The 56,742-nt window shown below is 55.1% G+C and carries 55 protein-coding genes, 2 tRNA genes and 6 pseudogenes (1 of these 63 only partly in view); 37 read left to right on the plus strand and 26 right to left on the minus strand.

The annotated features are described in order from the left end of the window. Window positions 1-272 precede the first annotated feature (272 nt). Entirely contained in the window at window positions 273-1,334 is a 1,062-nt protein-coding gene (gene dinB, locus ALO43_RS20250; RefSeq protein WP_024670220.1) for a DNA polymerase IV, read from the plus strand. Window positions 1,335-1,369: 35 nt separating this feature from the next. Here the strand turns inward: dinB and ALO43_RS20255 are convergent, their stop codons facing one another. The 3 genes from ALO43_RS20255 to ALO43_RS20265 form a co-directional block, all read right to left on the minus strand. Beyond that, a complete protein-coding gene (locus tag ALO43_RS20255) occupies window positions 1,370-2,326 on the minus strand; it encodes a hypothetical protein (RefSeq protein ID WP_005891966.1) in 957 nt (318 codons plus the stop codon). Between the two features lie 70 nt (window positions 2,327-2,396). Beyond that, window positions 2,397-4,112, minus strand: coding sequence for a proline--tRNA ligase (locus ALO43_RS20260; RefSeq protein ID WP_005891967.1), 1,716 nt, complete (start codon window positions 4,110-4,112; stop codon window positions 2,397-2,399). A gap of 171 nt (window positions 4,113-4,283) precedes the next feature. Beyond that, window positions 4,284-5,606: an OprD family porin gene (locus ALO43_RS20265; protein WP_005891968.1), complete on the minus strand. Its 1,323-nt coding sequence runs from the start codon at window positions 5,604-5,606 to the stop codon at window positions 4,284-4,286. 794 nt (window positions 5,607-6,400) lie between these two features. Here ALO43_RS20265 and ALO43_RS20270 point away from each other — a divergent pair. Together ALO43_RS20270 and ALO43_RS20275 are read left to right on the plus strand one after the other, a co-directional pair. Then, the gene (locus ALO43_RS20270) at window positions 6,401-6,835 is read left to right on the plus strand and encodes an HIT family protein (RefSeq protein WP_005891969.1); all 435 of its coding nucleotides are present in this window, start codon (window positions 6,401-6,403) and stop codon (window positions 6,833-6,835) included. Next, a complete protein-coding gene (locus tag ALO43_RS20275) occupies window positions 6,832-7,038 on the plus strand; it encodes a SlyX family protein (protein WP_005891970.1) in 207 nt (68 codons plus the stop codon). The genes ALO43_RS20270 and ALO43_RS20275 overlap by 4 nt, the downstream gene beginning before the upstream one ends. Before the next feature lie 87 nt (window positions 7,039-7,125). Here the strand turns inward: ALO43_RS20275 and ALO43_RS31885 are convergent, their stop codons facing one another. Beyond that, a complete protein-coding gene (locus ALO43_RS31885; protein ID WP_005891971.1) occupies window positions 7,126-7,734 on the minus strand; it encodes a cold-shock protein in 609 nt (202 codons plus the stop codon). A 469-nt stretch (window positions 7,735-8,203) separates the two neighbouring features. Here ALO43_RS31885 and ALO43_RS20285 point away from each other — a divergent pair, with 469 nt between their 5' ends. The 18 genes from ALO43_RS20285 (at window position 8,204) to ALO43_RS20365 (ending at window position 21,886) form a co-directional block, all read left to right on the plus strand. After that, complete coding sequence (locus ALO43_RS20285; RefSeq protein WP_003314356.1) at window positions 8,204-8,677, plus strand: Dps family protein; 474 nt, start codon at window positions 8,204-8,206, stop codon at window positions 8,675-8,677. Between the two features lie 18 nt (window positions 8,678-8,695). Then, entirely contained in the window at window positions 8,696-9,025 is a 330-nt protein-coding gene (locus tag ALO43_RS30335; RefSeq protein ID WP_144114450.1) for a hypothetical protein, read from the plus strand. A gap of 2 nt (window positions 9,026-9,027) precedes the next feature. After that, window positions 9,028-9,369, plus strand: a complete 342-nt coding sequence (locus ALO43_RS20290; protein ID WP_412778926.1) for a ribbon-helix-helix domain-containing protein — start codon at window positions 9,028-9,030, stop codon at window positions 9,367-9,369. Window positions 9,370-9,653: 284 nt separating this feature from the next. After that, on the plus strand, window positions 9,654-11,429 hold the full coding sequence (aspS, locus tag ALO43_RS20295) for an aspartate--tRNA ligase (protein WP_005891981.1): 1,776 nt from the start codon (window positions 9,654-9,656) through the stop codon (window positions 11,427-11,429). Window positions 11,430-11,545: 116 nt separating this feature from the next. After that, window positions 11,546-12,292 (plus strand): YebC/PmpR family DNA-binding transcriptional regulator, encoded by a 747-nt coding sequence (locus tag ALO43_RS20300; RefSeq protein WP_024670224.1) that lies wholly within the window; start codon window positions 11,546-11,548, stop codon window positions 12,290-12,292. 131 nt (window positions 12,293-12,423) lie between these two features. After that, entirely contained in the window at window positions 12,424-12,948 is a 525-nt protein-coding gene (gene ruvC / locus ALO43_RS20305; RefSeq protein ID WP_004657902.1) for a crossover junction endodeoxyribonuclease RuvC, read from the plus strand. An 83-nt stretch (window positions 12,949-13,031) separates the two neighbouring features. Beyond that, window positions 13,032-13,640 (plus strand): Holliday junction branch migration protein RuvA, encoded by a 609-nt coding sequence (ruvA, locus tag ALO43_RS20310; protein WP_005891987.1) that lies wholly within the window; start codon window positions 13,032-13,034, stop codon window positions 13,638-13,640. Further along, the gene (gene ruvB, locus ALO43_RS20315) at window positions 13,641-14,702 is read left to right on the plus strand and encodes a Holliday junction branch migration DNA helicase RuvB (protein ID WP_053480472.1); all 1,062 of its coding nucleotides are present in this window, start codon (window positions 13,641-13,643) and stop codon (window positions 14,700-14,702) included. Window positions 14,703-14,835: 133 nt separating this feature from the next. After that, window positions 14,836-15,303, plus strand: coding sequence for a tol-pal system-associated acyl-CoA thioesterase (ybgC, locus tag ALO43_RS20320; RefSeq protein ID WP_053480473.1), 468 nt, complete (start codon window positions 14,836-14,838; stop codon window positions 15,301-15,303). Beyond that, on the plus strand, window positions 15,293-15,988 hold the full coding sequence (tolQ, locus tag ALO43_RS20325; RefSeq protein WP_002554655.1) for a protein TolQ: 696 nt from the start codon (window positions 15,293-15,295) through the stop codon (window positions 15,986-15,988). The genes ybgC and tolQ overlap by 11 nt, the downstream gene beginning before the upstream one ends. Before the next feature lie 14 nt (window positions 15,989-16,002). Further along, window positions 16,003-16,467 (plus strand): protein TolR, encoded by a 465-nt coding sequence (gene tolR / locus ALO43_RS20330; RefSeq protein WP_002554654.1) that lies wholly within the window; start codon window positions 16,003-16,005, stop codon window positions 16,465-16,467. Next, a complete protein-coding gene (tolA, locus tag ALO43_RS20335; protein WP_024670226.1) occupies window positions 16,467-17,561 on the plus strand; it encodes a cell envelope integrity protein TolA in 1,095 nt (364 codons plus the stop codon). The genes tolR and tolA overlap by 1 nt, the downstream gene beginning before the upstream one ends. A gap of 47 nt (window positions 17,562-17,608) precedes the next feature. Next, on the plus strand, window positions 17,609-18,859 hold the full coding sequence (gene tolB / locus ALO43_RS20340; RefSeq protein ID WP_371903820.1) for a Tol-Pal system beta propeller repeat protein TolB: 1,251 nt from the start codon (window positions 17,609-17,611) through the stop codon (window positions 18,857-18,859). A 52-nt stretch (window positions 18,860-18,911) separates the two neighbouring features. Continuing rightward, the gene (gene pal / locus ALO43_RS20345; protein ID WP_005891998.1) at window positions 18,912-19,415 is read left to right on the plus strand and encodes a peptidoglycan-associated lipoprotein Pal; all 504 of its coding nucleotides are present in this window, start codon (window positions 18,912-18,914) and stop codon (window positions 19,413-19,415) included. 6 nt (window positions 19,416-19,421) lie between these two features. Then, complete coding sequence (gene ybgF, locus ALO43_RS20350; RefSeq protein WP_054991122.1) at window positions 19,422-20,237, plus strand: tol-pal system protein YbgF; 816 nt, start codon at window positions 19,422-19,424, stop codon at window positions 20,235-20,237. A 171-nt stretch (window positions 20,238-20,408) separates the two neighbouring features. Continuing rightward, the gene (queE, locus tag ALO43_RS20355; RefSeq protein WP_005892003.1) at window positions 20,409-21,056 is read left to right on the plus strand and encodes a 7-carboxy-7-deazaguanine synthase QueE; all 648 of its coding nucleotides are present in this window, start codon (window positions 20,409-20,411) and stop codon (window positions 21,054-21,056) included. A 1-nt stretch (window position 21,057) separates the two neighbouring features. Further along, window positions 21,058-21,747: a 7-cyano-7-deazaguanine synthase QueC gene (gene queC, locus ALO43_RS20360; RefSeq protein ID WP_005892007.1), complete on the plus strand. Its 690-nt coding sequence runs from the start codon at window positions 21,058-21,060 to the stop codon at window positions 21,745-21,747. A 63-nt stretch (window positions 21,748-21,810) separates the two neighbouring features. Further along, window positions 21,811-21,886: transfer RNA gene (locus ALO43_RS20365), tRNA-Lys, on the plus strand. 400 nt (window positions 21,887-22,286) lie between these two features. On the opposite strand, the gene ALO43_RS30790 is transcribed toward ALO43_RS20365, so the two are convergent. Continuing rightward, complete coding sequence (locus ALO43_RS30790) at window positions 22,287-22,574, minus strand: hypothetical protein (RefSeq protein WP_162235612.1); 288 nt, start codon at window positions 22,572-22,574, stop codon at window positions 22,287-22,289. Window positions 22,575-22,601: 27 nt separating this feature from the next. Then, window positions 22,602-22,821: pseudogene (locus ALO43_RS29315) on the minus strand (transposase); the annotation flags it as partial. 66 nt (window positions 22,822-22,887) lie between these two features. On the opposite strand from ALO43_RS29315, the pseudogene ALO43_RS31590 reads away from it, so the two are divergent. Then, window positions 22,888-23,118, plus strand: a pseudogene (locus ALO43_RS31590) (hypothetical protein); the annotation flags it as partial. A 267-nt stretch (window positions 23,119-23,385) separates the two neighbouring features. After that, entirely contained in the window at window positions 23,386-24,594 is a 1,209-nt protein-coding gene (gene hopQ1-1 / locus ALO43_RS20380; protein ID WP_024671431.1) for a type III secretion system effector HopQ1-1, read from the plus strand. Between the two features lie 207 nt (window positions 24,595-24,801). Here the strand turns inward: hopQ1-1 and ALO43_RS20385 are convergent, their stop codons facing one another. The 5 genes and pseudogenes from ALO43_RS20385 to xopG all read right to left on the minus strand — a co-directional run bounded on the left by ALO43_RS20385 (window position 24,802) and on the right by xopG (window position 29,720). Continuing rightward, window positions 24,802-25,002 carry a hypothetical protein gene (locus tag ALO43_RS20385; RefSeq protein ID WP_024671432.1) on the minus strand — a complete coding sequence of 67 codons (201 nt, stop codon included), beginning with the start codon at window positions 25,000-25,002 and terminating at the stop codon, window positions 24,802-24,804. 235 nt (window positions 25,003-25,237) lie between these two features. Then, window positions 25,238-26,425 (minus strand): phenylacetate--CoA ligase family protein, encoded by a 1,188-nt coding sequence (locus ALO43_RS20390; RefSeq protein WP_005892018.1) that lies wholly within the window; start codon window positions 26,423-26,425, stop codon window positions 25,238-25,240. An 80-nt stretch (window positions 26,426-26,505) separates the two neighbouring features. Beyond that, the gene (locus tag ALO43_RS20395) at window positions 26,506-27,882 is read right to left on the minus strand and encodes an MATE family efflux transporter (protein WP_053486592.1); all 1,377 of its coding nucleotides are present in this window, start codon (window positions 27,880-27,882) and stop codon (window positions 26,506-26,508) included. A 303-nt stretch (window positions 27,883-28,185) separates the two neighbouring features. Continuing rightward, window positions 28,186-28,365, minus strand: a pseudogene (locus tag ALO43_RS31595) (SOS response-associated peptidase); the annotation flags it as partial. A 710-nt stretch (window positions 28,366-29,075) separates the two neighbouring features. Beyond that, window positions 29,076-29,720, minus strand: a pseudogene (gene xopG, locus ALO43_RS31600) (XopG/HopH/AvrPtoH family type III secretion system effector). A 753-nt stretch (window positions 29,721-30,473) separates the two neighbouring features. Here xopG and ALO43_RS20405 point away from each other — a divergent pair. Then, window positions 30,474-30,956, plus strand: a complete 483-nt coding sequence (locus ALO43_RS20405) for a hypothetical protein (protein WP_054997982.1) — start codon at window positions 30,474-30,476, stop codon at window positions 30,954-30,956. 570 nt (window positions 30,957-31,526) lie between these two features. After that, a complete protein-coding gene (locus ALO43_RS31080; protein WP_155495947.1) occupies window positions 31,527-31,679 on the plus strand; it encodes a hypothetical protein in 153 nt (50 codons plus the stop codon). Between the two features lie 111 nt (window positions 31,680-31,790). Here ALO43_RS31080 and ALO43_RS20410 read toward each other — a convergent pair whose 3' ends face one another. The 12 genes and pseudogenes from ALO43_RS20410 to ALO43_RS20465 all read right to left on the minus strand — a co-directional run bounded on the left by ALO43_RS20410 (window position 31,791) and on the right by ALO43_RS20465 (window position 43,417). Then, window positions 31,791-32,039: a hypothetical protein gene (locus ALO43_RS20410; protein ID WP_005892027.1), complete on the minus strand. Its 249-nt coding sequence runs from the start codon at window positions 32,037-32,039 to the stop codon at window positions 31,791-31,793. A 90-nt stretch (window positions 32,040-32,129) separates the two neighbouring features. Next, a pseudogene (locus tag ALO43_RS20415) lies at window positions 32,130-32,393 on the minus strand (DEAD/DEAH box helicase family protein); the annotation flags it as partial. An 85-nt stretch (window positions 32,394-32,478) separates the two neighbouring features. Next, a complete protein-coding gene (gene proP, locus ALO43_RS20420; protein WP_024668762.1) occupies window positions 32,479-33,981 on the minus strand; it encodes a glycine betaine/L-proline transporter ProP in 1,503 nt (500 codons plus the stop codon). Window positions 33,982-34,097: 116 nt separating this feature from the next. Then, window positions 34,098-34,323, minus strand: a pseudogene (locus tag ALO43_RS29355) (hypothetical protein); the annotation flags it as partial. 322 nt (window positions 34,324-34,645) lie between these two features. Beyond that, window positions 34,646-35,971, minus strand: coding sequence for an aminotransferase class V-fold PLP-dependent enzyme (locus ALO43_RS20430; protein WP_005892036.1), 1,326 nt, complete (start codon window positions 35,969-35,971; stop codon window positions 34,646-34,648). A gap of 39 nt (window positions 35,972-36,010) precedes the next feature. Then, on the minus strand, window positions 36,011-36,907 hold the full coding sequence (locus ALO43_RS20435; protein ID WP_005892038.1) for an EamA family transporter: 897 nt from the start codon (window positions 36,905-36,907) through the stop codon (window positions 36,011-36,013). A gap of 25 nt (window positions 36,908-36,932) precedes the next feature. Beyond that, window positions 36,933-38,162, minus strand: a complete 1,230-nt coding sequence (locus tag ALO43_RS20440) for an ATP-grasp domain-containing protein (RefSeq protein WP_005892040.1) — start codon at window positions 38,160-38,162, stop codon at window positions 36,933-36,935. A 31-nt stretch (window positions 38,163-38,193) separates the two neighbouring features. Then, the gene (locus ALO43_RS20445; protein WP_024689915.1) at window positions 38,194-39,525 is read right to left on the minus strand and encodes an ATP-grasp domain-containing protein; all 1,332 of its coding nucleotides are present in this window, start codon (window positions 39,523-39,525) and stop codon (window positions 38,194-38,196) included. Window positions 39,526-39,593: 68 nt separating this feature from the next. Further along, the gene (locus tag ALO43_RS20450) at window positions 39,594-40,934 is read right to left on the minus strand and encodes an ATP-grasp domain-containing protein (protein ID WP_054997984.1); all 1,341 of its coding nucleotides are present in this window, start codon (window positions 40,932-40,934) and stop codon (window positions 39,594-39,596) included. A 15-nt stretch (window positions 40,935-40,949) separates the two neighbouring features. Then, on the minus strand, window positions 40,950-41,702 hold the full coding sequence (locus ALO43_RS20455) for a hypothetical protein (protein ID WP_005892051.1): 753 nt from the start codon (window positions 41,700-41,702) through the stop codon (window positions 40,950-40,952). Between the two features lie 63 nt (window positions 41,703-41,765). Then, window positions 41,766-42,062, minus strand: a complete 297-nt coding sequence (locus ALO43_RS20460) for a 2Fe-2S iron-sulfur cluster-binding protein (protein WP_005892054.1) — start codon at window positions 42,060-42,062, stop codon at window positions 41,766-41,768. Between the two features lie 98 nt (window positions 42,063-42,160). After that, window positions 42,161-43,417 (minus strand): MFS transporter, encoded by a 1,257-nt coding sequence (locus ALO43_RS20465; protein WP_053932370.1) that lies wholly within the window; start codon window positions 43,415-43,417, stop codon window positions 42,161-42,163. 149 nt (window positions 43,418-43,566) lie between these two features. On the opposite strand from ALO43_RS20465, the gene ALO43_RS20470 reads away from it, so the two are divergent. Beyond that, complete coding sequence (locus tag ALO43_RS20470; protein ID WP_024669474.1) at window positions 43,567-44,022, plus strand: winged helix-turn-helix transcriptional regulator; 456 nt, start codon at window positions 43,567-43,569, stop codon at window positions 44,020-44,022. Window positions 44,023-44,360: 338 nt separating this feature from the next. Beyond that, the gene (gene nadA, locus ALO43_RS20475; RefSeq protein WP_005892062.1) at window positions 44,361-45,419 is read left to right on the plus strand and encodes a quinolinate synthase NadA; all 1,059 of its coding nucleotides are present in this window, start codon (window positions 44,361-44,363) and stop codon (window positions 45,417-45,419) included. An 80-nt stretch (window positions 45,420-45,499) separates the two neighbouring features. On the opposite strand, the gene ALO43_RS20480 is transcribed toward nadA, so the two are convergent. Next, window positions 45,500-46,933, minus strand: coding sequence for a M48 family metalloprotease (locus ALO43_RS20480; protein WP_053479556.1), 1,434 nt, complete (start codon window positions 46,931-46,933; stop codon window positions 45,500-45,502). 140 nt (window positions 46,934-47,073) lie between these two features. On the opposite strand from ALO43_RS20480, the gene ALO43_RS20485 reads away from it, so the two are divergent. After that, window positions 47,074-47,325 carry a sulfurtransferase TusA family protein gene (locus ALO43_RS20485; RefSeq protein WP_053932369.1) on the plus strand — a complete coding sequence of 84 codons (252 nt, stop codon included), beginning with the start codon at window positions 47,074-47,076 and terminating at the stop codon, window positions 47,323-47,325. Window positions 47,326-47,358: 33 nt separating this feature from the next. Continuing rightward, a complete protein-coding gene (locus ALO43_RS20490) occupies window positions 47,359-48,429 on the plus strand; it encodes an AI-2E family transporter (RefSeq protein ID WP_024669477.1) in 1,071 nt (356 codons plus the stop codon). Window positions 48,430-48,482: 53 nt separating this feature from the next. Here ALO43_RS20490 and ALO43_RS20495 read toward each other — a convergent pair whose 3' ends face one another. Next, window positions 48,483-48,956, minus strand: a complete 474-nt coding sequence (locus ALO43_RS20495) for a peroxiredoxin (RefSeq protein WP_024669478.1) — start codon at window positions 48,954-48,956, stop codon at window positions 48,483-48,485. Between the two features lie 10 nt (window positions 48,957-48,966). Continuing rightward, window positions 48,967-49,530 (minus strand): glycine cleavage system transcriptional repressor, encoded by a 564-nt coding sequence (locus ALO43_RS20500; protein WP_005892076.1) that lies wholly within the window; start codon window positions 49,528-49,530, stop codon window positions 48,967-48,969. Window positions 49,531-49,855: 325 nt separating this feature from the next. Here ALO43_RS20500 and dapA point away from each other — a divergent pair, with 325 nt between their 5' ends. The 8 genes from dapA to ALO43_RS20540 all read left to right on the plus strand — a co-directional run. Next, window positions 49,856-50,734, plus strand: coding sequence for a 4-hydroxy-tetrahydrodipicolinate synthase (gene dapA / locus ALO43_RS20505; RefSeq protein WP_005892078.1), 879 nt, complete (start codon window positions 49,856-49,858; stop codon window positions 50,732-50,734). Between the two features lie 18 nt (window positions 50,735-50,752). Continuing rightward, a complete protein-coding gene (gene bamC, locus ALO43_RS20510) occupies window positions 50,753-51,871 on the plus strand; it encodes an outer membrane protein assembly factor BamC (protein WP_005892080.1) in 1,119 nt (372 codons plus the stop codon). Next, window positions 51,872-52,630, plus strand: a complete 759-nt coding sequence (locus tag ALO43_RS20515) for an MBL fold metallo-hydrolase (protein WP_005892082.1) — start codon at window positions 51,872-51,874, stop codon at window positions 52,628-52,630. It abuts the gene before it with no gap. A gap of 28 nt (window positions 52,631-52,658) precedes the next feature. Continuing rightward, window positions 52,659-53,369, plus strand: coding sequence for a phosphoribosylaminoimidazolesuccinocarboxamide synthase (gene purC, locus ALO43_RS20520; protein ID WP_024669480.1), 711 nt, complete (start codon window positions 52,659-52,661; stop codon window positions 53,367-53,369). Between the two features lie 92 nt (window positions 53,370-53,461). Continuing rightward, window positions 53,462-53,551 (plus strand) — tRNA-Ser (locus ALO43_RS20525). Between the two features lie 1,069 nt (window positions 53,552-54,620). Continuing rightward, window positions 54,621-55,421 carry an indole-3-glycerol phosphate synthase TrpC gene (gene trpC / locus ALO43_RS20530; protein ID WP_005892095.1) on the plus strand — a complete coding sequence of 267 codons (801 nt, stop codon included), beginning with the start codon at window positions 54,621-54,623 and terminating at the stop codon, window positions 55,419-55,421. 288 nt (window positions 55,422-55,709) lie between these two features. Continuing rightward, complete coding sequence (gene gvpU, locus ALO43_RS20535; RefSeq protein ID WP_024669482.1) at window positions 55,710-56,192, plus strand: gas vesicle accessory protein GvpU; 483 nt, start codon at window positions 55,710-55,712, stop codon at window positions 56,190-56,192. A gap of 309 nt (window positions 56,193-56,501) precedes the next feature. Further along, on the plus strand, window positions 56,502-56,742 hold the beginning of the coding sequence (locus tag ALO43_RS20540; RefSeq protein WP_024669483.1) for an NAD-dependent malic enzyme. The gene runs 1,451 nt beyond the window's last position; 241 of the gene's 1,692 nt are visible here — the first part of the coding sequence; it begins with the start codon at window positions 56,502-56,504; its stop codon lies beyond the right edge, outside the window.

Raw genomic sequence — 56,742 nt, forward strand, 5'->3', positions numbered from 1 at the left:
CTCCATCCCGCGTCTGTGTGCCGGCATTCTACAGAGAGATGGCGGGGTGTCAATGGCTAGTTTTAAAAAAATGCTTTTTCTTCAATCGGTTAGCGAGACAGCGTGACTCATCGACCTGGCTTTGACGCCCGTATGACGGGGGGACCGGGTCATTTGAGTGGCGTAGCAGGGCGGTAAAGGCAATTTTTCGGATGGCCTTTGCATGATTGAGTGTCACTTATTGATACGGGTGAGATACTGCGCAGCCATTGATTCCAAAGTCGCATCAGGTCATGACGCAACGCAAGATCATCCACATCGACTGTGACTGCTTCTATGCAGCCATTGAAATGCGTGACGAGCCCGATCTCGCAGGCAAGCCGCTGGCAGTGGGCGGCTCGGCTGAGCGGCGCGGGGTGATCGCAACCTGCAATTACGAGGCGCGTGCTTATGGCGTGCGCTCCGCGATGTCATCTCGTCATGCGCTTACGCTGTGTCCGGACCTGACCATCGTCAAACCGCGCATGGAGGCTTATAAAGAAGCATCACGAGAAATTCATACCATATTTCGGGACTACACCGACCTGATAGAGCCCTTGTCTCTCGATGAGGCCTTTCTGGACGTGTCCGACGCCGGCCACTTTTCCGGTAGCGCCACGCGCATCGCCCAGGATATTCGGCGTCGGGTCTCGAAGCAGTTGCATATCACTGTGTCGGCGGGCGTCGCGCCCAACAAGTTTCTGGCCAAGATTGCCAGCGACTGGAAAAAGCCCAACGGCCTGTTCGTGATCACGCCGGACCAGGTTGAGGACTTCGTCGCGTCGTTACCTGTGACCAAGCTTCATGGCGTAGGAAAAGTCACGGCAGACAAGCTGGGTCGGTTAGGTATTCTTGATTGCGCAGACTTGCGAAGCCGCAGCAAGCTTGCGTTGGTTCGCGACTTCGGCAGTTTTGGTGAGCGTCTCTGGAGTCTGGCGCATGGAATAGATGACCGGCCTGTGCAGAACGACAGCCGGCGTCAATCGGTCAGCGTCGAAAATACGTATGACACGGACCTGCCCGACCTGGCCGCTTGTCTCGAAAAGCTGCCAGCCCTGCTGGAGACACTGGGTACCAGAATGGAGAGGCTGGAGGGGCAGTACCGTCCTGGCAAACCATTCGTCAAAGTGAAGTTTCACGATTTCACCCAGACGACGCTTGAGCAGTCCGGCGCCGGGAGGGATCTGGGCAGTTACGAGCAGTTGCTGTCGCAGGCGTTTGCGCGGGGTGGCAGGCCGGTTCGGCTGCTGGGGGTTGGCGTGCGCTTGCACGACTTGCGTGCCGCGCACGAGCAGCTGGAATTGTTTTCGCGATAACGGATGGCTGCGGTGTGGGCCCGCAGCCGCACGCGCTATTGGCTCTGCGCAGGTACTGCGACCAGGCGGCCGGCGTCTCTGGCGAGTGATTTGAGAAACTCGGTCTGCAGTTGCGGGTCGTTGCGTGTCAGTTCGATCAGGCTTTGCTCCAGCTCGCTGGCTTCTTCCTCCAGGCCCATATCAGAAAGACGTTTGACACGATGCACCCATTGGCTGACTTCGTCATCCTCAAGGTCGTCATAGATCAGGGCGTGCGCTTCCAGTAATTTACCGCGCAGCGAGTGACTGATCGGCAAGCTTTCACTGGCGTGAGCGCTGTCCTGGTCGTCTTCGACATTTATGTAGAGACGCGTGATACGGCTCAGGTCCTGTTCTGCAAACGGGCTGTCCAGCAGGTTGATGCGCAGGATGCCATTACGGTCGGTACTCAGCTCATGGGTTTCTGTCCCGGCCTTGACGATGACCGGGCGTTCATTCCACGGCAATGTGGAGTTCTCGATCCGCTTGTCCTTCTGTACTTCGTCGATGCTCGCAAGGTTCTGTTGAGCGCGGCCGTGAGAAGGGGCGTTCATGAACGGGTTAAGTCCTGCCACACCATAGTGAATCCAGTCCTTGGTCATGCTTTCGGGCAAATTGCCCAGCGCAAACACGTTGACCACATTCGCACCGACGCCAGCCACCACTGCAACCGCGCCCAGTGGGATCTCGTAAATCTCCCGCCACGGCTGATAAGGCGTGTAACGGTCATAGTGCCGGGTCACCTCGTAATCGGTGACCTCGAAAGACTTGTGCTCGTGAATCCGCACGCGACGTTGCGGCAACTCCAGTGTCTTGGGTTCGCCAATATCGACTTGCAGCGTATGTTCGAGCAGTTTTCGCTCGACGCGCTCCTCGTGTTCACTGCGTTGTGACAGTTGGTTGGCACAGCCGCCGACAAGAAAAGAGGCGCACAGAACGGCGCTGCCGAGGCTTGAGGTGCTTCGTTTGAACATGGGATCTCTGATGCGGATTGGGCGTGTGATGAGCGACGCACCTGCATATAAGGCAGGTGCGTCTTATGGCTCAGCGCTTCACTCGGCCCTGGATGAACGACAGCACATCCGCGACCGCAATGGCTTGCGGTTGCGACTCGGTACGGCTCTTGTATTCCAGATTGCCTTCGGCAAGCCCGCGGTCACTGACCACGACACGGTGCGGAATACCGATCAGCTCCATGTCTGCGAACTTGATGCCAGGGCTGGTTTTCTTGTCGCGGTCATCGAGCAGCACTTCAAAGCCGGCAGCGGTCAGCTCTGCATAAAGCTTGTCGGTCGCCTCGCGGACGGCGTCGGTTTCATAGCGCAGCGGGATCAGTGCGATCTGGAATGGCGCCAGGGTATCGTTCCAGATAATGCCGTTCTCGTCGCTGTTCTGCTCGATGGCGGCAGCAACAACGCGTGAAACGCCGATGCCGTAGCAACCCATGGCCAGATTAACCGGTTTGCCGTTCTCACCCAGCACCTGGCACTTCATGGCCTCGCTGTATTTGGTGCCCAGCTGGAAGATATGGCCCACTTCGATGCCGCGCTTGATTTCCAGCGTGCCTTTGCCGTCCGGGCTAGGGTCGCCTGCAACCACGTTGCGCAGGTCGGCGACAGTGGGAACGGGCAGATCGCGTTCCCAGTTGACGCCGAAATAGTGCTTGTCATCTATGTTTGCGCCGACGCTGAAATCGCTCATCATCTCGACGGAGCGGTCGATGATGCATGGCAATGGCAGGTTCAGCGGGCCGAGCGAGCCGGCGCCAGCGCCGATGGCATCCCGAAGTTCTGCTTCGGATGCCATCACCAGCGGGTTGGCAACCTGTTCCAGCTGGCTCGCCTTGATTTCGTTGAGCTCGTGATCGCCGCGAATGATCAGTGCGATCAACTTGCCTTCTTCGGCTGCATGCACAACCAGCGTCTTGACCGTCTTTTCGATGGGCAGACCAAAGCCTTCGACCAGATGCGCGATGGTCTTGGTATTTGGCGTATCGATCAGGCGCAGCTCTTCAGTGGCGGCAGGGCGAGTCTTCTCGGAAGGGACCGCCTCGGCCTTTTCTATATTGGCTGCGTAGTCGGAGCCATTGCTGAACACAATATCGTCTTCGCCGGATTCGGCCAGTACGTGAAACTCGTGCGAGCCTGCACCACCAATCGAACCGTTGTCGGCTTCGACCGGACGGAATTTCAGGCCCAGGCGGCTGAAGATATTGCTGTACGCAAGGTGCATCCGATCGTAAGTGACTTGCAGCGATGCGTTGTCGGCGTGGAACGAGTACGCGTCCTTCATGACGAACTCGCGTCCACGCATCAGGCCGAAGCGCGGGCGGATCTCGTCACGGAATTTGGTCTGGATCTGGTACATGTTGATCGGCAGCTGTTTATAGCTGTTGAGCTCGTTGCGTGCGAGGTCGGTAATGACTTCTTCGTGGGTCGGGCCCAGGCAGAATTCACGGTTGTGGCGATCGACCAGGCGCATCAGTTCCGGGCCGTACTGTTCCCAGCGGCCGGATTCCTGCCAAAGCTCCGCAGGCTGAATGCCGGGCATCAGAATTTCGAGAGCGCCAGCGGCGTCCATTTCTTCGCGAACAATGGCCTCGACCTTGCGCAATACGCGCAGGCCCATCGGTAGCCAGGTGTAGAGGCCGGATGCCAGCTTGCGGATCATGCCGGCACGCAGCATCAGCTGATGACTGACCACGACCGCATCGGAAGGGGTTTCTTTCTGTGTGGCGAGCAAAAATTGACTGGTGCGCATGGTTGGCCGTTGTCGGTTGCTGAGACTGGAAATGACCTGGCATTGTACGGCGGTGTTCCGGTGACGTACAGGGCGGGGCGGGCTTGCAGGTGGCGGGAGGGCGCTTTCCCGGCTCAATGAAAAAGCCCGGCATGAGCCGGGCTTCTTTGGTTAACGAGTGCTGAACTGCGATTACAGGATCGAGATCGGGTAATCGACGATCAGGCGGAACTCGTTGACGTCGCCTTCGCCTTGGTCGGCGTTGGCGCGGTGCCATGCCTGACGAGCACGGAAGGACAAGTCCTTGGCCGGGCCGGTCTGGACGACATATTTGGCTTCAAGGTTGGTCTCGTGGTGTTCGCCATCAGCACCGTACAGGCCAGCATAAGCGCTGCCAGCAGGTGTTTTGGTGCCGTCGATGTCGGTACCTTTGATGTAGCGGGTCATGAAGCTCAGGCCGGGCACGCCGTACGGAGTCATGTTCAGGTCGTAGCGAGCCTGCCAGGATTTTTCACCCGGACCGTTGAAGTCGGAGTACTGAATCGAGTTGTTCAGGAAGATCGAATCGCCACCGCGGTTGTTGTCGCCGATACCGATGTAGTCGAACGGCGTGTCACCGTTGATCTTCTGGAACGCCAGGGTCACGGTGTGCGCAGCAAGGAACGAGTAGGCTGCGGAGCCGGAGAACGCGGTGTTGCTGATAGAGCCAGCTTTTGCGCTGCCTTCGTCAACGGTGCGATAGATGTTAGCGTCGAACGCCAGTGACTGATCGCCACCCAGTGGCAGCGCGTAGTTCACGTTACCGTAGTATTGATCCCAGATATCTTCGAGTTTGGCTGCGTAGAACGCCACGCCAAGGCTATCGGTGATAGCGTATTTGCCGCCGGCAAAGTCTGCGCTTTTGGCTTCAACGCCAGCATAGTTTGCGAAGATGCCGCCGCCGTGACTGGTGTCATCCTGGCTGGTGCCTGAGTAGAAATGACCCGCTTCAACATCCAGGCCCTTAAGCTCGCTGCTCTGGAGGCTGATACCACTTGCCGTCTGAGGCAGCAGGCGCGAGCCGCCGACTCCAAACACAGGGCTGGTGGGCTGCATGTCGCCCACTTTCAGCTCAGTCTTCGAAACGCGGAATTTAACAGCGCCACCGGCCTTGCTCTGTGTGTCTTCGTTGTTGCCGGCAGAGTCGGTAATCAGGTTACCCGAACCCGAATATTTGTCCGGGCCCCAGAGTTTCACACCAGCGTAAGCGAAAGCTTCTACGCCGACACCGATGGTGCCTTGGGTGTAACCGGTGCTGAAGTTGGCCCAGATACCTTGGGTCCAGTCACGATCGTCAGCAGCGCCGGCTTTCTTGTCGCGGTTGTAATAGTAATTGCGCAGCTTCAGGTCAAGCGTGCTGCCTTCAACGAAACCCTTGGCCTCAGCCTGATCGCTGACGAAAGGTGCCGCTGTTGCCAGTTGGGCGCTGGCAGCCGTGACGGCCAGTGCGATTGCGCTCCACTTCATCACTCTCATCGTGATTGCTCCTTTGGTTTTTAGAAGATTTTGTGCCGTCCCACCTGCTTTTTTATCTGGGCGGCTCTTTCTATTTTTGGTCGGCGGAATCTACATCACGCTGACTTTTGTAGCGATAGATACAGCTCTATCCTTTCAGAATCTTTACGGCGATGGGCGTACCGGGCCGTTTTCCCTTGACCGTGTGACCTCTGTTTTCCGCCAGAGGCACCGTGATCATATGGGTGATAAAGCAACAAGCGTGCACAAATCATTCGAAAATGAAAAAATTTTGTGAAAAATCAGAATTGGCATTGGGTTGCAATTTTAACTCTATGTTTTAAAAGGAAATATACATTTCATGAGAATTCATGATCTTCACCTCTTCTTGAGATGGCCAGCGCTTTATCCTCCTCAAGCGTTACCCTTGGCCGCATCGTATGGGTAAAAAACGAAGGCCCGGTGTTGGTACGGCAACAACAGTGTGTGTTTTTGGTGCACTCATTGTTACGTGTGCCTGAACCTGGGGCGCTCTCTGGAAGGGCTCTATGGTGGGGGCTGGACTGTTTCATTTTCATGTACCTCAGGCCGAGAGTCGCTGCATCATTATCTCGTCAAGCTCTCCAGGGGGTCTTATCACGCACTGCTGCGGCTTCAAATCGGTGCGGTAATGCTACTTAAGGTTGCACGTTGGTGCGTCGTGCTATCTGCAGGTGAAGCATTGCCCTATCGCGCGTATCCTTCCCACTATCAAACGCCAGCTTTATCCATCCGGGCTGGCCTGACATCCACCTGGCAATCAGGAGCTTCCTATCGTGTTCGTTCTGGACCCTCGTCTTCAGCAAGATACCTTGCCCATTGGTGACTTTCCCCTGTGTCGGTTGCTGCTGTCCAACGATGCACATTATCCCTGGTTCATTCTGGTGCCGCGTCGGGCCGATATCAGCGAGGTTTTTCAGCTGGAGCCTGCTGATCAATTGCAGTTGTGGCAGGAGACAAACGCGCTGGCAAAGATGCTGAAAGATGTTTTCGATGCGGATAAAATCAACGTTGCGGCTTTGGGCAATGTGGTCAGTCAGCTTCATATGCACGTCATAGTGCGCAAGCGTGACGATGTCGCCTGGCCCGCGCCCGTCTGGGGCAAGCATGCTGCCGTTGCCTACAGCGACGAGCAGTTTGCAGCGATCTGTCGGCGACTCAAGCCGGCGTTGACGACGAATGATTTCAGATTTGAGGGGGAGCAATCATGAGTCTCGAAGATCGAGTCATGGAGCTGGAAAGCCGGATGGCCTTTCAGGATGACACCATTCAGGCACTCAATGATGTCTTGATAAAGCAGCAGCGTGAGCTTGAGCACCTGCAACAGCAGATGGCAGCCATGCTCAAGCGTCAGGAAGAAATGGGCAGTCAGTTCGATACCTTCGAGGAAGATGCGCCGCCACCTCACTACTGATCGGGCTGTGCCCATAAAAAAACCGCGACTCCCTTCGGGATGTCGCGGTTTTTTATTGCCTGAAACTAAAGGTATGGCCTGAAGTAATCAGCGGCGGGGCAGGGCTGCAATCACGTCTTCGGCCTGCAGGCCTTTGTCGCGATTCATGACTGAGAACTCGACACGTTGACCTTCGACCAGGACGCGATGACCCTCACCGCGGATGGCGCGAAAATGGACGAAGATATCATCGCCGGAGTCCCGGGAAATAAAGCCGAAGCCCTTGGAGGTGTTGAACCACTTCACAGTGCCTGTATCGCGATTGCTCATGTCGTGGTTTTGAGGTGCGGGCGAAGGCGAGTACGACCTGTAGAAGCTGACACCCAGATGCAGAACCACAGCCAGCACGGCGATTGCCAGGCTCACCATGATTGCAGGTTGCCCGGCAATGGTCAGGAGCGGAACAAGCAGGGTGAGTGTCTGCACGACGACTGCGATGACAAGCAGTGCGCTGACCAGATTTTGCAGGTTATGACGTGGGCCTCGATTCCAGTAAGGGATTACCGGTGCAAGTATCAGGTTAAGCAGACCGAAGAAAGCCAGGTAAAGCGCGTCGGGCTGTTGCAGGTAGGGAGACATGGCCTCGCTACGCAGGCTGGGGATGAAAGAAAGCAACAGGGCAGCTGCTCCCGTTACCAGGTGGACAATTTTCAACATTTTAAAAAGCTCACATGCAAGAAGGATTACAAGAAATAGCTGGTAACGCCCGGTACGCTTCTGAACAAGATGAGGCGTGATGCACGAACGGTGGGCCAGCCTATGCGCCGATGCTGAAGGGCTACTCATTGGCGACACGCCGTGTATTTAACAGCAAAGCCCGATCCTACTCAAATCAGCAATTGATTATGGCCACCGTGCCTGACATGGGTCACTTGCAAGTCTCGGCACAATGTCTCTGAAGGTGCCCAAGCAGAGCGTTCTGGCTGGCTTCCCCCCGAGCCACCGAAACAGACACGAATTTTTCGCCATGCTCGTTGCCTCATCAACAAGGGTGCTCCCCAGAACACTATCTACTCCGCGCAACGTTCCCGCCGCATCGCCGCAACGGAAGGCTGCATCGGTCGGGTTCTCTTGATAGAGTAGCGGGCAGTACGGCTTTTCAATCCTCACTAAAAGGGCATGAAACATGGCAATTGATATTGGTATCAGTGAAGAGGATCGCAAATCGATCGTGGACGGCCTGTCGCACCTGCTGTCCGATACCTACGTGCTTTACCTCAAGACTCACAACTTTCATTGGAATGTCAGCGGGCCTATGTTTCGCACGCTGCACCTGATGTTTGAAGAGCAATACAACGAACTTGCACTGGCGGTCGATTCTATCGCCGAGCGTATTCGTGCGTTGGGCTTTCCTGCACCGGGTACGTATTCCACGTATGCCCGTCTGTCTTCCATCAAAGAAGAAGAGGGCGTTCCAAGTGCTGAAGATATGATCAAAAGTCTGGTTCAGGGTCAAGAGGCCGTTGTCCGAACTGCTCGTAGTATCTTTCCTCTTCTGGACAAGGTCAGCGATGAACCGACAGCCGATCTGTTGACACAACGCATGCAGGTGCATGAAAAGACGGCCTGGATGCTGCGCTCGATGCTCGAGTCGAAGTAACGGTACTGGCGGGCGACTTTGAAGGTCGCCCGCCCGCTTTACGTCTGCGGCAGCGAGGCTCGCCCATCTGTTACCGCATGCGCACCGGCGACCGGCAGTACGAAGCGTCAGCCGGGCATGATGGTCATCCGCGGTGTATCACCCACTGTTTTATTTCCTGTTGTTAACTCGCTCTATCGCCCTTCAAGTGTTAACGATATTCCGCTGATTTCTGTGGCAATGTCCTACAGTGACAGGCTGCGGAGCCTGCTGGTTATAGCAGCTCGAATAATGTTTTATACATCGGGTATTTATGTGTTTTTGAATATTTCTTCCGGTGTTTTGAATTTATTGATTCGAGGGTGGTAATGATGACCAGCGGGATTGATCAAGAGGTTAAAGTTTTACATCGGGAGGTGGACATACGTCACGATCCCTTTGTTCAGGATTTCAATATGACGCTGGCACAGCCTCATTCGAAGTCGGTCAGGCTTAATGGGCTGGCAACGTGTTTGCGTCTGGAAAACGTGTACTGGAATATTCTGTCGGGCATCGCCAGTTCCAATGAATGCTCCGTCAATGCGGTGCTGTCGTACATCGACAGGGAAGTGCACTTGCGCTATGGCGGCGTCAAGAATTTCAGCGGTTTGATTCGCGTTGTCTGCGTTGCCCATATTTTAAAGGCTGACTGTCTGGAAAATTCCCACGCCTAGCTCGACCCTCTCCTCATTCTGCGGGCTCGCCACGGCGCGCCTGCCTTCTCTGCTGCGGATGCACTGCCCGGCTGCACGGAACGACCGCGAACTTATCCGGGCCTCACAGGTTCGTTCGGCTGCACGGTGTCAATTAACTCTATATAATCCCCCGTCTTGCCAGCGGGCGTACTTTGCGTGGGCCTGGGCTGGTTTGAGCCTTGTGCCGGTGCCTTGCACCACTGAGCGCAAGCCAGGAGCGAAAGCGCCACCGAATTCGAATTACGAGAAGTGAAAACACCATCATGATGCGCAGCCATTATTGCGGCCAACTGAACGAAAGTCTGGAAGGCCAGGAAATTACCCTTTGCGGATGGGTCCACCGTCGTCGTGACCACGGGGGCGTTATCTTTCTCGATATCCGCGACCGTGAGGGCATGGCTCAGGTAGTGTTCGACCCTGATCGTGCAGACTCCTTCGCCGCCGCTGACCGTGTGCGCAGCGAGTACGTCGTCAAGGTCGTGGGCAAGGTTCGTGCTCGTCCGGCCGGTGCCGTGAACGCGAACATGGCGTCCGGTGCCATCGAGGTTCTGGGTTACGAACTCGAAGTGCTGAACGAGTCCGAAACTCCGCCATTCCCGCTGAATGAATACTCTGACGTTGGCGAAGAGACGCGCCTGCGTTATCGCTTCATCGACCTGCGCCGTCCGGAAATGGCCGAGAAGCTGCGTTTGCGTTCGCGCATTACCACCAGCATTCGCCGTTACCTGGACGAGAACGGTTTCCTCGACGTCGAGACGCCGATCCTGACCCGCGCCACCCCGGAAGGCGCTCGCGACTATCTGGTCCCGAGCCGCACACACCCGGGCAGCTTCTTTGCGCTGCCGCAGTCGCCTCAGCTGTTCAAGCAGCTGTTGATGGTGGCCGGCTTCGACCGCTACTACCAGATCGCCAAGTGCTTCCGTGACGAAGACCTGCGTGCCGACCGTCAGCCTGAATTCACTCAGATCGACATCGAGACCAGCTTCCTCAACGAAGAAGACATCATCGGTCTGACCGAGAAGATGGTTCGTCAGTTGTTCAAAGAAGTTCTGGACCTGGAGTTCGGTGACTTCCCGCACATGACTTTCGAAGAAGCCATGCGCCGCTATGGCTCCGACAAGCCTGACCTGCGCAACCCGCTGGAACTGGTAGACGTTGCCGACCAGCTCACTGGCGTGGAATTCAAGGTGTTCAGCGGTCCGGCCAACGACCCGAAGGGGCGTGTTGCCGCGCTGCGTGTACCGGGTGCTGCCAGCATGGCGCGCAGCCAGATCGACGACTACACCAAGTTCGTCAGCATCTACGGCGCCAAAGGTCTGGCTTACATCAAGGTCAACGAGCGCGCGAAAGGGCCGGAAGGCTTGCAGTCGCCTATCGTGAAGTTCATTCCTGAAGAAAACCTGAATGTCATCCTTGACCGCGTCGGCGCCGTCGATGGCGACATCGTGTTCTTCGGTGCGGACAAGTTCAAGGTTGTCAGCGAGGCGCTGGGCGCTCTGCGGATCAAGATTGGTAACGACCTCAAGCTGCACACCTGCGAGTGGGCGCCGATGTGGGTCGTCGACTTCCCGATGTTCGAAGAGAACGACGACGGCAGCTTTACCGCGTTGCACCATCCCTTCACGGCACCCAAGTGCACGCCTGAAGAGCTGGAAGCCAACCCGGCGACAGCCTTGTCCCGTGCCTATGACATGGTACTCAACGGCACCGAGCTGGGTGGTGGTTCGATCCGTATCCATCGCAAGGAAATGCAGCAGGCAGTTTTCCGACTGCTGGGCATCGCCGAAGACGAGCAGCAAGAGAAGTTCGGCTTCCTGCTGGATGCGCTGAAGTACGGTGCGCCACCGCACGGCGGCCTGGCGTTTGGTCTTGACCGTCTGGTCATGCTGATGACCGGTGCGCAGTCTATCCGTGAAGTGATTGCGTTCCCGAAAACCCAGAGTGCTGCCGATGTCATGACTCAGGCACCTGGCGTTGTCGATGCCAAGGCACTGCGCGAGTTGCATATTCGTCTGCGCGAGCAGCCAAAGGCCGAGTGATGCCGGGCAGGGCGCATCGACGATGTGCCCTGTATCACCCTTATCGAGTGAAGCTTTTTGCCAGATGGCTCATGGGCGAAAGGTGAAGGTGTTTCAAAAAGAATCTGGAGCGAGAAATGGCAGGTCATTCCAAGTGGGCCAACATCAAGCACCGCAAAGAGCGTCAGGACGCCAAAAAAGGCAAGATTTTCACCAAGTGGATCCGTGAGCTGACCGTTGCTGCGCGTCAGGGTGGCGGTGATCCTGGCTCCAACCCGCGCTTGCGTCTGGCGCTGGACAAGGCCCTTGGCGCGAACATGACTCGCGACACCATTGATCGTGCAGTGGCGCGGGGCGTGGGTGCATCCGACGGGGATGATGTAGAAGAGCTGGGTTATGAGGGCTATGGTCCGGGCGGCGTGGCGATCATGGTCGAAACCATGACTGACAACCGCAATCGGACCGCTGCCGCGGTGCGTCATGCGTTCACTAAATGCGGTGGCAATCTCGGCACCGACGGCTCTGTTGCCTACCTGTTTGATCGCAAGGGACAAATCTCCTTTGCTACCGGTGTTGATGAAGACGCGCTGATTGAAGCGGCTATGGAGGCTGACGCCGACGATGTCGTGACCAATGAAGACGGCTCGATCGATGTCTTTACCTCGTTCTCCGGGTTTTATGCGGTGCGCAACGCGCTGGAAGCATCAGGCTTCAAGGCCGATGATGCGGAAATCGTCATGCTGCCTACTACCAGCGCAGTGCTTGATCTGGAAACCGCCGAAAAGGTGCTCAAGCTGATCGATATGCTTGAGGACCTGGATGACGTGCAGAATGTCTATTCGAACGCGGAAATTCCTGACGAAGTCATGGAGCAACTGGGCTGATCGTCGACTGGTAGCACCGTGTCAGAAGCCGGGGGAACGAAGCTGTGAGCATCACGCAGCTATCGGCCTCCGGCTTCTGCCTTTATGCTGCGCACATTGCTTTTGCGTCACCTTCTGAAGCTGCAGGCGTTATGACTCTTATTCTAGGTATCGATCCCGGTTCGCGAATTACCGGCTATGGCGTGGTGCGTGATACCGGGCGCGGCTGTGTTTATGTGGCCTCTGGGTGTATTCGCACCGGCAGCGGCGAACTGCACGAGCGTTTGCAGATCGTCTATCGCGGTGTGCGTGAGGTCATCAAGACTTACGGGCCTGTAACTATGGGCATCGAAAAGGTCTTCATGGCGCGCAACGCTGATTCGGCGCTCAAGTTGGGGCAGGCCAGAGGTGCGGCCATCGTGGCGGGTGCCGAAGAGGCGCTGGAAATCGCCGAATACACGGCCACTCAGGTCAAGCAGGCCGTTGCAGGCACCGGTGGCGCTAATAAGGAGCAGGTGATGATGATGGTCATGCATTTGCTCAAGCTGACTCAGAAACCGCAGATCGATGCGTCCGACGCCCTGGCGATTGCGTTGTGTCACGCGCACACGCGCTCCAGTCTGATTCCGCATGGGTTGAGTACTGCGCGTAGTCGCGGCGGTCGGCTGCGTCTCTGATAGCATCGCCCGCACGCTTTTTTATGACGGATTGTGTTTAATTTCTTCGCGCAAGCGACACGCAACACGAAAGGATCTGAAACGTGATTGGACGTTTACGCGGCTCTATCGCCGAGAAGCAGCCTCCGCATCTGGTGCTGGATGTCAATGGTGTCGGTTACGAGCTGGAAGTGCCGATGACTACCCTTTATCGGCTGCCGCATGTCGGCGAAACCGTCACGCTGTATACCCATCTGGTGGTGCGCGAAGACGCGCATTTGCTGTACGGGTTTTACGAAAAGCGCGAGCGCGAGCTGTTCCGTGAGCTCATTCGCCTCAATGGAGTAGGGCCAAAGCTGGCCTTGGCCTTGATGTCGGGTCTGGAGGTCGATGAGCTGGTGCGTTGTGTTCAGGCTCAGGATACCTCGGCCTTGACGCGCATTCCTGGCGTGGGCAAAAAGACCGCCGAGCGTCTGCTGGTCGAGCTCAAGGACCGTTTCAAGGCCTGGGAGGCATTGCCAGGCACCTTCGCACTGGTTTCCAATGGCCCTAATCAGGCCGAGCCTGTTGCGTCGGCCGAATCCGATGCAGTCAGCGCGCTGATTTCATTGGGTTACAAGCCTCAGGAGGCAAGCAAGGCCGTCTCCGCCATCAAGGAAAAAGACTTGAGCAGTGCAGATCTGATTCGCCGCGCGTTGAAGGGGATGGGTTAAGTGATAGACGCCGACCGCCTGATTACCGCCGCTGGTGGCCGTGATCGCGATGAACAGATGGATCGTGCGATTCGTCCGCTGAGTCTCGCCGATTACATCGGCCAGCCTACCGTTCGCGAGCAGATGGAGTTGTTCATCCAGGCTGCCCGAGGCCGCAGCGAAGCGCTGGATCACACGCTGATCTTCGGCCCGCCCGGTCTGGGCAAGACCACACTGGCCAATATCATTGCCCAGGAAATGGGCGTGTCGATCAAGAGTACTTCCGGCCCGGTGCTGGAGCGGCCAGGGGATCTGGCTGCGATCTTGACCAACCTTGAGCCCAATGACGTGCTGTTCATCGATGAAATCCATCGGCTGTCACCGATTGTCGAGGAGGTGCTGTACCCGGCAATGGAAGACTTTCAGCTCGATATCATGATCGGTGAGGGACCTGCGGCGCGTTCGATCAAGCTTGATCTGCCACCCTTCACGCTGGTGGGCGCGACCACGCGTGCGGGCATGCTGACCAACCCTCTGCGTGACCGTTTCGGTATTGTGCAGCGCCTCGAGTTTTACAATATTGCTGATCTTTCGACGATCGTGTCGCGTTCGGCCAGCATTCTGGGGCTGGTCATCGAGCCGCAGGGGGCGTTCGAGATAGCCAGGCGCGCGCGAGGAACACCGCGGATCGCCAACCGCCTGCTGCGTCGGGTGCGGGACTTCGCCGAAGTGCGTGGCAACGGGCAGATTACCCGTCAGACAGCTGACAAGGCGCTAAACCTGCTGGATGTCGACGAACACGGTTTCGATCATCAGGACCGGCGTCTGCTGCTGACCATGATCGAGAAGTTTGACGGTGGTCCGGTAGGTGTCGACAGCCTGGCGGCGGCCATCAGTGAAGAACGTCACACAATTGAAGACGTGTTGGAGCCCTATTTGATCCAGCAAGGCTATATCATGCGCACACCTCGCGGGCGCGTGGTCACTCGTCATGCGTACCTGCATTTCGGGCTGAATATCCCCTCGCGAATGGGTGAGATGCCGGCAGCGGGTGATTTTGTCGATGACCCGGCGGATTTATAGTAATGCTTTGCAATTTATTCAGGGTTCCTGTGGTCACATTGCCAGTCTTGCGGCCGATACTGGTAATAAGCTGCAAAACGTTGAAAAACAGTTGCCTGAGCCGATTGGCAACCTGAGGAGTAAGCACTAGAGTATGCGCGCGCAAAACGGGGTTCAGTCGTTCGCACATCGCTGTCGCGTTTATTACGAGGACACCGATGCTGGCGGCATCGTCTACTACGTCAATTATCTGAAATTCATGGAGCGGGCTCGTACCGAGCGGCTACGGGATCTGGGCTTTGCCCAGTCCGAACTGGCGCAGGAAAACCTTTTATTTGTCGTGCACTCCAGTGAGGCGCGTTATTACAAGCCGGCGCGGCTGGATGACGAGCTGCTTGTCAGTGCAGAAGTAACCGAATTGAACCGTGTCAGCCTGCGTTTTACACAGCAGATCAGGCGGGCGTCAGATGCAACACTGCTCTGCGAGGGGCAGTTCCTGGTGGCGTGTGTACGCGCCGATAGTTTTAAACCCCGGGCCATTCCCGAAGCTCTGCGAGCGGCCTTTGCCGACCAGGGCGGCGCGGGCATACATTCAGAGCAGGAGATAAAGCGTGGAAGCTAACGTCGTCGACCATTCCTCCATGTGGAGTTTGGTCAGCAATGCCAGCATTGTTGTTCAGTTGGTAATGCTGATTCTGGTGGCCGCTTCGGTCACCTCGTGGATCGTGATTTTTCAGCGCAGCAATATGCTGCGTGCAGGTCGGCGCGCACTGGACAGCTTTGAAGAGCGCTTCTGGTCGGGCATCGACCTGTCCAAGCTGTACCGTCAGGCAGGCAGCAACCCCGATCCGGACTCGGGCGTCGAGCAAATCTTTCGTGCCGGTTTCAAGGAATTCTCCCGTCTGCGTCAGCAGTCCGGCGTCGATCCTGATGCAGTCATGGAAGGTGTGGCACGCGCCATGCGCGTAGCGATCTCCCGAGAGGAAGAAAAGCTCGAAGCAGGACTGCCTTACCTGGCGACCGTCGGTTCTACCAGTCCGTACGTCGGTCTGTTCGGTACCGTGTGGGGGATCATGAACTCCTTCCGCGGTCTGGCGACTGCCCAGCAGGCAACACTGGCCACTGTGGCACCGGGTATTGCCGAAGCACTGATTGCAACGGCCATCGGCCTGTTCGCAGCCATCCCGGCTGTTATTGCCTACAACCGTTTCGCCGCGCGCAGTGAGACCTTGATCAGCCGTTATTACACGTTTGCTGACGAGTTCCAAGCCATCCTGCACCGTAAAGTGCACACCAGCGAAGAGTGAGCAGGTAATTCCCCATGGCTTTAATCGCTCGAGATCGTCGCAGAAAACGCAAGCCGGTCGCCGAAATGAACGTAGTGCCCTACATCGACGTGATGTTGGTGCTGCTCGTGATTTTCATGGTGACGGCTCCCATGATCAACCAGGGCGTGAAGGTCGATTTGCCCAAGGTCTCCAGCGAGGCTTTGCCGCAAGACAACAACAATCAGGTCCTGACCATTTCGATCAAGGCTGACAAGACCTATTACTGGAACCTTGGCAGCGAAGTCGATACCGACAAGCAGATGGACAAGGCAATGACCCTGCCGCAACTGACCGCCGCCGTGACCAAGATCGTCGCAGCCGGTCGTGACGCAGGCAAGCAGACGCAGGTTTTCATTCGTGGTGACAAGACCGTCGATTACGGCTCGGTCATGGGCACGATGGGCGGGCTGCAGAAGGCTGGGGTCGGGAATGTTGGCTTGATTACCGAGGCACCCTGATGCAGCCGATTCGAGAGCCGTCCGCCTCGGAAAGCTACTTCTGGCCCAGTGTCTGGGCCGTGGCATTGCATATTCTGATTTTCGGCATGCTGTTCGTCAGCTTTGCCATGACTCCGGATCTGCCCGAAGCCAAGCCTATCGTTCAGGCAACGCTCTATCAGCTCAAGTCCAAGAGCCAGGCCACTACCCAGACCAACCAGAAGATTGCCGGTGAGGCGAAGAAAACCGCTGCGCGACAAACTGAAGTCGAACAGCTGGAGCAGAAAAAGATCGAGCAGCTCAAACAGGAAGCTGTAAAAGCTGCGGAACAAAAGAAAGAAGAATCGGCTCAAAAAGCCGAAGAGCAGAAAGCAGCCGACGAAGCCAAGAAGGCCGAGCAGAAAGCAGAGGAGGCCAAAAAGGCTGACGATGCCAAAAAAGCCGACGAAGCCAAGAAGGTCGCTGACGCCAAAAAGGCTGAAGACAAGCAATTGGCTGACATAGCCAAGAAAAAGGCTGAAGACGAGGCGAAGAAAAAAGCCGAAGAAGACGCCAAGAAAGCTGCAGCCGAAGAAGCCAAGAAACAGGCTGCCGATGAGGCCAAGAAAAAGGCCGCAGAGGACGCCAAGAAGAAATCTGCCGAGGATGCCAAGAAAAAGGCTGCCGAAGACGCCAAGAAAAAAGCCGCTGCCGACTCTGCCAAGAAGGCTCAGGAAGCTGCTCGCAAATCTGCCGAAGACAAGAAGGCGCAGGCACTGGCCGATTTGCTTTCCGACAAACCGGAACGGCAACAGGCTCTGGCTGACGAGCGTGGCGATGAAACAGCAGGCAGTTTCGATGACCTGATCCGTGTTCGAGCGTCGGAAGGCTGGAGTCGTCCTCCTTCTGCACGTAACAACATGTCAGTAACGTTGCAGATAGGGATGTTGCCGGACGGTACGATTGCTTCGGTATCGATTGCAAAGTCCAGTGGTGACGGACCGTTCGACAGCTCTGCAGTTGCAGCGGTGAAGAACATTGGACGTTTGACAGAAATGCAGGGTCTGAAGCCGGCTGACTTCGCTCCCTATCGTTCATTCAAGATGACATTCACACCTGGAGATCTAGCCTTGTGATCAACCTTTTTCGAGGACTGCTGGTCGTTCTCTGTTTCGCGTCCGGAATAGTGGCGGCAGAAGAAAAGAACATTCTGGTTACCAGTGGCAGTGACCGCGCGGCACCAATTGCGGTCGTGCCATTCGGTTGGCAGGGCGGGAGCGTGTTACCGGAAGACATGGCGGAGATCGTGAGCAACGACCTGCGCAACTCCGGCTATTACGCGCCAATTCCGAAGCAGAACATGATCAGCTTGCCGACCCAAGGCAGCGAAGTCATTTTCCGTGACTGGAAAGCGCTGGGTGCCCAATACGTTATGGTGGGCAATATCACGCCAGCCGGCGGACGTCTGCAGATTCAGTACGCACTGTTCAACGTGGCTACCGAGCAGCAGGTACTGACCGGTAACGTTTCCGGTACCAACGATCAACTGCGAGACATGGCGCATTACATCGCCGACCAGTCGTTCGAGAAACTCACCGGTATCAAGGGTGCGTTCTCTACCCGCATGTTGTACGTGACGGCCGAACGCTTCTCGGAAAACAACACGCGTTACACTCTGCAGCGTTCGGATTACGACGGTGCTCGAGCGGTAACCCTGTTGCAATCCCGCGAGCCTATTCTGTCGCCGCGTTTTGCGCCTGATGGCAAGCGTATCGCTTACGTGTCGTTCGAACAGAAGCGTCCGCGCATCTTCGTTCAGCATATCGATACGGGTCGTCGCGAGCAGATCACCAACTTCGAAGGCCTGAACGGTGCTCCTGCGTGGTCCCCGGATGGCAACAAGCTGGCATTCGTTCTGTCCAAGGACGGTAACCCGGAAATCTATGTAATCAACCTGGCTTCGCGTCAATTGAGTCGTGTCACCAACGACGGTGCAATTGATACCGAACCTTTCTTCGGAAAGGACGGGTCTACGCTATACTTCACGTCGGACCGTGGCGGCAAGCCACAGATATACAAAACGAACATCAATGGCGGTGGTGCCGAACGGGTAACGTTCGTGGGTAACTACAATGCCAATCCGAAATTGTCAGCCGATGAAAAGACGCTGGTGATGATTCACAGGCAGGACGGCTTCACTAATTTCAAGGTAGCAGTGCAGGATTTGGCCCGCGGTAGCGTAAAAATCCTCACAGATAGCAACCTTGATGAGTCGCCTACTGTTGCGCCCAACGGCACCATGGTAATCTACGCCACCCGCCAGCAGGGCCGGGGAGTCTTGATGCTCGTGTCCATTAACGGACGCGTAAGGCTCCCGCTTCCTACCGCTCAAGGCGAAGTCAGAGAACCTTCCTGGTCCCCTTACCTGAACTGACGCGGCGCTACACGTTTTGCTTAACACACTGGGGTTCATTAGGAGTTTCAAGATGGAAATGCTGAAGTTTGGTAAATTTGCTGCGCTGGCTCTGGCCATGGCTGTAGCTGTAGGTTGCTCGTCCAAGGGCGGCGACAACGCCGGCGCTGGCGGTGCTGCTGTTGATCCTAACGCTGGTTACGGCGCTAACTCTGGTGCCGTTGACGGCTCCCTGAGCGAAGAAGCTGCTCTGCGTGCAATCACCACCTTCTACTTCGAATACGACAGTTCGGACCTGAAGCCAGAAGCCATGCGCGCTCTGGATGTTCACGCCAAAGACCTGAAAGCTAACGGCGCTCGCGTTGTTCTGGAAGGCAACACCGACGAACGTGGTACTCGTGAGTACAACATGGCACTGGGCGAGCGTCGTGCGAAAGCCGTTCAACGCTACCTGGTTCTGCAAGGTGTTTCCCCAGCTCAGCTGGAACTGGTTTCCTACGGCGAAGAGCGTCCAGTTGCTACCGGCAACGACGAGCAGTCGTGGGCTCAGAACCGTCGCGTCGAACTGCGTAAGTAATTTGACATGCGAACGTGCCGACGTGCTCTAACCGTTTTGGCCCTCACTCTTCCGCTTTCAGCGATGGGTGCGGCACCTGTGGTCGATAATAATTCTGGCTCTGGCAGCAGCAGTTATCCGCCAGCGGGTTATGGCACGTCCGGCGCCTACGCCGGGGGAGGGGTTACGGCCCCTGCCTCGGCGCAAGGTCAGCTGTTCATGCAGCTGCAGCAAATGCAGGATGAAATCGCGCGCTTACGCGGTGTTGTAGAGGTCCAGCAAAACGATATCCAGCGCATGAAGCAGGAAGCTCTGGAGCGTTATCAGGAACTCGATCAACGTATAGCCAGTGGCACTGCCGCTCCGGCTACCAATAATTCTCAACCTTCTGGTGGCGCTATCGACGCCAGTGGGACGCCTTCGGCTTCAGCAGCCCAGGCTCCGGCAGCAGGCACCGAGCCTCCTGACCCGGCGAAGGAAAAGCTCTATTACGAAGCTGCCTTCGATTTGATCAAGGCGAAGGATTTCGATAAGGCCAGTCAGGCTTTTACCGCTTTCCTACGCAAATACCCGAACAGTTCGTACGCGGGCAATGCCCAGTACTGGCTGGGCGAGGTAAACCTGGCCAAGGGTGACCTTCAAGGTGCCGGTCAGGCGTTTGCAAAAGTCAGCCAGCAGTACCCGAAGCATGCCAAGGTGCCTGATTCTCTGTACAAACTGGCAGATGTTGAACGTCGCCTAGGTCATACCGACAAGGTAAAAGGCATTCTGCAGCAGGTTGTAGCCCAGTATCCGGGTACATCGGCTGCCCAGTTGGCGCAACGTGATCTTCAGCGTTTGTGACCTCCTGACCCGCTGATCAAGAAAGCCGCGCCAGTCGCGGCTTTTTTCGTTAGAATCTCGCCCCCGAAATTCCGGTACACCTTACGCTTTTCCGGATTCTGCAATGGCAGGGTCCTTTGAAGTGCCTGACGGAGGCGGACGGCCTGTTTAGCTGTTACGCCCGTGGCTGATATGCAAGACACATTACGCATCACCGAAATATTTCACTCGTTGCAGGGTGAAACCCGTACGGCTGGCCTGCCTACCGTATTTGTCCGCCTGACCGGTTGCCCTCTGCGCTGCCAGTATTGCGACAGTGCCTACGCGTTCAGTGGCGGCACTATTCAGACGCTGGACGACATCGTCGGACAAGTTGCGTCCTATCGCCCTCGTTACGTCTGCGTGACCGGCGGCGAGCCGCTTGCCCAACCCAACGCGATCCCGTTACTCAAGCGCCTCTGTGATGCGGGCTATGAAGTGTCGCTGGAGACCAGTGGCGCTCTGGACATCTCTGCAGTTGACCCTCGGGTGAGTCGCGTTGTCGATCTCAAGACCCCAGGGTCAAAAGAGGTCTCGCGTAACCGCTACGAGAACATGGAGCTGCTGACGCCGAACGATCAGGTCAAATTCGTCATCTGCTCACGCGAGGATTACGACTGGGCTGTTTCCAAGCTCATCCAGTACGGCCTTGAGCGTCGTGCAGGTGAAGTTCTGTTCTCTGCCAGTCATCACGAGCTTAAAGGCCGTGACCTGGCCGACTGGATCGTTGCTGATAACCTGCCGGTACGCCTGCAGATGCAGTTACACAAAATTCTTTGGGATGACGAGCCGGGGCGCTGAGATGAATGAATTGACCAATACCGGTAAAAGAGCCGTGATCCTGCTGTCGGGTGGCCTGGATTCGGCAACCGTTGTGGCGATGGCGCTGGCTGAGGGCTACGCCTGTTACACCATGAGCTTCGACTACGGCCAGCGCCATCGCGCCGAGCTGGACGCAGCTGCACGTGTCGCCCGCGATCTGGGCGCCGTCGAGCACAAGGTCATTGGCCTGAACCTCAACGGCATTGGCGGCTCGGCATTGACCGACAGCTCCATTGCCGTACCTGAGTCACCCTCAGAAGGCATTCCGGTCACCTACGTGCCTGCGCGCAATACCGTATTTCTCTCGCTGGCGCTGGGTTGGGCTGAAGTGCTGGGCGCACGGGACATATTCATTGGTGTGAACGCAGTGGATTACTCCGGCTACCCGGATTGCCGTCCCGAGTTCGTCGAGTCCTTCGAGCGCATGGCTAACCTGGCGACCAAGGCCGGTGTGGAAGGGCAGGGCTTCACAATCAGAGCTCCGCTGCAGAACCTGAGCAAGTCGGATATCGTCAAGGCCGGTAGCGCTCTGGGCGTCGATTACTCGCTGACGGTTTCCTGCTATCAGGCCGACGATCAAGGTCGGGCGTGCGGTAAATGCGACAGCTGTCGCCTGCGCGCAGAAGGCTTTTCTGCTGCCGGCATGACCGACCCGACGCGTTATTTTTAAATTTTTTCAAAATAGGTGTTGAATTACTGATAAAAATCAGTAATATACGCGCCACACAACAGAGGGTCGTTAGCTCAGTTGGTAGAGCAGTTGGCTTTTAACCAATTGGTCGTAGGTTCGAATCCCACACGACCCACCATTTCGAAAATCTGGAAGGCCCATGAAAATGCGGATTTCCAGGTTTTTTTTTGCGTTGCAGATCGTCATGGTCAGATAGCGCCTCTGCGTATCCGCCATGGCGTTGAAGCAACGATCTGTAAAACAGTTGGCAAGTCTTTCGAAGCCGAAAGCAGGCGATACCGTTTGAGCGCGATGCGCACCCAGACAAGCAGCCGCTTGTCACGAAACATAGCGCCGGCAAGCCGTGATCTCAAGTTGCAAGGCGGAATGCTGCTTAAGACATACTGGAGGTCGGGCGTATTTTTCATCCTGACGCAGTGCGTGGCTGTTATCGGCTGTTGTGCACGGTTATTGAAAAAAATGCGTGCTTTGGTGAGTGCTTACGATGATGGCATTTTGGGCTCCAGCGTATCGTTGACTCACTTTGAAGATCTACTGTTCCAAGGGATCCTGTAATAGCCGTCAGGCGCTTGAGTCGATGTCTTGCCTTCGCCGATTGCGGCTGTGTCTTCCTCCGCCGCAATCTGGACAACCACCTCGCCTGCAGCATTTTCTCTGATCCAGCGAGCAATATCCTCCATCTCGTCGAATTCATATTCCATCTCCGGTGCGTCCGATATCTGACGCAATGCCTGCGCTTTGGCCTCGTGTGAGGTGCCAGTCTCGCTATAACCAAAAGTCGGAGTCGAGTTCAATAAATTGATCAAAGGTACGGTCTTTTTTAATTCGAGACGCTCCGTCATCGCGCCAGTCACGAAAACGCTGATACACCGTCGACCAAGGCCCAAAGCGTTCCGGCAGATCACGCCAGGCAGCACCTGAGCACAAAATCCAAAGGATTCCGTGGAGTACCAGACGATCATCACTACGTGGGCGACCCATTTTCTGCTCGGGAGAAACCAGATCCTTGATCAATTCCCACGATGCGTCGGAGAGTTCGTAAAGCTTTGCCATGCGGGCCTCCAGCCAATCATGGCGGCAACTCTACCCCTACCGACTTTTCGTACAAAACCTAGAGCTGCCGGCCAGATCAACTCCGCGTTTGTGCCAACCGATTATCTGACCGCTCGTGCGATACCAGCGTTTGAAACTAGTCAGCGTTATTGTCTGCAGGCTATTGAGCGAAAGGTAGTCTCGAACGGTTTGACGTTCAATAACAGTTTCAGCCACGCGCCCGATGCTGCGCTCGATCAGGTTAACCGCGAGTCTTCCTACCCGACGTTAAAATCGTACATACCGATTTTTATAGGACCGAGCAAAGCGTGGTTCACATATCAGCGGTTCAAATCAAATCCGCAAATGCTGTAACCCGGAGCGCGCAGCACTGGATCATAGTGATGAAACCAAAACGGCGTTGCTTGCCACACAGCAGGTTCATCTATCCAGGAGGTCGACTCAATGCATCGTCCTATCACCGCAGCCTCTACCACCTCACCTCTCATCCTAGATCAGTCAAAACAAATATCACGCACCTCATCGGAAAGTAGCGTGCAATCAGTGCTTCCTCAGCAGACAAGTATGAGTGGCCCAGTTTTAGAGCGGTCGAAAAGTGCGCCAAAGTTATTGACTGCTGCACAGCGCACGATGCTTGCACAAGTGGGCGCATGTGACTCTCATTTGACCTCAGACGAAAACATGGCCATCACCGAACTGAGATTACACAAGCCCCGGTTACCGAAGGATACGTGGTTTTTTACTGATCCTAATAAGGACCCAGATGATGTCGTGACCTACACCTTGGGCAAGCAATTGCAGGCTGAGGGCTTTGTGCATATCACGGATGTAGTGGCGACACTGGGTGATGCTGAAGTTCGCTCTCAACGTGCCGAGATGGCCAAAGGCGTGTTCAACAAGCTTGAGTTGTATGACGTGCATGTGTCGCGTGGTCGGGATTACGCAATGAATTCGCGTCAGTCGAAGGAGCATGCCAAGTTTTTACTGGAAGGTCATGCTTTAAGGGCAGGACCTGGTGAAATACACCGTGACAGCTTGCAGGACATGAGCAGGCGCCTGACCCGTGCGCCACATGGACTTAGTATTGTCGTAATTGCAGGCATGAGTGATATCAATGCGCTTATCACTACCTACCCGGATATCGTGCGTGAGCGGGTTGATGACATCACCATTATGGGCGGAGTCGAGCCTTTGAAGGACGCAGATGGTTTTGTACAGCCTGATGCACGCGCTTACAATAATGCGACCGACATGGATGCCGCGCGCAGTCTTTATCGAAAAGCGCAGGAGCTTGGCATTCCACTTCGTATAGTGACAAAGGAGGCAGCTTATAAAACGGCGGTTTCGCCTTCATTTTACGAAGGGATAGCAGGGAGCGGACACCCAGTAGGCCACTACCTGAGAGACGTTCAGAAGAGTGCGCTGAAAGGCCTCTGGGAAGGTATTCAAGCTGGATTGCTTCCTGGGTTGGATGACTCATGGTTCTTTCGGACGTTCATGCCGAATGCACAGACTGAAGCAGTACAGCAGGATAAAAATAAAGAGAGATCGTTTGATGATATCTGGCCTAAAGTGACGAAACTAAACCTGTATGATCCTCTGACATTACTGGCCTCAGTGCCGGGTGCGGCGAAACTGCTATTTAAACCAAAAGCTATACACTCAGAAGGATTGGGTGTGGTAGAGCAAGTAGGTCCAGATGATGTGACGCATCCAGAGAAAGCAAAGTTATTGATGTCCGCTTTAGCCAAGTCTGCGCTTGTCCAGTCGTAGTCCCGGATTGACCCACGGCAAATGCCTACAGGGATCAGGCCCCCTTGTTTCGCATCGACGATGGCCTGGCAGAGTGAAGACACTGTTTGTTGGTCACTCTGTCATGTCTGTCAGCTGAGCCGGTGACGGAGCATCTTCTTTTTCCAGCTGCCCTCGATGTGTAGGGGTTTAAATGCCTACACACGAGCCTTTGCCGTCTTATCCTCCTTACCGTGTGCTAAGTTTAAATCCCCGCCCATAAACAAGATTGAACGTGTCTATCGCATGCAGTATTTCTTCGTCAGGTAGGCTGGCGGAAACTGTCAGTACCGGTTTGTCATCCGCATCTCGCACTGTAGCAGTATGGGGACTCGACTCCCGATCAATCTGAATATCATTGGGGGCTACGAGATAAATAGCGTTTTTCATGTGCGTCTTCCGTGATTGCTGGTGGAGTTTGGAAATTGAACAGTTTTCGCTGCGAGAAAGGTGATTCTCTATCATCGATACTTTCGCGCCGAAGATCCAAAAGCGTGTAAATATTAGCCTGTTCGTTTCAGTTTCGTGGACTCTGACCTCTGGCGCTTCCGAATCCTCTAAAAAACTGCACCGACACCGCCAAAGGCCCCGTCGGTGCAGCTACTCACTCGTTCACATCAGCCATTCAGTTTCGGCGGTCGATGATGTAGAGCATTTTGCCTCGCTCCGAGACCGCGTAGTCTCTGGCATCCTTGCGCAGGACCGACACGCTGCCTTGGTCTTTCTGATACGCCTCGTTGATGTCGGGGATATCGGCGATGGCTGTTTCGATTCTGGCGCGTTCGTCTTCATCGACTTCAGAGGCCTCAACGAAAATAGTCACCAGTTCCTTGCGCTCTTCGGTCACTGACAAGTGGACTTGAATTTCAAGGGAGCGGCCCAGTGTCTGTTTGATAGCATGCTGAATGATGCCTAGACCGATGAGGTTGCCCATGAAGTTGAAGCTCATGTCCTCCCGCTGGATGTCTGTCAGGTAGAGCTTGTCGCCTTTCATCGAAAGGGTTGCGGTGTCTCCTAGGCGATACCTCAGCAGCGGCGTGAAGTTCTCTCGGGTCAGCGACGTGATGAGGATGCTGTCGCCTTCTTTTTCGATGAAATACTTGTCGGACAGAAACTCATATTCAGTGTGGCACGGGCTGTTGGTGAAACCCAGAATGCCGCCCTCGGAACTGCCATACACACCGACAATGGAGACCTGTTCGCCAAAGGCTTCCCTGATGATTTTCTTCTGAAAGGTTTTCAGGCCTTCGCCATTGAAGACGATCTTTTCGATGTCGATGTGCACGCCGTGCTGTTGCATGGCGTTGATAAACTGCAAGATGGTCGATGGTACGCCTAGCAGTACGTTGAGCTTGATCGAGTTGAGTGCCTCGAAGTGACTCTTGGTCAGCAGGGTGATGTCGCCCACCGACGCCACATGAGCACCGCAGTTACCGGCCATCATGGTAGTGATGTTGTTCAGGGCAGAAAACAGATTGATGGTGAACAGGTTGGCGCAGCGATCACCAGGTTGAATGAAGCCGTTGCTGCGAAAGACGTTGGAGCGGGAGCTGTCTTCATCGACTTCGCAGTCGTAGTAGTAATAACAGCGTTTAAGGTTGCCGCTGGTTCCACTGGTAAAGCCGATCAGGCAGTTTCGCTCATTGCGTTTTAAACAGCGTTCAGTCTGTGCCGCGAAGCCGTCCTTGTCCATGATCGGTACGTGGGTTCTGAAGTCCTGATAAGTGAATCCTTCAAAATCGTTGTTCTGGTGGATTTTAGCGGCAGTGCTGGAAATTCTGCTCCATTCCTTTTCCATATCGTAGGCAGTCATGCGAGTCCTCTATAGTCCGTTTTTTGATTTCCTGGACATCCTGCCCACCTGACGACAGCAAAGGGTGGGCAAAACGTGGACTATGAGTTACTCCGGTGTAGGGATCGGTTCCCTATTGAATGGATCTCGATGTCCAACATCTTTTTCATGAGCAGATGCGCGAGCCAGCAGGCACAAAAGGCCACTATGGTGTTACCCAGCAACTGCCCGAGCATTACCCCGACGCTGCCAAATTTATGTGCCCCATACCACACAAACGGCATGGTTCCCAGGCTGGCGCGCAGCCAGCCGAACAGTGTGACGTAAGCCGGTCGCCCCATACTGAGGAAGACTGAGGTGGCAATGAATTGCAGCCCGATGAGCGTCCAGAGGGCGCCGCCCCATCGGCAGAACGCGAAGAACACGACCTGGCCTTCACCGGCGATATGAAACAAGCTGGCTAATGGCTCAGCGAGCAGAATGAGTAACAGCGAGGTCACTGAGCCGTAGCCGATCAACAACCCGTATGTCATCTTTATGGCTTGCGATACGCGAGCAGTGTTCATTGCGCCCAGGTTTTGGCCCAATATAGGGATCAGCGCACCGGGCAAGGCGAACACGACACAAAAAGCAACCTGAATGACCCTGTCGATCACCCCGATAGTCGCCAGCGCCTGAGACCCGAACGGCGCCATCGCAGCTATTACGTAGGCCATGCCCACTGGAGTCGCCAGGTTGCCAGTCACCGCTGGCAAGGCGGTTCGTCCGATATTTCTGATGTCACCTGACAGGTTCTTCAGGCTGACCCGACAGGTCAAATGGGCGACTCGGTGAACGTAGTAAAACCCCAGACAGGCCGATACCAGGCTCGATATCAGGTAGGCGATGCCGGCACCCACCAGGCCTAAATCGAACACCACAATAAGCAGCGGATCTGCGATGGCAACGGCGGCCGTCGCCGTCAGCAGGGTCCACATCGCCTGTTTGCCGAAGCCTGCACTGCGCAGGATCTGCACGCATAGCTGCTCGACAGCGACCAGCACCGAAGCCGGAAGGGTTAGCCACAGATATTCACGCGCCGCGGTAAAACTGTTGCCCTCTCCGCCTAACATGCTGATGGCCTGGTCGAGAACTATTAGCTCAAGCGCAGCGCCACAAACGGTAGCCATGCTGGCAAGCAGCACACCACTACTGGCGAGGCGTCTGGCTTGATCCGGCAGGCCGCTGCCGAGGCTTCTCGAAACGATTGTCGAGACCGCCACGGCGATGCCAAGGATCATCGAAATGAGGAAGAACATCAGGGTTTTGGCTATAGCGAACGCAGCCAGCAAACTGTCGTCACGCAGCATCGCAATGTAAACCACGGTCAACACTTCGATTAGAAAGATCGACAGCAGGCTGGTCGCACTGGTGCTGGTCATGAACACAAGATGCCGTAACAACGACCCAGAGGTGAAGGCTGCTTTGTTAACCGCCATTGATCCTTATCTTCTCACTGATCTCAGAAGAGCACGGCATTGCATCACTGACGCTCTGTATGAAAAGTGGCTAAGCTCCGTGATGATGCGTCAAAACAAGCTCAGAACACTCATTTACAATCCGTAGAAACCGCTTCCTCGCCTTTTTTGCCTTGCATGAACCACACCCCCGTACTTTTCGTACGCGGTCTAATATGTGGTCATCAGGGCTTGTGGGTTCCGAAGAAAGATTTAAAGCTGGCTGATATGTCGCTCAAGAAGCTCCACGCTGATTGCGAGCACGGCCGTTTTCGATTGCAAGCCGCTACAGGTAAGCCCCTCTGTAGGTGCTTGAGAATCGTGGTCCTCTGCGCGTTCGTCTGAACGGCGTAGGAATGGGCCTATGTAGCCAGGCCACAGATCGAGTCTGCCTTGTTCAAACGGTGCTACGCCGAACGCCTCGGCTACCTTGTGCGGTGACGGTGCTTCGTAATGGCTGCACATAGAGCCTCACTGGATCATGTAGGTGTTCTAGTGTGAGACGCCGCCCTGCCGCGCCGTTTCATTTAATCGACTGGTTAGAGTTTCAGGGAGCAGCGATAAGAACTTGCACTTAAGACCAGTGCCTGTCCGCAACCCTCTTGCAGCCTGGCAGGTACGATAAAAAAACAGTTTTATAAAACCGTTTCCGCAGACGTTATGTCGATCCCTAAACCTCAGATTATGGCGTCACCACTTTTTTCAGGGCTTAGGGCTCCATCAATAGTAGGCTGGCGTCCCTCGCACATTCGCAGAACGCCGAGCATCGCTGCTTTCATAGCTCGCGCGATCCCTGTCGCAGGCTGGGCGTGTGCGGCGGCTGAGTTAGGACTGATAGTCTACAAGACAGTTGCAACTTATAACTCTATTGTGAGCACCGAAGATCAGGTTTTCTAGCAATGAACGAACCCCTTGATTACAAAATACTGGATGGCATTGTCTTCTGCAACACACCGCTAAGAGTGGGCATGTTGTATCTAACCTTAAAATAAGGACGTTGGGATACACAAGCATTTGAACAAGCCAAACTTAGCGATGTTCCACTCATTGCCGCTCTCAAGGGACGACAGTCAGTATCACTTGGCCAATTCGAAAGGTATAAGCCGAAACTTTTGAAAATTTCGGCTTACCCTTTTTAATTAACTGCTTACTATCAGACTATTTTTAGATTGTATTTACCAATTTCCAGAACGTGCATAGGTTCGCCGCAAGGGTAAGCCATGCTCTTGTCGGATGGAGTTCTCGCTGGGCTCCCCTGAGTTTGCATATTTGCCAAGCCCTACTGCTCTTAACTCTTCCTTGCCAGACGGTGTGGAAGCGGATGATGCAGACCTGGTCACTTCACCACCATATTTGAGAGTGCCAGCCAAGTGATGCTTAGCGTGAATGAGCTCATGAGCAAGTGCAACATACGCAATCTCGGGGTTGGCACCTTCCACCGGAACACCTTGCTCATTAAGGTTGGGCTCCGCGGTATGCTTACTCCAAGGGATTTCAGAAGCAACGCCCCGTTTACTAAAAGCGCTGCTTCAGCTTGCATTTTTTATCAACGCTTTATCAAATGTCTTCTGATCTGGATTACTTCCTAAGTTCTCCCACTGTGCTGGAGTCAGCCTGGGTTTAGCAACAATCGCTTGTCCTGGGCCTGCTTCGACTATAGTCACTTTTTTATCATGATCGGATAATGCCTCAACCTCTTGAAGAAGACGTCTGCCACTCGGACGCTCGTCAATTTTTTGAAGGGCTTCAGTAACCTCGTGGCGAAAGTTAGGAGAAGTGTGCGCGCCGATACCAATGCTTGGATAACGCTCCATCTTCATTTCCTCTCTATGCAATTGTTGATGACTTCAGTTGATTTCTTGCGTCCTCGACTGTCGTTTTTAGTGCTTCACGGATGGGTTCGCTACGAAACCACATCAGGCGGTGAGTGGCTCCATTCAAAAAAAAATTCCACTTGCGATACTAAATTAAAATTAACTTGAATCCATTTTTCCGCTGCTTTATTTTATTTAAAATACCCGGCTTTAAAGTTATAAATGGGTTCAACCTCTACTGCCGAGACTTAAAAAATTCAAATGGTTTAATCTGATGGATCTCTGCCAAACATTTTTGCCAACGGAGCGTGAGATTGCAGGCATCAATTTCTACACAGCTGGGATTTCCAGCAGAATAGCCTAGGCCATTCGCAGTTGGTCTGCCCGAAGCCACGCTTGTCGCAGGCCATTGCAGGTAGTATTGCAGGACAGCACGTACAGCTAAAGAGCAGCCATGAAAGCAGGGATAGCAGTAACAATTGCATTCGGGGTCTTTGTTAAGTGGATGCCAAACTCAGATACCGGTAAAGACAAAAGCCTAGACAGATAAAAGTTTTCGCGGGGGGGGGCGATAATCGAGTAGTTCGGGAATGCCCATCTGCGTAAACCCTCGTGCAGCCTGGTCGGCTCGATAAAAACCACCGTCTGATGGACTCCAAAATCATCGATTTTTCAGTCGCATTATTGTGATTTTCCCTAGGATTAATTCATTTTCGATTAGATTTCTTCGTCACTGACCGTCAAATTTCAGAGGCCGTTATGCAAACCTATATACCCTGTTCAAAAAATCCTCCTACCGTTGGTACAGTTCTGCTGACTTCCTATGGCTCATTCGCGCACGAAAACGAGATACCTAAATCTTGTGCTGCCGACGCGTTAAGAATAGGCAAAGAGCTCGCTGATGGTTTCGATGGCGAGGCTCATCATCTAGGCGCTCTGATGCTGATTATTTCTGACTTTCCAGCAGAGCCGCTGCTGAAAGCATCTGCTGCCAAGAAAGGTTCTTTACTAGGAATTACTTCGCTTGGCTACCTATTATCCTATGGATCTACTGGTGAAAAAGCGAAGCGAATCATCGAAGCAGGTTGTGGTATTTTTCTCGTCAGATTGAGTGGTGATATTGAAAACCCTAAAGCAAAAATTGAAGTTTTTAGCTCTTGGTCTCAGTACCAGAAGTTTCTTGAGCCCATTTTGAAGACCGGTGACTTTTATCCAGTGAAAACGTCGTCGTTTTCCGAATAACAGCTCTTGAGTGCTGGGTTGGAATCCGGCAAAAAAACGTCGCCGTTACAGATTTTGAAAAGGGAATCATTGCCGTTCGGTGCGCAACCGTCGCAGGCCGGGCAGCCATGAAACGGCGAGCCATCAACCTATACTCTCAGCACCAGTGCAAGCTTGTATTGGTCGCTGGCTTCGGTCTGCACGCACGCCTCAAGCGTTGCCCTTAAACCCTCATGCTGCTTGGTCGGTTTGATAAAGCCACCGTCTGACGGTCGTGCTCTGGTTGCTGCCCGAGTCACCCGAAACGCCTGAAGAACTGCTGCCTGACGACAATCCGCTCGACGAACCACTTCCCGAACCTGAAGATGTGGTCATACCGGATCGGACTGTGCTTTTGGAAAGGTAAAATGTGTTCAGCAAATAGACAGAGTTTGTATTTGCAACAAAATATTTCTTAGTTAGCTTTCAATACGGTCCACCTAGCCCCTGTCGCAATACTGCTCAGCGTAGCGATGCGACATTAATTATCCAGGCGCTTTTTTGGCCTGTCTAATAGGAGAGCAAAAATGAAAATTGTTAACGGCGGGCCTGGTGGAAACGGGGGAGCCGGTGGGGCTGGCGGATATGGTGGGGCTGGAAGCGGCGGTGCGGCTGGCGGTGCAGGCGGAAACGGCGGTGATGGGGGTGACGGCTAAGATTGAAGGCTCTTATCAGACTTGTCAGTTCGATGGTTTGTCTGAGTAGATACCGAGCAGGTGAGAATGAGGGCAAGGAGGAGTGCAGTAGTAGCAACCCTCCTTATCAGCCAGTCTGTCAGTTGATCAGAGCATAACGCTTTTCAACGAGGTACAGACTTCAGTTTGAACGAGCGTTGGTTCTGATCATCATCTGCAGAATCATACACACTGCACTGACAAAAAATGCGGAAAAAATGAGCGGCCCGAACTCTTGAACCAAGCGCAGTTGGTCGAAGTTCGGGTCCTGCATCAGAGAAACCATGGAAAGCAGGACGTAACCAACGATGAGCAGAAAGCCGCATCCGTTACCAACTTTAGAGATTCTGAGCAGTACAGGTTCCAGATTTGAAACAATCGATTTGAGCATGAAGAGCTCCCACGGCAGCTTGACCTATAGGCTTGATGGCGAAGATTAAAGCAATCGTAGCTGCTTTGCAGCAGTGGGTTCTTTGAGTCAGTGCGCCTTATCAATGACCATTACCGCGAAACGGTTTGCGTGCATGACAAAATCGCCCAGTCGCTCGTAGTTGACGATGATCCAGCCAGCGTTCGCATCAACGGTTTGCATGGCAATCTGAGCCTGAGGGAACACCATCAGGATCTCACGCTGCCAGTTTATGATCAGGCTGTTGAGTACAATTACCAGAACCGGTTTACCTTGGGCACGTATACCAGCGGCAATCACCGCCTGGCGTGTTTTGTCCAGCCCCATGTCGTCGGCAGGCATGAAGAGGCGATCAGGCGAAGGTCCGTTTTGCGGACCAGAAGTGCTAGATCGCCAACTTTTTCAAGCAGGTACTTGCTTATCAATCGATCCGTGGATGCTGTTGCACCAGTGCTTCACGCTTGGCTTGCAGTTCGGCTATCTGCGTGTCGAGGTCTTCGATCTTGTGTTCGATGTTATCGTGGTGCTCTTTCAGCAGCTCACGAGCTTCTTCCATGTCGGAAGCAGCGGGCGCCGCACCGCGTAGGGGCTTGTTGGCGGTTTCCTTCATGGTGATGGCGGTCACGAAACCAACGACGGCTATGACCATGAGGTAATAGGCCGGCATGTACAGGTTATTGGTGGTTTCCACCAGCCAGGCCACCGCTGTCGGTGTTAGACCAGCGAGCAATACCGAGACGTTGAAGGCACTGGCCAGCGCGCTGTAACGGATGTGCGTGGGAAACATGGCCGGCAAGGTCGAGGCCATCACTCCGATGAAAAAATTCAACAGCACCGCGATCATCAACAGGCCGGCGAAGATCAGGCCGATTTTGCCACTGTTAATCAACATGAAGGCTGGAATGGCCAGCAGGAATAGGCCAATGCTGCCCACAAGAATGAAAGGCCGGCGCCCGACCTTGTCACTAAGGAAGCCGATCAGCGGCTGCACGAACAGCATGCCGACCATGATTGCGACAATGATCAGCACACCGCGGTTTTCACTGTAGTGCAGGTTATGCGTCAGGTAGCTCGGCATGTAAGTGAGCAGCATGTAATAGGTGACGTTAGTAACCGCAACGACGCCAATACAGGTCAGCAAACTGCGCCAGTGCTTGGTTGCGACCTCCTTGAACGACACCTTTGGCCCATCGGAAAGACCTTCACGGTCGCCCTGTTCGAGCTTGTCCATGTGCTGCTGGAACGCCGGGGTTTCTTCCAGGTGGTGACGCAGGTACAGGCCGATCATGCCCAGCGGCAATGCCAGGAAGAACGGCAGGCGCCAGCCCCACTCGAGAAACCTCTCTTCGCCGACGATCGAGGAAATCATCACAACTACACCTGCGCCGAGCACGAAGCCAGCGATCGAGCCGAAGTCAAGCCAACTTCCAAGGAAGCCCCGCTTGCGGTCCGGCGCGTACTCAGCGACGAAGATCGAGGCACCGGTATATTCGCCGCCCACTGAGAAACCCTGAGCCATCTTTGCCAACAGCAGCAGAATAGGTGCCCATATACCGATGGTCGCGTAGGAGGGAATCAACCCAATGGCGAAGGTGCTGAGCGACATGATGACAATGGTCGCCGCGAGAATCTTTTGCCGACCGTATTTATCGCCCAATGCGCCAAAGAACAACCCACCCAGCGGGCGGATCAAGAAAGGAACGGAAAAAGTGGCCAGGGCAGCGATCATCTGCACGCTAGGGGACGCGTTGGGAAAGAACACCTTACCCAGAGCGTAGGCGACGAATCCGTACACGCCGAAATCGAACCACTCCATGGCATTACCGAGCGCCGCAGCCGTGATCGCCTTGCGCACCTTGACGTCGTCAACGATAGTGATGTCGCTCAATCCAATCGGACTGACTTTTTCTTTACGTGGTTTCATACCATTACTCTATAACAAATCATTTGGTGAGGAAGGCGACTTTAAATACAGTTGTCAGACAGGACACTTGTGGATCAGATACCTATGGTACGCAAATAATTCAATGCTGAAAGATTTCACCTTACGAACAGCTGTGCCGGACCGTCGCCCCGGTGTAGTGGTGATCTGATCCCGGACACGACGTTAAGATTTTTTCCGTCCTGAGCGGGCGGCAGTCCATCATTGAGCTGGTATGGCCGAATCCAGTTGTAACGATGCATCATGACTGATACCCCGCTGAGCATCTTGGGCCGCCATGTAGTCTACGGTCGGTATCCACTCAGTTTTCAAGCTGCGCAATACCATCCGACGCGCAGACAGACCCATAGCCACCGCTAGGTAATGCCATTTTTCTTTTAACCAATTGGTCTTAGGTTCGAAGCCCATACGACCCACCATTTCGAAAATCTGGAAGGCCCATGAAAATGCGGATTTGCAGGTTTTTTTGCGTTGCGGATTGTGATTTTCAGGATAGCTGCCTTGAGCTTCCGTAAATGGCTTGAAGGTCGAGCACCAAAGCTGAGGCATTTTGAATATGCGCGCTTATCGATTGAGTGGCCGACGAGACAGCCGCTGCACTTGCATGATTCAAGTGTCAGAGGCTGCACGAGTTAAGAGCTGGGCGTCATGTGAAAGTGCGCATGACCTTGAGAGTCTTTTCGATGTCCTCAGGCGTATTGATAATCCCGGCGGAGAAACGCACTGTTGAATGACGGTAGGGAGTAGCGCTGGCGATGATCTTCTGTGCTTTCAACTTCGCCACCACATCTCTGGGCGTCCAGCCTTTGACGTCGCAGCACACGATTCCAGCCGAAAATTGCGCGGAGCGTGGAGTGTGCAGATGCACATTCGGCAGTTTTTCCAGACCTTCCTTCAGTTGCCCGTTAAGTTCGGAAACACGATCGGCAATACGTTTGCGGCCGACCTTTCTGGCAAACTCGAACGCTTCGATCACTCCCCATTGGTTCTCAAATGCCAGAAAGCCGCCGGGGCTTACCCATGCTGCTTGAGTTTCTCCTTGCGGTTCGCGCTCTTGCCGCCAGGCATTTGCAGGCTCGGCTGCCATGATCGTGGGGATGGTCGGCGTGATTTGTGCCCACTGACCTTCGCGGCCCCAGACCAGCCCCGTTCCGTGTGGGCCGAGCATCCACTTGTGCGTGCCGGCACTGAAGAAGTCGCAACCCAGGCTGGCGACCTGCGCCTCGGAGCAGCCAAAGCCATGGACGCCGTCGATCACATAGATGATCCGGTCGGCTTCGGAGCGATCACGATTGATCCGTGTGACGATTAGGCCTATTTCCTTGACCGGTAAGCGCACGCCTGTGCCAGAGTGCACCCAGGTCATGGCGAGTATGCGAGTTGAGGGTCGGATAGCGGCTTCGATGCGAGCGATGATGGCATCGATACTAACGTCCTCGGGGCCTTGGTAAAGGTCGATGCGCCTGATGCTTCCACCCCATTTAAGCACTGCCAGACGCATTGCCTCGTCGTGGGTGTACCACTCGTGGCTGGTCGTCAGGATTTCCTGGTCAGCTGTCAGTTTCAGACCGTTGTAGATCATCGCCAGCCCCTGCGTGGTACTGGTGGTCAATGCGATGTCCTCGGCGCGTCCCCCAGTGTAGTTTGCCGCTGCTGCACAGACCTTGCGCCAGACCATGTCTTCTGGCTTGGCGAACATATTGTCTTCCAGGTAGGTGTAGGGGTTTTCGTCGAAGGCTTTTCGATGATGGGCCATTGCGTCGCGCACGGCCTTGGGGTTGGAGGCCAGAAAGAAGTTCGAAATGTGCACGAACTCCGATGACAGGTTGAACTGCGCACGCACCGATGCCCAGTTGTCTGGATCAAGCGCCATCACCGCTTTATCCTGTTCAGAAGGCTGTGCCGCTTTCGCACTTGCCACGCCTGCAAACATGCTGCCTGCTATCAGGGTTGCTCCAACAGTGGCACCCATAAAATCGCGTCTTCCCAAACTCATATTATTCCCTGCCGGTCATATTGGCGTGCGCGCAGAACGCGCGAATACAGCATTGAAAATACGCTGCCCATACAGGCCGACGGCCAGGCCAAGCACAATCAGCACTATTGCCAGTACTTTGCTGATCGGTACGCTTTCGTTGAATAAAACGACAGACCCGAGCATGCCGAAGATCGGTACCAGCAACGAGAGGGGGGCAACGGTCGAAACCGGGTAGGTTTTGAGCAGTGAGTTCCAGATCCAGTAGGCGAACAGCGTATTGGGATAAACCTGAAACACGATCGACAGTAAGGCAGTTGTGTCTACCTGATTGACGAAAGCGGCATAACCAGCACTGCCATTGACAGCATAATCGAGAGCAAATAGAGGGATAGGCGCGAAGGCACTGGACCACACCAGAAAGCCGAATACATCCTTGGTGCTGGCCTTTTTATTGATGATATTGGCAATGCTCCAAGATACCGCGCCAACCAGTACCAGTAGCACGCCAGGCAGGCTTACTGAGCCATCGCTGATCCCGATGATGCACAAGAGCCCGGCAAGCGCGATCAACATCCCCAGCACCTGAAAACGGGTCAACGCCTCCTTGAATACCCAGCCGCCGAGCAGTATGGTGAAAAATGCGCTGAATTGCAGAACCAGCGAGGCGATACCCGCCGACAGGCCCGCCTTGATGCCAAGATTGACCATCCCCCACAGGCCAATGCCGAATACCAGGCCATAACCGATTATGTAGCGCCATGGCACGTCCGGTTTACGGATGAAAAAGATTGCCGGTAACGCACAGAGACTGAAGCGGATACCCGCGAGAATGAAAGGGTCGACGGTGGCCAGTCCCAGTTTGATTACTGAGAAATTCACGCCCCAGATTGCTGTTATCAGTACAGCCAACACTACGTGCAGTGGTTTCATGGTTGAGTTGCCTTGATGAGAGAGATCACGCGACGGATGTCAGGTCCTGGGTGAGGTTCACCCGCGAAAACAGTGTTCGCATCCAGTCGCGGGTCTTCTGTGGGCGAGCGGTCTTGACGATGCCAGCCAGTGGCACCTCGAAAGCTGAATACGTGACGTGATCGGGCAGTAGCGCACCCATAGGAAGCTCGTTCCACTGCACGACATATGGGCTCGTGCGCAGTTCATCCGCGCCGTCCAGGCCTTGGAATGTTCTTTGCGGGTGGGCATGGCCGGGGAAAACAAACCAGCCGAAGCCCAGGTCCGGTTGTTGCCCGATCAAAGACGGGATGTCCAGTTCGCCTTCAATGTGAATTCGCAGTTCTGCTGACGGCAAGTGTATGCCGGTGGCCAGCTCATAGGTCGCGACGACGTCTGCACCACCGACCCGGTTGCCCACTTCAAGGAATACCGGCTCATCGGCATCCATGATCGCTTCCAGATGGAACGCGCCGTTGTAGATCTGCACCGCTTGCAGTGCTTCACTGACCCAGTCCTGCATCTGTGTTGTGGTCTCCAGATGCCAGGAACCAAGCGGAGCTCCGCGCTCCATGTAGTCCAGGCACGTTCCAACATATTCACTGGATATCAGAGTGATTATCTGACCTCTCAACACCAGGCCGTCAAAATGCCGGATGGGGCCTGCGATATATTCCTCGACCTGAAAGTCTTCGATGCGCAGCGACAGGCCGCTGATTTTGCGCCTTATTTCATCGAAGGCATGTGACGGTTGCTGGTAAATACTCACATCGGCGCTTGATGCGCCGCTGTGTGGCTTAAGTACGGTTGCTCCGGGCCACGGCACATGCCCTTGCAGTTCGAGGTAGCGGTCAAGTGCCATGAAACGCGGCACTCGCAAATATCGCGCCTGGACAGCCGTCTTCATTTCCAGCTTGTTGCGTGACAGCGTCACGGCTGTCAGGGAAGCCCCTTCGACATCAAGCATTTCACGCAGGCGTGCAGCGTCAAGCAGCTCATACTCGGACATCGAAATGATTCGTTCAAAGCGTTGGGGAAAGCGTGTCAGCCAATCCAGCACTTCCTCGCAGGCGCTGGTCAAACCAGGTCGAACGACACGTTCACAGCGCAACGTCGCTGGCAGTGTATTTATCGCCGACTGTGTTCCCAGGTAAGTAACATCATGCTGTTGATGGTCGACGCCACGGTGATATTCGATACGCGTATAAGGAACGCGGTGAAGGATAAGAATTTTCATGCCAATGGTCTCGATGCTTTAGAGAATCGAATCAGGAAGCGACCTTGAACTGCTGCCCGGATGCAAGTTTGCGATTCAGAACTTCCAGCCACTGCTCCCGCATTGTCGCCACCAGATCGCGTATATCCACCCTCGCGTCATGCAGCGCTATACAGGCGTGGGCAACGAAGTCGCTGTTGTCTCTGGGGACTGCGTTAATCAGACGTGCCTGGCCGGATATCCATGCACATTCGATCAGGGCAATATCCTTCTTTTCCATGCCGAGTTTCTGCGCGGCGAGGATCAATGTGTCGTTGACCATTGTCTGGACCTCGCCCAGCTCGGCTACCTCGAACGTCATGTCATGAGGCACGCCAAGCATCACTGTTGCGGCGCTGCAAGTGGCGGCGGGCATCGCTGTCGGAACGGGTACTGCGAACACCGAGTCGACCCAGGCTGCATACATATCAAGTCCGTGAACTGCGTGTGCAAGTGTCCAGATTTTCATGCCGCCTGGGCGGCGGTTTGGCTCGATCACCGCAGTGCTGAAGTCGTTATCGCTGAGCTTTATTTCATTGTGAAACGGGCCTGTTTGCTGGCCCACCAGACGATTGACCTGCTCGCCGGCCTGACGTATGGCCTGGCGCTCCTGCTCGCTCAGGCGAGCTGGCAGTATCTGCGCCACCTCTACGGGATATCGCCCGCTGGCGCTGATTTTTTCTGTGATAAACCACAGGTCACCCAGCCCATCGTAGGAATACTCACGGGTGAATGTGATGAAGGCTTCAGCCAGCACGCCCATGTCCAGGTAGGGCGCAACTTCCGCGAATGCCTGCTCGCAATCGCCTCCCGGCATTACTATTACTACGCCACGATTGTTACCTTCGCACGCAGGCTTGAGCACGAACCCGCTATCCTGGCGCAGGGCAAAATTGCGTACATCATTGACGCACTTAATCTGCTGAAAATCTGGCAACAGGACACCCAACTTTTTGAGCTGGAGGTGCATACGCCTCTCGGCGATGCGGTACGCCAGTTTGTCAAACGCGCCAAGTGCCAGCCCCGAGTCATCAACCTGCAGGCCGAGCTGTTCCAGCAAGACTGCGCCGCTGGCCACAGCGTTATCGGAAAAGACCATGCCTGCGGAGATTCTTATAGCGTCGTCACCCAATATACCGAGCGCCCTATGGATGAAATCGGGGGCCAGGGGATCGGCGTCGATTACCCGGTCACTCATGTGCAAGTCATGTTCCTGCGGAGAGCCCCGTACCAGCCACGTTTCGGCATTCCATCGTTTGCGCGCGTAGTTGCGTATATGCAGGACATCACCGATTCGGCTCAGGTTGTAGTCCACTAATAGCAATACTGGCGATTGTTGAGGCATGTTAATCATCTCCAATGCTAGGGCGGATCATAGGCAGGGGTAATGTTCCAGACGCTTTCATGGTGGGCTTATAAGCTGTCGGCCTCGTAGCGGATGTCCAGTGCGGTAGCGCTTAGTGTCGCCAGGCTCGCGAGCTCCGTCGTCTGACGTGCCCGGTCGAACTTCCATAGCAATTGGCCAAGGAATACTTCGCGGGCATGCGCGGGTATAACGTCGCCAGCTTTCAACAGGATGTGTTTCACCACAGGGGCAAGAGGCAAGTCATTCAGTGTCACTGAACTAAGCCTTCCCGGTCTGGCGAAGTAGACTCGAAAAAAAGTTGCAATGGACTGTGCACTCGAACCGTCTGCACGCCAGCCGTACCTGGACAACTTCGCCACCAGTAACTCGCGTGGTAAAGCATCGTCCTGGCTGGCCAATAGCAGATCCAGCCAAAGGGACAGCATGCTGTGGCCTTCGGTGACAGCCTCGACACTGTGGGAAATCAGGCTGCCGCCAACACGCGGATTGATTTCTATCAGGTCCCAGTATTGCCCGGTAAAGCGTGCTTCAACGTGATAGCAGCCCCACTTGAGTTTCATGTGTCTCAGCACTTTTTCCAGCCAATCGATACCGGCGGCTATTTGCCCCTGATCGATACTCGCCGGCGGAGTGGTACAACTGTCTTCCAAGACCGTTTCGGCGGTTTCAGTCACTTCGTATTTTTCATGGATGGCCACGACGTGAACCTGACCATCTACCAGCAGAGTCTCGAAACTGAATTCCTGACCGTCTATGTAATCCTCCGCCATAAACTGCAGCCCGTCGTTGAACGCTGACGCATACACCGTGTCGTCTGCCGAGGCCAGGCGCAGCGCGTCGAGCTCGTTCCATGTGGTGCATTTGCGCATGGGAAATGTTGCATATGACGCAATCCCGTAAACGGGTTTGATGAAATAGCGCTGGTCATGCGCCTGCAATGATTCCAATACCGGCGCATTCAGTACGTGGGCTCTTGCTTGCGACAAGCCCGCCTCTAAAAGTTGATTGCGCACCTCAAGCTTGTTGCGCAGTGCCAGCGCCTGTTCGGCGTCAATGTCATAAGTGCCGAGCGACGCGTTGGCCGCGGCCATCAGGTGCCGATAACCTTCCCACACGCTGATGCAGCAGGTGACCTGCTCTCCCGATGCGCGCAGGGTCTGGAGTGCGTTGTTCACATCTTCTGTTTTTAACTGATGCGAATCGGAAACATGAAGCTGATCCGCCCAAGCCTGAATCTGGTCCAGACGAGCTGGCAAATGCTCAGGAAGCGGCAATGAAGACAATACGAAACACTGAAGCCGACGTCGATGCAGCTCCTCTTTCAAGTCCTCAAGGAATGAAAAGCCACAATGGCTCAGGATCAGAACACCGGGACGATTTGCCTTCATTGCCCGTTCCATGGTCTAAGCTGCCTTGTCTTGCGGCGTGGCCAATGTGTCGATGTACAGCTCACTGAAGTACATGGCGAGAATCTTTTGATGCTCTGCCAGATAGCGCTTCAACGCAGCGATGTCTTGCTCGCTTTTAAGCAAAAAGCGCAGTGCCGCCCACACTTCGCCGGGGTGGTCATCATTGATGTCTGTGTGAGAGTGGGAGACCTGACCGATGATCTTGGTCTCGCCAATCGATGCCTTGAGTGCTTCAAGCTTGCGGGGTTCGAGCTTAACGTTCACATACTCGACCAGGTAGGAATAGGCGACTACGCCAAGTGGCCCCTCATGGTCGAGCAGGTAGGAGAAGAAACCGGTCAATAGTTTCGTGGACAGGTAGGGTTCGGTTTCAAGAAATTCCTCGCGGCTGACGCCTACACGCTCAAGGTCCTGAATGAACAGGTCGTCGTGAAGCATCTCTTCCTGTTCATAGTGGGCCCATATTTGGGCCGCCTCCGGGCTGATCTTGGCGATATCCACCAGTGCTTTTGCTTCGGCCACACGCAGCAGACGGATGCGCCATGCCGTTTCGATCAGGTGACGCTTGTAATACGCGCTGTTGACATCTTTTCCTTCCAGGTGGGCAGCCTGAGGGACAGTTTGATACCACTGCTCAACCTGGACGTCGATGATCCGGTCAATCTCACCCCTCAGGTTTAGCGAAGCGGCGGCGTTGAGAAATGGAGTGCGATTACCATAGCCAGCATTCTTTACACGGTTAAGCATAATCAAGCCTCTTTTGGGTTTGTGTATAACGCTTTAAATAACGGGCAAACTTAAACAGCAGGGTCAGCCAATAATTTCAATGGCGACGTTTCCTCTTATCTGGCACTGACACGCCAAGCGGTACTCTGCTCCGCTATAACCCAGTACTTCGATAAAAGCCTCTTCATCATCGTCCCGAGGATTCAATGCATCGAGACCTGATTTAACCTTTATCAAGCAGGCCCCGCAGGCTCCTACACGGCAGCCCAGCGGGATTACATTCTTTCCCCCGACTTCCCATTCGATATCGGTAATAGGGGTATTGACCGGCAGGAGAAATTCTAGCTGATGCGAAGTGATGGTGAGGGTGTGCAATGCCATACTTGCCTCGGGCTTACATTAAAAATAGTGTGAGCTGGACACACAGTTTGACGCCCCGCCTACAATAATCACGAGCGCAGGGTTAACGTGTCAGTCGTTTAGGGGGGTGTGAGTTCCAGGAAGATCCAGTACACCATGGCAATTGCACTGATGGCGGCCCCCAATGCACACACCGCTCCCCAGCCAAAGTGCGCGTAGGTATAAGTAGCCGCCACCGCGCCCAGACCGCTGCCTATCGAGTAGAAGCACATATATGCGCCAACGAGACGGCTCTGCGCGTCGGGTCGCGAGGCAAAAATCAGGCTTTGATTGGTGACATGGACCGCCTGCACGGCAAAGTCCAGCAAAACCACTCCAACTACCATTGCCAGCAACGAGCTTTCGACAAACGCGATGGGCAGCCAGGATAAAGTCAGTAGTGCCAGCGCCACGCCGGTGGTGCGATTGCCAAACCCTTTGTCGGCAAGTCGCCCGGCTCTTGCTGCTGCAAGTACACCAGCCACACCGGCCAGCCCGAAAAGCCCGATCTGGGTATGTGACAATGACAGTGGAGGCGCGCTGAGCGGCAGTACCATTGATGTCCACAACACACTGAAGGCAGCAAAGATAAGCAGGGCAAAAGTGCCCCTGACACGCAGACTGCGCTCAGTCAGGTACAGCTGGAACATTGATCGCAATAACTTCCAGTAACCATCTTTCGCTGGCGGGGGCGTTGAGGCAGGCATTGTCCGGAATAACACCAGCGCCATGCAGACCATCAGTACGGCCGACACGAAATAAACACCGCGCCAGCCTGCAAGGTCCGCTACCGCTCCTGATACGAAACGCGCGAGGAGAATTCCCAGCACGATCCCGCTGGTTACAGTGCCAACTGCTTCACCGCGCTGTTCGGGGCTCGCGAGGGTGGCGGCATAGGCGACCACCACCTGGACCACGACTGCCATCAGGCCCACTAGCACCATCGCACCTAGCAGCATGATCCAGTTCTGAGCCATTCCTACAGCGCACAAGGCCAAAGCCGAAAGAAGCATTTGTGTGAGGATGATTTTTTTGCGATTTAGAAGGTCGCCCAACGGGACAATGAACAGCAACCCAACGGCATAACCTGCCTGTGTGGCCGTGACGACGATACCTATTATTCCAGAGGAAACAGCCAAACTGGCAGCCATCGATTCTAGTAGAGGCTGTGCGAAATAGATGTTCGCCACGGCAATTGCGCAGGTAATCGAGAAGAGAAATGTCTGGTAACGGCTCAGTCTGGGGAGCGTAGCTTTCTGAGATGAGTTGGCATATCCGCCAGCAGCCTTCTCGGTTTCAACATCCATTTTGACCGGTGCAAGGGATTTGTAAGGCATCACTTCATCCTTGAAATTGGTTTCGAAAGAAAACCGGCGTGTTGATTTTTACCAAGTCAGGTTTTAAAATGCAACCACTTATGCAAAAGCATTTTCGTATTACCTTGGATTTCGAGATCAATTGATTTTTTCGCACCCCTTGGAGAACTATGGCCAGACAGCAAATATTGGCTCAAAGCGAATGTCCGGTGGCTCGTACGCTTGAGGCGATCGGTGACCGATGGGTTTTGATGATCATTCGCGATGCTTTCGACGACGTTCGTCGATTTAGTGAGTTCCAGAAACGTCTTGGCCTTGCTAAAAACATTCTTGCGGTGAAGCTTAAAATGTTGGTTGAGCTGGGCGTGTTCCATATTCAGCCCGCCTCAGATGGCAGTGCCTATAAGGAATATGTGTTAAGCGAAATGGGCCGCGCAGTGTTTCCTATCCTTATCAGCATGCGGCAGTGGGGAGGGCAGTTTCTGTTCAGCGAAGGTGAGCATTACTCCATTTTGCTCGACAATGAATTATCGGAGCCGGTCGAAACCATCGCCGTGCGTTCCAGATCGGGCAGGGTGCTGGCCCCGGAAGACTGTCACCGGCAGGTAATCACTAAAGACTCCTGAGCGTGTAATGCATCGGCGTTGGGCCTGGTAAACCAGTAGGCGCTGGTTGCATTTCTTCACGCCATCCACGATGTGCAGTTAACGTTCGGAGTCGCTTATCGAGCCAGAAACTTCTGCCAGATCAGGTTTTTGGCGTTAGAATCGCCGCGCCTTCAGAGGTCGGGCCGATATTTTTCGGGCATCAGCCATCGGCGATTGCACATGGCGCAGCCTCTTTCGGGCGATGTATGCGTAAGGCCGGACGACCCGTTGCGGATGAGGTTTCCGGCTTTTTTATTGCCTGTTTTTTCAGGTGTAGACTTGCCTTTCGCGCTCAAGCGCCATCAGGTATCGCGAACATGACACAGATTTCCGAACGCTTTCTGGTGCAGGCGCACCTTGATGCCAAGCAGCCCAAAGCGTTGAGCTTTGATGAGCAGGCGCATTACCGTGCCGAGATCGCAGCCGAGCTGAAGAAGCAGGACGCGGTCATGGTCGCTCACTATTATTGCGACCCTGAAATTCAGGCGCTGGCCGAAGAAACCGGTGGCTGCGTGGCGGACTCTCTGGAGATGGCGCGTTTCAGCAACAGCCACTCAGCCAGCACCGTGTTGGTGGCCGGTGTGCGGTTCATGGGTGAAACCGCGAAGATTCTCAACCCCGAAAAACGCGTGTTCATGCCGACGCTCGAAGCTACTTGCTCGCTTGACGTCGGCTGCCCGGTCGACGAATTTTCCGCATTTTGCGATCAGCATCCCGAACGCACTGTGGTGGTGTATGCCAACACCTCTGCCGCAGTCAAAGCCCGTGCAGACTGGGTAGTGACCTCTGGTTGCGCGCTGGAGATCGTCGAAAGCCTGATGGACAATGGCGAGAAGATCATCTGGGCGCCGGACAAGCATCTCGGGCGTTATATCCAGCGCGAAACCGGTGCCGACATGCTGCTGTGGGACGGTGCCTGCATTGTTCACGAGGAGTTCAAGTCCAAGCAGCTCGAAGACATGAAAGCCTTGTATCCCGATGCCGCTATTCTGGTTCACCCGGAGTCGCCGGAGTCAGTGATCGAGCTGGCTGATGTAGTTGGGTCCACCAGCCAGATGATTGCCGCCGCACAGCGCTTGCCCAACACGATGTTCATCGTTGCGACCGATCGGGGCATCTTCTACAAAATGCAGCAATTGTGTCCCGACAAGATCTTCATTGAGGCACCTACAGCCGGTAATGGTGCTGCATGCCGCAGCTGCGCACACTGCCCGTGGATGGCGATGAACACGCTTGAGCGCACCTTGCAGTGCCTGCGTGAAGGCACCAATGAGATAGTCGTTGATCCTGCACTGATCCCTGGCGCAGTTCGCCCATTGCAACGCATGCTGGATTTCACCCATGCGGCTCGTATAAGGCAGGCGGGTAACGCTTGACAGTAAAAAGCCCGACTGCAAAGTCGGGCTTTTGATTTCGTGAAGGCTTGCCGCAGCGCGCGTCGGGCGGCTTGTCGCGATCAGTTCATCATGTCCTTGACCATTCTTTCCTGTTCGACCAGATCCTTCTGGCGTGCGTCGATGCGCGAGGCCAGCTGGAAGTTGTTGGCGGCTCGGCGTTTGGCAAAATCGAGTTGCTGAATAGCCTGAGGGAAGTCACCGACCAGGGCAAAATATTCAGCACGCGCCTGGTGCAGGCCGATCGTATTGCCGTTCAGGCCGCGGGTTTCTGCTACGACATACCAGATGTCCGGGTCGTCCGGACGTGTCTTGAGCAGCGCTTCCAGGGCCTTTTCGGCTTCTGCGGTGCGATTCTGCTTGAGCAACACATCAATGCGCACATCATTGAGCGGGTAGCTGCCAGGGTACAGCGTCAGCATGCGATCGACGCGCTTCTGTGCATCGGCCAGACGGTTGTTGGTGATGTCCAGATCAATCTGCGTCAGGTTGTACGTAATGTCGTTCGGCGCCTTATCCAGCAGTGGCTTGAGGCTTTCGCGAGCTTCGTTGAGCTGTCCACCCTTGATCTGGGCGATGGCCAGGCCATAGCGAGCGGCATCCGAGTCGGGGTTTTCAACCAGTTGGGCGCGGAAACGCTTGGCGGCTATCCCCGGTGTTTCCTCGTAGATAAGTGCAACGCGTGCGCGCATTAGTTGATACAGCGTGCTGTCTTCCTTGCCGCCAGGCTTGGCCTGTTCGGCGCGGTTGCGTGTGTCGGCGATCCGCGACTCGCTGACCGGGTGAGTCAGCAGGAACTCTGGAGGCTTGGCGTCGAATCGATACTGGCGCATGAGTCGCTCGAACATGGTCGGCATGTTCCGTGGGTCGTAACCTGCCTTTTCCAGATTGAGGATGCCGATACGATCGGCTTCCTGTTCGTTCTGGCGCGAAAACCGACGCTGCTCCTGAATGGCTGCCGCCTGCGAGCCGGCGATGGTTGCGATACCGGCATCACCGGCACCGGCTGCCGCCATCACAATACCCGCCAGCATCGCGGCCATCACCGGCACTTGCATGCGTTGCTGTGCTTCGATGCCTCTCGCGAAGTGGCGCTGAGACAAGTGAGCCAGCTCGTGGGCCAGCACCGAGGCGTATTCGCCTTCGGTCTTGGCATTCAGAAACAGGCCGCCGTTGACGCCGATGATCCCGCCAGGTGCGGCAAAGGCATTGAGCTGCGGGCTGTTGATCAGGATGAATTCCAGGCGTCGGTCCTGAACCTGACTGGTCTCGGCCAAGCGATAGACTGTGGTCTCGACGTAATCCTTGAGCTGCGGGTCCGACAACTGACCCACCTGGCCGCGCAGAAGGCCTAGCCAGGCGCGGCCAAGGCGATGTTCCTGCTCGGGAGACACAATCGAAGAGCTGGCATCGCCCAGAGAAGGCAGATCATCAGCCATGCCGTGGGTCGAAAACAGGCAGGCGAGGGTGAGCAGTGTAGGACGCAAAAAATTCATGCACGAAGCTCTGGTCAGAAGAACCTGTACTGTAGCTGGCCGAATGGCGTGCTGACCAGAGTGAGGTATTCTTGACGCCTTGTCCGCCATGCCTTTTCGGACCTGCTTTGTAATTCGATGTGTCCGCCTGGAGATAAAAGATGTCTGACGCTGTAGCGCCCCCCGACGCCTGTGACGCTGAGCTGGATGCCAGCGGGCTCAATTGCCCGCTCCCCCTGTTGAAAGCCAAGATGGAGCTCAATCGGCTGGCCAGCGGAGCGGTGCTGAAAGTGATCGCCACCGATGCTGGATCACAGCGTGATTTCCGAACCTTTGCCAGACTTGCCGGGCATGCGCTTTTGCACGAAGAAGCCGACGCAGGCGTTTATCGTTATTGGCTTCGCAAAGCCTGATCCGTCGCCGTTTTTTTCCGAAAAGGATGTTTGATGTTCAATGTGATTCGCAACTGGGTACAACGCTACTTCTCTGACGAGGAAGCGGTGGTGCTGGCGGTCTTGCTGTTTCTGGCGTTCACGCTTGTCCTGACACTGGGCGGGATGCTGGCCCCGGTACTGGCCGGGTTGGTGCTCGCGTTTCTGATGCATGGCCTGGTCAGCGCGCTTGAGCGCTTGCGCATGCCGGAGATGGCTGCGGTCGGTCTGGTGTTCACATTGTTCATCGGCGTGTTGCTGGTGTTTCTGCTGGTGCTGGTGCCGTTGCTCTGGCACCAGATGATCACGCTGTTCAACGAGGCGCCGGGGATGCTTGCCAAATGGCAGTCGGTGCTGCTGTTGTTGCCTGAGCGCTATCCGCATCTGGTTTCTGACGAGCAGGTGCTGCTGGCGATCGAAGTCGCTCGTGGGGAAGTGGGCAAGATCGGCCAACTGGCGCTGACGTTCTCGATTTCCAGTCTGCCGCTGCTGGTCAATCTGATGATCTATCTGGTGCTGGTGCCGATTCTGGTGTTCTTCTTCCTCAAGGACCGGCACATGATCGGCCGCTGGGCGCGGGGCTACCTGCCGCGTGAGCGGGCATTGCTCAACCGTGTCGCCGATGAAATGAAGCGTCAGATCGCCAACTACATTCGTGGCAAGGTCATCGAGATCTTCATCTGTGGCGGCGTGACTTATATCGCTTTCGTCGCGCTGGGGCTCAATTACGCCGCCCTTCTGGCAATGCTGGTCGGAATATCGGTCGTTGTGCCTTACGTCGGCGCAGTGGTGGTAACGGTGCCTGTAGCGCTGATCGGCCTGTTTCAATGGGGTTGGGGCGACCAGTTCATCTACCTGATGATCGCGCACGGCATCATTCAGGCGCTGGACGGCAACGTGCTGGTCCCATTGCTGTTTTCAGAAGCCGTCAACCTGCACCCGGTCGCGATCATCTGCGCGGTGCTGCTGTTTGGCGGCCTGTGGGGATTTTGGGGGATCTTCTTCGCTATTCCGCTGGCGACCCTGTTCAAGGCCGTACTCGACGCCTGGCCGCGCAACGAGCCAACGGTAGCGCCTCTGCTTTAGCGGGCGAGAGTGAATTGCTGCGGCACGTCGAGTGCCGCAGCCGATACCGCTAATCAGGCTTTGTTCAGGGCTTCGGCGGCGGCCAGCACCTCGGCCACATGGCCTGGCACCTTCACGCCGCGCCACTCGTTGCGCAGGACGCCATCCTTGTCGATCAGGAATGTGCTGCGATCAACGCCCAGGTATTCCTTGCCATACAGCTTTTTCAGCTTGATGACGTCAAACAGCTGGCATAGCGCTTCTTCCTTGTCCGAAATCAGCTCGAACGGGAAGGACTGCTTGGCCTTGAAGTTTTCGTGGGTCTTCAGGCTGTCCCGAGACACGCCCAGGACGACGGTATTGGCGGCCTGAAAACTGGCGATGTGATCACGGAAGTCCTGGCCCTGGGTCGTGCAGCCGGGCGTGTTGTCTTTCGGGTAGAAATAAATCACGACCTGCTGACCCTTGAGTGCAGACAGCTCTATGGTCTGCCCGCTGGTCGCAGGTGCCTGAAAATCGGGAACCGGTTGATCTACTGTAACGGCCATGGATGACTCCTTACATGGGGGCTTGTGGGCGCCAGGGTTCGATCAGCGCATCAAGGTTCAGTGCGTCGGCAAAGTCAAGGAACTGATCACGCAACCAGCTTATTTGCGTGCCGGCAGGCAGCGTCACTGTGAAGGTGGCATTGAGCATGGTGCCGCCGGTCTGCGGTGCCTGATAGGTATCGCAGATCAGGTTTTCTAGCTCGACGTTGTGATCGATGAAGAACTGGCACAACTCGTTGATGATGTCCGGACGATAGGCTGAACTGACGTAAGCCACGTAGGGCAGGGCTTCGGGACGGTTTTCAAGCGTTGCGCTGCGCACGACACTGGTCGTGAATGCATGCTTCTTGGAGAGCCCAGGAAGACCTGTCTCAAGACGCGCCAGAGCGTCCCATGTGCCGGATATCTGCAGAATCAGCGCGCTGCACTCACCGTGGCGAGTGAGGCGAGAGGTGACGACCGAGCAACGGTTTTCATGGCTGGCGCGGCACAGGACGTTGGTCAGCTCCATTGGGTTGGCGCCAAGGGCACTGATGACAAGGAATTGTTCGCGAACTGTGGGGGTGGACGACATGCAGCATTCCTAGACGATGAGCGGTCGGTACTTTTTCGGACTTGCGGGGCTGTTTCGACAATCGATGGCGCGAGAGACCTTCCCGGTCCCCGGAGCGCCTGGCTTGCATGAACGAGCCATGACTGGGCTGGAGGGCGCTGGGGCAGGGCTTCTGGCGAAAAATTCGACCGATTGAGCGAGGTACGCAGGTGACCAGTACCGATCAAAGGACAAAGGGTAGCGAAAACCAACGCTCAGGGGAATGCTCAGAGCGCGGTACTTCGCTTGTACAAGGCTGATAGCGCCAGTACCATTACGGCTCTCTTTTTCCGGCAGGAGCGGTTGCATGATTGCGGGCAGTATGGTGGCACTGGTCACACCAATGGATGCACAAGGTCGTCTGGACTGGGACAGCCTGAGCAAACTGGTTGACTTCCACTTGCAAGAGGGCACCCACGCCATTGTTGCCGTCGGCACCACCGGTGAGTCGGCGACGCTGGATGTGAACGAACACATCGAAGTCATCCGTCGAGTGGTCGCTCAGGTTGCAGGTCGTATTCCGGTCATCGCCGGCACAGGTGCCAATTCGACGCGCGAAGCCGTCGAACTGACCACCAACGCCAAGACTGCTGGCGCCGATGCGTGCCTGCTGGTGACCCCTTATTACAACAAGCCGACGCAAGAAGGCCTGTTCCAGCATTTCAGCCACATCGCCAATGCTGTCGACATTCCGCAGATTCTCTACAACGTGCCGGGCCGTACGGCCTGCGATATGCTGCCAGAAACCGTTGCGCGTCTGTCGAAAGTGAAAAACATCATCGGCATCAAGGAAGCCACCGGCAACCTGCAGCGCGCCAAGGACATTCTGGCCAGCGTCGGCAGCGATTTTCTGTTGTACTCCGGTGATGACGCAACGGCTGTCGAATTGATGCTGCTGGGCGGCAAGGGCAATATTTCTGTCACTGCCAACGTGGCGCCGCGCGCCATGAGTGACCTTTGCGTAGCCGCCATGCGTGGTGATGCCGAGACGGCACGAGCGATCCATGAAAAACTCATGCCGCTCAATAACACCCTGTTCATAGAATCCAACCCTATCCCTGTGAAGTGGGCCTTGCATGAAATGGGTTTGATGCCAGACGGTATCCGTCTGCCGCTTACCTGGCTCAGCGAAGCCTGTCACGAACCGCTGCGTCAGGCCCTGCGCCAGTCCGGCGTCCTGGTTTAATTGAGGAAGTATCACGCAATGAAGCGATTGGCCGGACTTTCCGCACTTGCTCTTATCATCTCCAGCACCAGCGGTTGCGGTTGGCTCTGGGGCGAAGATGGTTACTTCCGTGATCGCGGTAGCGATTACCTCCAGGCGACCCAGACTGCACCCATGCAGTTGCCAGCCGATGTGTCGGGCGTCAAACGCCTGGACCCATTGTTGCCGATCCCGCGCAACGTGGCTGACAGCACTCAGAAGGAGGGCGAATACACGGTCCCTCGTCCTCAGCCATTGGCCACGACTTCCGAGTCGAGCGACTTCAGCTTGCAGAAGAGCGGCGATGCGCACTGGATTCTGGCTCAGCGCCAGCCTGCCGAAGTCTGGCCGGTGGCTCATCAGTATTTTGAAGACAACGGTTTCCGCATCGCTGAAGAGCGCCCGCAGACCGGCGAATTCAGCTCCTCGTGGCAGCGTCTTGATGAACTTTCCGCCTCGGTCGCCAAGCGCCTGAGTGCCGCTGGCGTCGCCGCCGATGCAGAGACCCGCGTGCGGGTTCGTATCGAGCCGGGCGTGCAGCGCAATACCAGTGAAGTCTATGTAGTCAGCGTCGAACGTCCGGCCGGCAGCGCCGCCGACGTGGCGTTCCCGAACCGCACCACCAACCTCGGTCTGGATGCAGCCCTGACCGATGACCTGCTTGCCAGCATGGGTCGCAATGCTGAAAAGGGCGGTTCGATCTCCCTGTTGGCTGCGCGTGATTACGATACCCCGAGCCGCGTTGCGCTCAGCGAAGACGGCAGCGGCAACCCGGTGTTGAACCTCGGTGCCGATCTGGATCGTGCATGGTCGAGCGTTGGGCGTGCCTTGGACCAGGGCGACTGGCGCGTCGAGGACGTCAACCGCAGCCTGGGTCTGTATTACATCAACCTGGCCGAGAAGGCTAAAACGCCTGAAAACGAGCCTGGCTTCTTTGGGCGGATGTTCGGCAGCAAGTCCACCAAAGAAGAAATCGATGCCCGCGCCGAGCGCTATCAGGTTCGCCTGAGCAAGGTGGGTGACAACGTCCAAGTGACTGTCGAGAAAAACATCAACACCGTTGCGCCTGCGGATGTCGCTCGCCGGGTGTTGAGCGTTGTTCAAGACAACCTGGGTTAAGTGCGTTTCGCGGTTCTCGGCAGCGGCAGTCGTGGCAACGGCACGCTGGTCGCAAGCAACGATACGTACATCCTGGTCGATTGCGGTTTTTCGCTGAAAGAAACCGAGCGACGCCTGGCTCGCCTGGGGGTCGCAGCCAGTCAGCTGAGTGCAATTCTGGTGACCCACGAACATGCCGATCATGTGCATGGCGTGGGTTTGCTCTCCCGTCGCCATAACGTGCCGGTCTACCTCAGCGGCGGTACCTTGCGCGGGATGCGCAAGCCGGTGGAAGTGGCGGGGTTGCTGGCAGGCGGGGAGAGCTTGCGGATCGGCGCGCTGGATATCGATGTGGTGTCCGTTGCCCATGATGCGCTCGAACCGACTCAGTTTGTCTTCAGTGACGGCGAACGTCGTTTTGGCCTGCTGACTGATCTGGGGTCTTACTGTTCCAATGTATTGCAGCGTTATCAGGGCCTGGATGCCCTGATGATCGAAGCCAATCACTGCCGCGACATGCTTGCCCGAGGCCAGTACCCGGTCTTTCTCAAGCAGCGCGTCGGTTGTGAAACAGGGCATTTGAATAATCATCAGGCCGCCAGCCTGGTGAGCGAACTGGGATGGCAGGACCTTCAGCACCTGGTGCTGGCGCATCTCAGCAGCAAGAACAACCTGCCGCACCTGGCCCGGCAATGTTTTGTCGACACCCTCGGGTGCGACCCGGACTGGCTGCAACTGGCCGATCAAGATTCAGGGCTCGACTGGCGACATATCGCCTAGCCCAACTACTTAGCAAGCGGAGCCCATCATGGAAAAACGTGAAGAACTCTACCGCGGCAAAGCCAAATCGGTTTACAAGACCGACGACGCCGACCGCTTGATCCTGCAGTTCCGCAACGACACTTCGGCGTTCGACGGCAAGCGCATCGAACAGCTGGACCGCAAAGGCATGGTGAACAACAAGTTCAACGCCTTCATCATGCAGAAGCTTGAACAAGCTGGCGTCCCGACGCAGCTCGACAGGCTGCTGGGCGACAACGAGTGCCTGGTCAAGAAGCTGGAAATGATCCCTGTCGAATGCGTAGTGCGTAACTACGCAGCTGGCAGCCTGGTGAAGCGTCTGGGCATCGAAGAGGGTACGAAGCTCAATCCGTACACCTTCGAACTGTTCCTCAAGGACGACGCCAAAGGCGACCCGTTCATCAACGAATCCCATGTTGTGGCATTCGGCTGGGGCACTGCCGAGCAACTGGTGCGCATGAAAGAACTGTCGATCAAGGTCAATGAAGTCCTGACCAGGCTGTTCGACGACGCTGGCCTGCTGCTGGTCGACTTCAAGCTCGAGTTCGGCGTGTTCCATGGCGAAATCGTCCTGGGCGACGAATTCAGCCCGGATGGCTGCCGCCTCTGGGACAAGGACACCGGCAAGAAAATGGACAAGGATCGCTTCCGCCAGGGTCTGGGCGACGTGATCGAAGCGTACGAAGAAGTCGCAAACCGCTTGGGCGTGCCCCTGTAACCCAAAAAAAGCACGCAAGCGCTTGATAGCACGAAAAAAATCAGCGGAAGGGCTTCGCCTTCCGCCCCGATGCTGTTATTATTCGCGCCGTTGGAGAGATGCCAGAGTGGCCGAATGGGACGGATTCGAAATCCGTTGTACCTTCACCGGTACCTAGGGTTCGAATCCCTATCTCTCCGCCATTATTTGAAAACCCCGTAACTCGGCGAGTTACGGGGTTTTTTGTTTCCGGTCTTACTGTTTTTCTCATGCTGGCAAGCCCTCTTCGTAGGCATTGCTGGCATCAGTCTCTTTGAAGGTCGACCTGTGTGAATGCCGGTTCCTATGAGTCCGAGGGCTGTCATTGATAACTTTTATTTACACAGTGCTCGTGCGAACCGGTAAAGCCGTTGTGGCACGTTTGCCATCCAGCTATTTAGAGTCAGTTTAGTCTGACCTGTTTTTTAAGATTTCCTTGATGTGATTTTTTAAAAGATCATTGATGTCAGCCAGCCGGGTACAGTGGTCAATATCAAAGAGGCGAGCGATGCTATTGATAACGCAGCAACAGATTTTATGATTTTTAATGATGCGTATCATTTGATTTATCTCGGGTCTGTCGCATCTAAACTGCCAGCGTATTTCAGCTCTGATTCGTAGAGTCTGTCCCCTCCAGATTTTTGCAGTCAGCCGCTTGGCTAACCGAATACTCTTTAGATGTCATGGTGACTTGTCGACTGAAAGCTGTGGCAAATACCTGATTATATTCAGCCCGTTTTATGTAAGACCAATCTGCCAGCCGTGCAGGTACTTTCCTGTTGTGACGCCTTGCACATTGCCGCACGACGATCTGCATCTTACGTACCCCGAATCCGGGGACGACTTCAGCAGTGCCTGGCGTGATCTATCGGTAGCCCTGCTCACGGGGATGTTGATTTCCGCAGGCTCTCCCTATGGAACCGATCTGCTCATGCTGACCACTCAGGACGTTAAATTTTCGCTTGCAGACTGAAAAAAAACATGAAAAAACAGACTTTTTCTATGGGTAGCGATGATGGCACTTTATAAGCTACCTATCGACCATGCCCGACGCACATAACATAATCAATAGCGTTGACAGGTGGAGTTTAATTAATTAATTTTAATTTTTTCCTGTCAGTCGGTGATTACACTCGTGCTCTAACGGCTGAAGCGCCAAACGTGAAAGCGATGGCCCAGTGGCACTACAGGGCTTGATCTGATAGATACCCCGCTAAAATATGAGGAGCTGCAATGAGTGATATTCTGAACAAGATAAAACATTATAAACTTCAAGAGATTGAGGCGGCAAAAGCCAAGTTGCCGTTGAACGTCATCAAGCAACATGCCGCCGACCAGCCAGGTCCTCGGGGCTTTTATAATGCACTGAAAGCGAAAGAGCAGCAGGGCTTGTTGGGGTTAATCGCAGAAATTAAAAAAGCCAGCCCGTCAAAAGGTCTGATCCGTGAAGACTTCAATCCCCCTGCGCTGGCTCAGGCCTATGAAACGGGTGGGGCCGCCTGTCTATCCGTTCTGACAGACACCCCAAGCTTTCAGGGGTCCCCACAGTTTCTCATTGATGCGCGAAACGCCTGCAGCCTCCCTGTGTTGCGCAAAGACTTCATGTTCGACACTTACCAGGTCTATGAAGCGCGTGCGTGGGGCGCGGATTGCATATTGCTGATCATGGCTTCATTGACTGACGACATGGCTGCTGAACTTGAAGCCGTGGCCATGACGCTCGGGATGGACGTGCTGGTGGAAGTGCATGATGAAAGTGAAATGGAGCGTGCGCTCAAGTTGTCTTCGCCACTGGTGGGCGTCAATAATCGCAACCTGCATACCTTCGAAGTAGACCTTGGCGTGAGCGAGCGCCTGGCATCGATGGTTCCCGCAGGCAAGCTTCTGGTCGGTGAAAGCGGGATTGCCAACCATAACGACTGCCTTCGCCTTAAAAAGGCCGGCATCACTACCTATCTGGTTGGTGAAAGCCTGATGCGCAAAGAAGATGTTGTGGCGGCGACAAAAACATTGCTTACAGGCAGTGCCGACTGAGCATTTAGTCAGTTTTTACTCAGAGGAGCGACCATGCTCCTCTGACGGTTCATGAAGCACGCCTTTCTGTCTGATCAGGTCACGCACCAGGACGATGCTGTTCGTACTTGCCCTGTCCTTGCCTGTCCGCTTGGGCGCGTTACATTCGGTAGTGAGCCGAAGTCAGTGGTTACCCGGATCGAACCTTTCAAGCTGCCAATATCCACTAATCACCTGTCCCCGGTTTCCCTTTCGCCCGATCTGATCTATACCTTGGGTTCAACGTTTTGTGAGGCGAGGAGCTATCAGATGTCGGACGCAGATCAGGTACAAAGGGCGCAGCCTTCCCCCGGCCAGAGTCACGATGACGTGATCGCCCAGTTCAAGTGGCAGGGCAAACAGATTGACTGGTTGTTGCAGTGGCTGGTCAAGTTCGTGGCGAACACCAAGGTGGAGATGGGCGTGACGCTATCGGTAGGCGGAAATCTGGTTTCCGGGCATCTGATTTCTCACGACACCTATTTTGAGCAGCTGGCTGAGGATATTTCGGCGCCGTTCTCTCAGTTTGCCAATGGCACTGATGCGTCGATGAAAGAAATGATCCTGTCTTTCAAGCCGGGCGAATCGTCGGAAGACACGCCGGCTTTCCATTTCATCCACCTGAAGGATTGCCAGACTTTTTCCACTGACGGTAACCCGATCTGTGAGGCTGGTGTTCTGTGGCGTGGCCGGATTTCAGCGGTCGACGGGTTTACCATCGGGCTGATTGCCGAGAAAACTGAAGTGTCCTGACGTCTACAGGCCCCGACAATCGTCGGGGCTTCTCACCCCCTTTCGGCACACTTTGCCAAAGCGCTTTTGGCGCTGATTGGCAGCAGAGCGCTGCGCGGCGAATGGCTTCATTGGGCTGCTCTGTGCGCGACAAAATGCCGCAACCGTTCTGTGGGCGAGTAATATGTGCCACCTGACCCACGCGCCGAATGTTTTCGGCATGGCCTGATGAGAACTGGCGACAAGAAAAAATAACAAGAAATGAGCCAGGCTGCCCGCCTCGGTCGACGTACAGAATTAATGAGTAGACGAAAAAGGCGACTAGAGAAAATGACCAAGACTTCGCGACCTTTATACATTTCCTACGCAGGTCCCTCGCTGCTGGAGATGCCGCTGCTGAACAAAGGCAGCGCCTTTACCCCGCAAGAGCGGGTTGAATTCAATTTGATCGGGCTGCTGCCGCAGAACGTCGAAACCATCGAAGAGCAGGTCACCCGGGTTTACAGCCAGTACAAACAGTGCGCTAGCGACCTGGACAAGCATATTTACCTGCGTTCGATTCAGGACAATA

The organism is Pseudomonas tremae (assembly GCF_001401155.1).
In the GTDB taxonomy this organism is placed as follows: Bacteria; Pseudomonadota; Gammaproteobacteria; order Pseudomonadales; family Pseudomonadaceae; genus Aquipseudomonas; species Aquipseudomonas tremae.

Coding starts and splice junctions, on each gene's coding strand:
- dinB (WP_024670220.1), top strand. CDS start 273: ATGACGCAACGCAAGATCATCCACATCGACTGTGACTGCTTCTATGCA.
- ALO43_RS20255 (WP_005891966.1), bottom strand. CDS start 2,326: ATGTTCAAACGAAGCACCTCAAGCCTCGGCAGCGCCGTTCTGTGCGCC.
- ALO43_RS20260 (WP_005891967.1), bottom strand. CDS start 4,112: ATGCGCACCAGTCAATTTTTGCTCGCCACACAGAAAGAAACCCCTTCC.
- ALO43_RS20265 (WP_005891968.1), bottom strand. CDS start 5,606: ATGAGAGTGATGAAGTGGAGCGCAATCGCACTGGCCGTCACGGCTGCC.
- ALO43_RS20275 (WP_005891970.1), top strand. CDS start 6,832: ATGAGTCTCGAAGATCGAGTCATGGAGCTGGAAAGCCGGATGGCCTTT.
- ALO43_RS31885 (WP_005891971.1), bottom strand. CDS start 7,734: ATGTTGAAAATTGTCCACCTGGTAACGGGAGCAGCTGCCCTGTTGCTT.
- ALO43_RS20285 (WP_003314356.1), top strand. CDS start 8,204: ATGGCAATTGATATTGGTATCAGTGAAGAGGATCGCAAATCGATCGTG.
- ALO43_RS20290 (WP_412778926.1), top strand. CDS start 9,028: ATGACCAGCGGGATTGATCAAGAGGTTAAAGTTTTACATCGGGAGGTG.
- aspS (WP_005891981.1), top strand. CDS start 9,654: ATGATGCGCAGCCATTATTGCGGCCAACTGAACGAAAGTCTGGAAGGC.
- ALO43_RS20300 (WP_024670224.1), top strand. CDS start 11,546: ATGGCAGGTCATTCCAAGTGGGCCAACATCAAGCACCGCAAAGAGCGT.
- ruvC (WP_004657902.1), top strand. CDS start 12,424: ATGACTCTTATTCTAGGTATCGATCCCGGTTCGCGAATTACCGGCTAT.
- ybgC (WP_053480473.1), top strand. CDS start 14,836: ATGCGCGCGCAAAACGGGGTTCAGTCGTTCGCACATCGCTGTCGCGTT.
- tolR (WP_002554654.1), top strand. CDS start 16,003: ATGGCTTTAATCGCTCGAGATCGTCGCAGAAAACGCAAGCCGGTCGCC.
- tolA (WP_024670226.1), top strand. CDS start 16,467: ATGCAGCCGATTCGAGAGCCGTCCGCCTCGGAAAGCTACTTCTGGCCC.
- pal (WP_005891998.1), top strand. CDS start 18,912: ATGGAAATGCTGAAGTTTGGTAAATTTGCTGCGCTGGCTCTGGCCATG.
- ybgF (WP_054991122.1), top strand. CDS start 19,422: ATGCGAACGTGCCGACGTGCTCTAACCGTTTTGGCCCTCACTCTTCCG.
- queE (WP_005892003.1), top strand. CDS start 20,409: ATGCAAGACACATTACGCATCACCGAAATATTTCACTCGTTGCAGGGT.
- queC (WP_005892007.1), top strand. CDS start 21,058: ATGAATGAATTGACCAATACCGGTAAAAGAGCCGTGATCCTGCTGTCG.
- hopQ1-1 (WP_024671431.1), top strand. CDS start 23,386: ATGAGTGGCCCAGTTTTAGAGCGGTCGAAAAGTGCGCCAAAGTTATTG.
- ALO43_RS20385 (WP_024671432.1), bottom strand. CDS start 25,002: ATGAAAAACGCTATTTATCTCGTAGCCCCCAATGATATTCAGATTGAT.
- ALO43_RS20390 (WP_005892018.1), bottom strand. CDS start 26,425: ATGACTGCCTACGATATGGAAAAGGAATGGAGCAGAATTTCCAGCACT.
- ALO43_RS20395 (WP_053486592.1), bottom strand. CDS start 27,882: ATGGCGGTTAACAAAGCAGCCTTCACCTCTGGGTCGTTGTTACGGCAT.
- ALO43_RS20405 (WP_054997982.1), top strand. CDS start 30,474: ATGCAAACCTATATACCCTGTTCAAAAAATCCTCCTACCGTTGGTACA.
- ALO43_RS20410 (WP_005892027.1), bottom strand. CDS start 32,039: ATGCTCAAATCGATTGTTTCAAATCTGGAACCTGTACTGCTCAGAATC.
- proP (WP_024668762.1), bottom strand. CDS start 33,981: ATGAAACCACGTAAAGAAAAAGTCAGTCCGATTGGATTGAGCGACATC.
- ALO43_RS20430 (WP_005892036.1), bottom strand. CDS start 35,971: ATGGGTGCCACTGTTGGAGCAACCCTGATAGCAGGCAGCATGTTTGCA.
- ALO43_RS20435 (WP_005892038.1), bottom strand. CDS start 36,907: ATGAAACCACTGCACGTAGTGTTGGCTGTACTGATAACAGCAATCTGG.
- ALO43_RS20440 (WP_005892040.1), bottom strand. CDS start 38,162: ATGAAAATTCTTATCCTTCACCGCGTTCCTTATACGCGTATCGAATAT.
- ALO43_RS20445 (WP_024689915.1), bottom strand. CDS start 39,525: ATGCCTCAACAATCGCCAGTATTGCTATTAGTGGACTACAACCTGAGC.
- ALO43_RS20450 (WP_054997984.1), bottom strand. CDS start 40,934: ATGAAGGCAAATCGTCCCGGTGTTCTGATCCTGAGCCATTGTGGCTTT.
- ALO43_RS20455 (WP_005892051.1), bottom strand. CDS start 41,702: ATGCTTAACCGTGTAAAGAATGCTGGCTATGGTAATCGCACTCCATTT.
- ALO43_RS20460 (WP_005892054.1), bottom strand. CDS start 42,062: ATGGCATTGCACACCCTCACCATCACTTCGCATCAGCTAGAATTTCTC.
- ALO43_RS20465 (WP_053932370.1), bottom strand. CDS start 43,417: ATGCCTTACAAATCCCTTGCACCGGTCAAAATGGATGTTGAAACCGAG.
- ALO43_RS20470 (WP_024669474.1), top strand. CDS start 43,567: ATGGCCAGACAGCAAATATTGGCTCAAAGCGAATGTCCGGTGGCTCGT.
- nadA (WP_005892062.1), top strand. CDS start 44,361: ATGACACAGATTTCCGAACGCTTTCTGGTGCAGGCGCACCTTGATGCC.
- ALO43_RS20480 (WP_053479556.1), bottom strand. CDS start 46,933: ATGAATTTTTTGCGTCCTACACTGCTCACCCTCGCCTGCCTGTTTTCG.
- ALO43_RS20485 (WP_053932369.1), top strand. CDS start 47,074: ATGTCTGACGCTGTAGCGCCCCCCGACGCCTGTGACGCTGAGCTGGAT.
- ALO43_RS20490 (WP_024669477.1), top strand. CDS start 47,359: ATGTTCAATGTGATTCGCAACTGGGTACAACGCTACTTCTCTGACGAG.
- ALO43_RS20495 (WP_024669478.1), bottom strand. CDS start 48,956: ATGGCCGTTACAGTAGATCAACCGGTTCCCGATTTTCAGGCACCTGCG.
- ALO43_RS20500 (WP_005892076.1), bottom strand. CDS start 49,530: ATGTCGTCCACCCCCACAGTTCGCGAACAATTCCTTGTCATCAGTGCC.
- dapA (WP_005892078.1), top strand. CDS start 49,856: ATGATTGCGGGCAGTATGGTGGCACTGGTCACACCAATGGATGCACAA.
- bamC (WP_005892080.1), top strand. CDS start 50,753: ATGAAGCGATTGGCCGGACTTTCCGCACTTGCTCTTATCATCTCCAGC.
- purC (WP_024669480.1), top strand. CDS start 52,659: ATGGAAAAACGTGAAGAACTCTACCGCGGCAAAGCCAAATCGGTTTAC.
- trpC (WP_005892095.1), top strand. CDS start 54,621: ATGAGTGATATTCTGAACAAGATAAAACATTATAAACTTCAAGAGATT.
- gvpU (WP_024669482.1), top strand. CDS start 55,710: ATGTCGGACGCAGATCAGGTACAAAGGGCGCAGCCTTCCCCCGGCCAG.